Below are 47803 nucleotides of genomic sequence, written 5' to 3'. Positions count from 1 at the left end.
TGATAATCATGCACGAGTTTCTCATATTTTTAACTTCATGATCAGATCGTGATTACCTTGAAAAGTTCCCAATAAAATAAAGTCTTTTATTTTCAGTGGTTAAAGTTCGATCCCACCCTTTATCGCGGTATTGGTGGCACCACCACAATGAACAAAATTTACAATATTAATATTGATGGCGTGACCATTCCTTATGTTAATCCGAATATACTATTAGATGCGGCGCAAGTTGAAGTAATTAAAGGTGGTCAAGGGGCGCTTTATGGCCGAAATACACTGGCAGGTTTGATTAAAGTGGAAACTCGCCGCCCAATGGATGGCTACGAAAACTACATTCAAGCCGATTACGGAAGTTTCAACAGTTATGACGTTGAGGGCGCAATAGGTGGCGACATTGGCGAATACAGCGCAGCTCGTATTGCTGCGCAATATAAATCCAGTGACGGTTATTTTGAAAATAGCACGCTCAATAGAGATGATACCAATGACAACGAACAATACTCTGTCCACGCTAAATTTGATCTCTACAACACCGAAGAGCTTCTAGTCGCGCTTGATATTATCGCCGATTCTTACGATAGCGGCTTTGACAACTACGTTCTCGGTGGTGGCTTTACTCCATCCAATAATGAACCCGGCTACAATTCAGGGGATTTATTCACTGGTATCTTCACCATAGAGAAAGAGCTTTCAGCCAGTACTAAGCTAACTTCCATCACTAGCTACACCGACTCCAGTTATGGTTTTTTGCATGATTGGGACTTCTCGCAATACGATATCAGCTTCGCCGATTTTGATGAATCCACCCAATCTATCTCTGAAGAGTTACGCTTACACGGAACAACCCAAGGTGACATGAACTGGCTAGTCGGTGCATTCTTGATGCGTGAAGAGGTAGATACCAATACCAACGTAAACTTTGGCAGTGACGCTGGCATGTGGTTTATGCCACCCGGAGTGAAAATGTCCCAAGACAGCACCATAGAAATGTTTAACGCGGCGCTATTTGGCCAAGTCATCTACCCTATGGGTAACTTTGAACTCACTGGCCGCTTACGCCTCGACTACGATAAGAAATCGCTCGATTGGCAAGACAGCAACAGTATGGGCATGCCGACCACGGCACTAAACTTTGATGACGATTGGTTTGCGGTACTGCCTTCTGCGTCTTTAAGCTGGAAGCCAACCGATACCCGCCATAGTTACCTCTCTGTATCACGCGGCTATAAGGCCGGTGACTACAACAACGTAATGGTAGAAGCGCCATTAGTTAGCAATGCCGTTGACCCAGAGTACAGTACAACCTATGAACTGGGGCACAAAGAAAAGCTGACAAGTAACGTAGAACTCAATACCGCGATCTACTATATCGGATGGACAGATATCCAAGTAGACGTGCCTCATCCAAACTACCCAAGTGGTTACTTGAAGCAGAATGCTGCCGAGGCACATAGTAGTGGTATCGAAATGGAATTATTGACCAACCCACTCAACGGCTTATCCATGTTCATGAATGCTAGCTACTTGTTTGAATATGAGTTTGATGATTTCTCGAATGGTGCGGGCGGCGATTACACAGGAAATAAACTTCCTTACACTAATGAGTACACGGTTTCTCTTGGTGCTAACTATGGCCAAGCAGTCGGTGTTTTTGTTGGCGCTGATGTCTCATTTTATGGCGCACAGTTCATGAACGAAGCCAATACCTTCGAACAAGGAAGCTATGCAATTTTCAATGCGCAAGTCGGCTACCGAACTCATGATTGGGCGCTCTACTTGTACGGACGAAACTTAACCGACGAAGAGTATTCAACGTCAATGTTTAACGCAGCTAAAGCAGCAGGTGAACCTCGATTCGTAGGGGTAAAAGCAAAGCTTAACTTCTAACAAAAATGCCAGTGAGTTTGGTTAGTCGAACTCACTGGCTGCTTGAAATATTGAACTAAGAATTAATGCCTAATTCATACTGATTAAACTTAAAATCATACATTAACTCACGGCGAGCATTATTGGGTAACACACCATATTGCTTGCGAAAAGCCGTACTGAAGTGACTGATATTACTATATCCAAGCGCCACAGCGGTTTCAGTGACATTGTGGTGTTTCAATAGCTCCATCGCTCGCTTCATGCGCTCTTCTTGAAAGCAGGCATAAACGCTGGTTCCAAACAATTCTTTGAAACCTTTCTTCAGTTTACATTGATTAACGCCTACGGTTTTGGCGAGTTCAGCAATGGTCGGAGCGCAGCTCAAATCTGACAGCAAACAATCTTTTGCAACAACTAACTGACGCTTTTCGCGTGTTGAGAGAAACTCTTTTGAAACCGTTGTTTTGAGCGTATTTAAGTGCCAATAAAGGTATTCCAAAATAGCAGAATGAAGCAACAATGGATGCTTTAGTTGCTGTGTCATCAAGGAAATAATGCGGCTCAATGCCGAGTTCATTTGCTGACTAGAACGCCCCTGACGGATGAAAAATTCCATCTCTTTATCAAAGTTGATCCCTGTCAGCTCTTCGCCTGCTAATGAATGCAAAACCTCCGGGCGCACCATAATTTCTAAATTACAAAAATCATCACTGTCTTCGACATGGAACATCTCGCCGTCTGAGAACCCCATATTAATGTAGCCACTATCACAGTTAAGATTTTTGTCTTTCACTGTGGCGCTAAAATGGCCTTGAATAAAATGGTTTAGATGGATGTAATCCTTATTGCTTGGCAACGGAGATTTTGTATCCATATGCTCCATATCCGCGCGAGAAAACAAACCGACCGTCAGGCCCGTTTGCAACTCAATAAAGTTGCTCATTTCATTTTGCTCAGACATCGAACTGCCCACACACCCTTGTTCATCTTCAGCAAGCATCGTCGCTCTTCCCTCTCCGCCCCTTGGGATAGAAGCCACTCTATAACTACCCGAAATAAGGCGATTTTTTACTCAACGTGGTGATATTACTCCGCTCAACAATCACTGTAAACGATAATTGTTATCAATAAGATCCAACGAGATTGAGTCTACGATGAAAAGTACGATGTGCTTTATCAAGCTAGATATACTTATGGAAACGCAGCAGAAAGCCGAGGTCACTATGCAAGTTAATCCTGTATGTTGGTTTGAAATCTATGTTGATGACATAGAAAGAGCCAAAACCTTTTATCAAGCGGTTCTCAACGTCACATTGGAGAAGCTCGATAGCCCTGGAGGCATTCCCATTCAGATGTGGGCGTTCCCAGATATGGGGAAAGGTTACGGTGCTGCGGGAGCAATCGTGAAAATGGATAATGTCTCGGCAGGAGGAAATAGCACCTTAGTTTACTTCTCTTGTGACGATTGCGCGGTAGAAGAAGCAAGGGTTGTTCAAAATGGCGGTACGGTTCAAATACCTAAAATGCCGATTGGGCAATTTGGATTTATTAGTGTTATCAGCGACACCGAAGGCAATACTGTCGGCCTTCATTCTCAACAATGATTATTTGAATCGCGCAGGCGAGCGCACCCTAAACTCTCAATAAACGGAGTAGCTATGACAACGCAGCAAGAGAACAACAAACAAAATGCCATCAACTTTTACCAAATGGCCTATTTAGGAGACCCAAGCAAAGCCGTCGAACTCTATGTCGGTGACCAATACATACAACACAACCCGCTAGTGGGTGACGGAACGCAGCCCTTTATTGATTACTTTGAACGAATGAACCGCGAATATCCTAACAAGTCTATTCGTTTCCTTAGAGCCATTGCCGAAGGCAATTTGGTTGCACTGCATACTCATCAAACTTGGCCCGATGGCGATCAATACGTCACCATGGATTTCTTCCGTTTCGACGATAATGGGAAAATTGTCGAACATTGGGATGCAATACAAACGGTACCGGACGAAATCGCTCACAACAATACTATGTTCTAGCGTGAACCAGTATCACTCTCTGTATGTAACCAACTCATTAGAAGCAAAATTCCAGCGTGAAGTTGTTAACTCAAACATTAGTTGCAGTTAGGCCAAGTAATCAAGCTCCGAAGCTGCAACATTCTCTTATCTGAGACTCACTCAGCACTTTATTTCGCATAGATGTCAGTTTAGTGACTAAATTATTAAGTGTTTCATTTTTGAGGATCTTCCTATGGTACGGTCGCTGCTATCCAGTGATTACAAGGCTATAGACGCTGAAAACGCAGTTATTCTCCTGTCTACAATTTAATAAAACACAATATGACGGGCGAGTTTTTCGCTCGCTCTAGCTTGTCTCTCATTGGTAAGGCAATTTTTATGTGAACTTTTGTTTACGTATGGATGTAGCACTAAGTCATTATCAGGAGACAATCCTATGGTTGTTGAAGTAACACCGCGTAGAATCCTTACTACACTTCTTTCTATCATCACGCTGTTATTGTTCGCGAATATAGTCAGCGCACTATACAAAGCCCATTTTCCGCAACTCCATGGCATTGCGGATCTGTTTTATCTCAATGCAGAACGTAACATTCCTACCCTATACTCTTCTTGCGCATTGATCGTAGCGAGTATGTTGTTGGCCTTTATTGCCAATATTCACCGTTCAGCAAATCGTGCGTGGATACTTTGGGCGGTATTGGCGTGTATTTTCCTATTTTTGTCCATCGATGAAATGGCCTCTATCCACGAGAAATTGGGCAAAAAAGTCAAAGCCGACACTGAAACCTCAGGGTTACTCTACTACGCGTGGGTCATCCCATACGGTATTGCTCTGATTGGTTTTGTCGCCGCATACGCCAAGTTTCTTCTCGCATTACCTAAAAAAACCATGTGGCTATTCATTGTATCTGGCGGGCTGTTTGTCGGTGGCGCGCTTGGCTTTGAGATGCTTGGAGGCTGGCAAGCGGAGCAGTTTGGTAACCAAGGTTTGGTTTATACGATACTTTTCACCTGTGAAGAAGTGTTGGAAATGGTCGGCGTTGCACTGTTTATTTATACGCTCACCGATTATCTCTTGGAAATCAAACCTAAGCTGCAACTTGATCTGGTTCACGCGGTACACAGCTAATCTTCCCTTTCGGGCTAACGGGTTCCCTCACCTAGTTAGCCCGATATTCTCACCTGACCTTCACAGCCTATTGCGCGACGTTCTAAATTTAGCAACAGTATAAACCCCACACTAAAGTACTACGTACTGCTCAAGTTCGAGCATCAATCATATTAATTGCATATCAAGCATTTCCATACAGTGCTAGTATCTTCTGCCTAATAAAACCAACTAATAACACCGCATTCTGCATTATATACAAGGATATAGACTGTATGTTGTCGTCAAACTTTAACAAGTTAGCCGCTGCCATTACCCTCGCGACCCTTTCTGGTTGTGCCACTACGTTAACTCAACCTAAAAGCGTAGATGAGATTGAATTCCAAGACCTAAACTTCGCACAGTGTGTCTACAAATATAATGAGCCTTCACTGGACAAAATTGAAACTCTCGAGTGTAACGAGGCCAAGATCGAGTCTATCGATGAAATCAAATATTTCCCCAATCTGGCTCACTTGGTACTTCTCAAAAACGACATCACACACATCGATACCTCAAATAACCCAGAATTGGTTAGATTGATATTGGGTGATAACAAACTCTCTGAAATCGATGTTTCAGACAACCCAAAACTGAAGTACTTAAACATCACCAACAATGATTTGACTAAGATTGATGTAAGCCAAAACCCTGAGCTTGTTAGCCTTTACGCATACAAGATGCCAATTAATCACATTGATGTATCAAACCAGCCTAACCTGCGTGACCTTGGTTTGAGCCAACACGAGTTAACGGACATCGACTTAAGCCAGAATCCCAAACTGCGCCTCCTTAATCTCACTTCTGGCAAATTAAGCAAGATTGATTTATCGCATAACCCAAATATGGGCTTTTTGTATTTGTCCTCTAACCAGTTAGGCCAGCTAGACCTTAGCCGCAACCCTGAGGTTCAAGTGCTAAATGTACGTAACAACCAATTGCAGCAATTAGAACTCAATCAGCAAACTAGGCTGCGTGAGCTAAAAGCTGACTACAATCAGCTCAACCAAATCGATCTCAGTGACAATCTGGTATTAACCAAAGTAGAGCTGAACAACAACCAGTTGAGCACCTTAGATCTTACTGAAAACACTAAAGTTGAAAAACTGACCGCATTCAACAACCCACTGCACACGCTCACCGTTGATAGCCTTGAACAATTCAAGCTGCTATCGATCGAAGGTACGCCTGCCGGAAATGGCCTTAAAGCCGCAACGGAAGGAAAAGAAAGCAAAGACATCAGCAACCAATTTGCGCCGCGCGTCAGCGTTACAGAAGCGGGGCTAATTGAGAAAGAAGGCAACGAGTATACAGTAACGCCGAGCCAGTTCGTTTTTCCAAAGGTTGGCCATTTTATGGGATTCCGCTACTCCGTTACTCTGCCGAAAGATGCAAGCGGTAATGTACCGGCGAACTTAGCGAATCAGCATCAGTTCCCTATTACGGTGCGTATGACTCACCCTGAAATCACTGACCCAAACACGGGTCAAAGCTCTACGGTTTCTTCATGGACAGACACCATGTTTAAGCATAATAAAAATCTTGCTATGTGGTATTTTGGCGCAGAAAACGAAATTGTGTCAGGGAAATGGACGCTGGAACTGTTGTATCGTGACTCTGTCGTCGCACGCAAATCCTTCCAAGTATCAAACCTTGATGACCCTGAAGAGGTAGCGCAAATGACACAAGCAGTAAAGCTGCAAGAACTCGTCATTAATGCCGATAAATTCTTGTGTAAAGAAGATAAATTCCAAACTTGCTTTGAGTTTTCGAATGCACAGCAATGTGAGGCGAAACTCGCGCCATACAAAGAGCGCTGTCGCGGAATCGCAAGCTCATCGGTTGAGCAATTAAAGCAAGAGGGGAAAAATTCGGGTGACGGCCTACGCGAGTTTTTCAGTCACTTTGTTGTGTGCCTAGGCTCGCATTACATACCTCAGTCGAACCTCGACCCCGAACAAGTCGGGACGTGCCTGCAAAAATAACCCATCGATTTAAGTTATCATCACTCATGCTTTAAGGGGGAGGACTTCCTTGAAGCATGAGTTTATGGCGCATGGAATCTCGTCACATAAACAAGGAATTGTCATTTTGTTTGAATCTACTGTTGAACCCGCTTGCGAACCCGACCCAGTTCGCCTGTTCATTGTATTAGATGATCAACACTCTACCCTGCCAGATAAGCTAACCATAGAGAGTAAGTACTGGCTTACTTGGTCTGACATTACCCCTCAATGGCTTGATGACACTCAACCTGATCTATTGTTGGTATGGTCACCTAAAACCAGTCAATTACCTTTTGTTGATACCATCAGCGAAGAATACAACTTGCTCTACCTACAAGACGATCACAAAGACAAATGTTTGCAGTTTTACCAACGCCTCGCGCAAGCTTGCCTAGAACCTCATAATCACTTCGATGTTGCCGATGTGCGCAATTTCATTGGGTATTCTTCACGCTTCTATGTCACTGATGACCTCAAACAGGTCGAGCAATCTAAACCTGTAGACAACCTCATCGCCATCCTTTTTGGACGCTTACAAGTCGACGATATTCGCAGCACATCGGACTCTATTCGCCCATTACTAAAAGAAACGGCTTTGTTTCCTATGGTATGGCAATCAGAAGATTGCGAATTAGGTTGCTACTACTTACTCGGGTTGCGCTAAGTTATTCAGATGGCGAATCAGTATTAATGAGATAAGCCGAATAATAACAATCAATTTCAAGCTCAATGAAATCAGCTTGGTGTGAGCACTGTGCTTTTAGCGCTTGCACCAACAACTCAAAACAGTTTGCCTGACCAAAGCGCTGCTTTAAGCCAACGTATCTCTTTTCAGAGGAACAGAGCAAATGCGCCAGTTGAGTAACCTCAACCGGTAAAAGCAGCCGCTCTTTTTTAGTTGCGATTGGTGTAAATTCTGGGCAATCATCGAAGTTGATTGCATGGTTATAATCGGAGGTTCTCGGCGCCACTTCAACGCCAAGCAAATCTAACCATGTTTGATATTGCACTTCAAAGTCATACACCACTACCCTAGCATTAGGGCTGCATACGCGGCGTAATTCTTCAATCAAAGGCGCTGACTTTGCGTAAGGTAATGAGCCGGCAAACGTCACCAGATCCACGCTGCCGCTTGTCAAAGAGATATCATCGCCCGTCCCGACCAAATAACTAATGTTCTTGGCTGGCTTTGCTTGCTCGATCATCGCTTCACTTGGGTCAATGCCAACCACTTGCTGGCAGATAGGAGCTATAGCTAAAGTGGATGCTCCTGCACCGCAGCCAATATCGAGCCCCTGATTAAACGGTTCTAGCTGAGCAAGATACTGCGCTATGATCATGTTATGAATCGGCGGACGATAAGCCGCATAATGCAAAGAGATCTCGCGATCGTAGACATCACTCATCGATGGATATTACTCACTTAACTCATTCATCCAATTTAAAGGCGGTGAAATAGACCGCTTTTACTCGCTTACCGTGCATCTCAGTACTGACATCTTGAAAGCCTGCAGTCGCCGCTAGCTCATGGGCGAGCACGGGTGTCATCACGGCCGTGTTATTGCTCTTGAAGCCATACTTGCGCCAGTAGCGGTATTTAAGGCGCAGCTTATTGAAACAATTCATATTATGCAGAGTAAAACTGACACCAATCAGTTGGCCTCCGGGCTTTAACACACGTAAACACTCTTCAAGTGCGCTGACAGGGTTAGGAATGACATGCAGCAAATTCGCCATAAACACAGTATCAAAACTGTTGTCTTCATAGCGCAGAGCAAAGCAATCAGCTTGCTCAACGATCACTTTCGGCTCGTTCTCAAAGCGAATTTTGCTCACTTCAAGCATAGGTTGAGAGAGATCGGTAGCCACTATTCGCTCTGCTTGCTCAACAAAGCACTCTGTATAAGTGCCGTTGCCGCAACCCAGCTCTAACATGGCACCAACGTCGGTATGTTTTTTCAAGCGCTGCTTAACGCGCTTTATGTCTTTAATACCAACAACATAGTTGTTGCTGGTTTCGAAATTTTTGGCAAATTCTTCCCACTTGTTTTCCACTTTTCTCTCCTTGGAATACAACCGTGTTGTAGTTCGAAATCACCACATTGCTTTTCCAGACTGGTACTGTTTTTATTTTCGTTTTTTAAACCATATCAATCGGATACGGTTTTTATCTGTTGACCTAAAATACAACAGATAAAGAATAAAATACGCTCGGAACAAACAATTACGTCCAATTAGTGAGAAAAATCACTAAAAATAACATGAATTTATAGAGTTAAAGCCATGTCAACGCGGGAGACTATGGCAGCGCAAGGTGTTGACGCTTGAATCTACGCACTTTAGTGCGGACATTTTTCATTGGGGAGGAAGTATTGAACTGAATCATTCTTCCCATGGTCCATTGCTGATACCAAGGTTGATGATAAAGCTGATGATCGGTTTTGCTTTCAATCAGATCTAACAGAGCCTGAGTGGTGCATTCAAACTCGTAGAGTAAATCGCTGTATGCCCAATCGTGATACTGGCGGTGAAAATGCTCAGCCAACGCCCCAAGCTGATTCCATTTGTAACCCGTTTCTGGAAAGTCTACCTCAAGGCCTTGCGCTTCACGTTGGTGCCATTTTAAAACAAGTTGCCCCCAGCCAATTAGATAGGCCACCGTATCAGCAACCGAGACTTGTGTCCCTTTGATGTTGCCTTCGACACCGATTTCTCGGCAGAGAGCGTCGGGTATGGTTTGATAATCGGCCATCAGTTTATTAAATGCTTGATTGATGGCTTCTAGTAACTGGGATTTGGTGGTGGGGATGGTGCTCATGTTGTCTACCTCGCTAACTCAGTAGACAACTTAACTGGATAATATGAGTAAGTATTTGAACTTAGCTACAAAAATGAACTTAGATGCATAAACGTTATTTTTGTGCGCGTTGCCATTGCACTAACCACTTATCAAGTTGATTGGCAAACTGCTGTCGGTCGCTTTGGCTCAATGGCGCAGGGCCACCGGTTTGAATACCGCTGCTGCGCATCGTTTCCATAAAATCACGAATGTTGAGGCGAGATTTAATGTTCTCTTTGGTAAACAGTTCACCGCGAGAGCTAAGCGCATGGCCACCTTTAGTAATGACTTCATCGGCCAATGGAATATCACTAGTGATCACCATATCCCCTTGCTCAACGCGTTTTACGATTTCATTATCGGCAACATCGAAGCCCGCTTGCACTTGCATCATGGTGACATTGGGAGCCGCTGGCGTACGAATAAACTGATTCGCCACCAAAGTAACTTCTACGCCTGTTCTTTGCGCCGCTCGAAACAAAATATCGCGAACCACTACCGGACACGCGTCCGCATCTACCCAAATTTTCATCTACTGTCTCAACCATGATTTATTCTGTGCGCATTGTAACGAGAGCCGTCGTAAATAGACAGCCGCTTATCGCCTTGACCCAGCGTTATACATAGCAACAATAAAAAAACGGCCTTAGTGAGCAACTAAAGCCGTTTGATGCATTACTGTGAGTTGAGCGCTATAGCCAGAACAACATCGCAATAGCGGTCAGCGCACCAATACAGGCAATGTTCAGTAATATCCCGACGCGCATCATCTCACTTTGCTGGATATGACCAGAGCCGAACACAATCGCATTCGGCGGCGTGGCTACAGGCAACATAAAGGCGCATGAAGCGGCCACCGCAATCAACACTGACAAAATAACCGGTGACATACCAAAGGCTTCAGCAACACTGGCAAAGACCGGAATTAACAACGCGGCACTGGCCGTGTTACTCGCGAACTCGGTTAAGAACACCACAAAGATAGCGATCACGGCCACGATAAAGAAGAAACCAAGGTGAGCAATAAGCTCCGTTAAACCATTGGCTAAGAACACACTCGTGCCTGTTGCTTTAAGTACGTTACTCAAACAGATACCGCCACCAAACAGCAGCAATACGCCCCAGTCAGCGGTTTTTTCAATATCTTTCCAGTGAACCACTCGAGCAAAATTCACCGCCACAATAGCGCTTAAGGCAACAATGGTATCGAACTTGGCATAACCACCAATCATGGCATTAATTGGCTTACTGAAAATCCACAGCAGTACCGTGGCAGCAAAGATACCTAAGGTGACTACCTTGCCTTTATCCCAGTTAACTGGCTCGTAGTTAAGCTCAAACTCACCTTGCAGTTGAGGTTTTAAAATCACATACAAAATCAAAAGAGCAAGTGGCAGTAATATAGCGGCCGTTGGCACACCAAAACGCATCCAGTCAGTAAAAGTTAAACCAACTTCTGCCGCAGCAATGGCATTGGGTGGGCTACCGACGATCGTCGCAATACCACCAATACTGGCGCTGTAAGCAATACCCAATAACACGAACACATAGGTTTTATGGCCACTTTCTGAGTTCACTTTACTTAACACGCCAAGTACTAGCGGCAGCATCATGGCAGTAGTCGCGGTATTACTGATCCACATAGAGAGTAATGCCGTGACACCAAATAGCATAAATACCGCTACGCTCATTTTGCCTTTAGCCAAGATAAGCACTTTATCGGCGATGACTTTATCTAAGCCTTGGCGATGCATAGCAGCAGCGAGCGCGAAACCACCTAAAAATAGGAAAATAATAGAATTAGCAAAGTTGTTTAGTGCGGTTTGGGTATCAAATACGCCAAACAACACCGCCATTATCGGCACGAGAATCGCACTAACGGTCACATGTAGCGCTTCAGTTAACCACAAGATAGCGACAAAAGTGAGCATGCTAATGCCAAGTACAACTTGTGGGTCAAACGGTAGGGTAAAGTAAAGAGTAGCGAAGAGGGCTATGTCGGCGAGGACAATCAGACTATTGCGGTTTATCAACCACTCACGTGTATTGCTGGGTAATGGAACACTATCATTTCTATTCATTATTATTTTCCTTATGAGGGCCTTGTGGCACTTCAAATGATCCCACATAACCCTCTAAGGAAATATTTTACTTTGCGAATTTGTTAACCACATCAATAATGCGGTTATAGATGTTAATTATTTGATTTAAATAACGATTAACTGCTAGTTACTGTTCAAACTATCAAAGCTGTCCATCACCTGTTGACACTTCATCACTCGGCCATGGCCTTGCCCCGTCGTCGCGACCAATTGAACGTTCTCCATCTCATTAGCGGCACGTTGAGAAACATCAAACTTAGTAAAGCGATCGTTTTCATCGTGCACAATAATGGTTTTACCTTGACGAAGCTTTAGCTTGTTGTACGGATCAATCGACTGGATTGGGTAACGGTATTGCTCTTCAACTTCGGCTACAACCGCATTAAACAAACGCATGGAATAACCAGAGCGCGCAACACTGCCAAACAAGTTGTCCAGATAATCCAATACTGGCGCAATCAACAACAATGGCTTATCCACCAGCTTAATGTGGTGACATTCAATCGCCGATGCAGTCCCCATGCTGTGACCGACTAAACCCGCTACGTCATCTACGCTATCTAAAATTGCCTCTAACCCGCTAACAAATGCCGGAATATGGCCATAAACACCTTCACTGGTGCCGTGCGCAGGGTGATCGTAAGCCAACGCGGTAAAACCTTGGCTAGCGATATGCTCCATTAATGGAAAGTACTGGCTTGCCGTGCCTGACCAACCATGAGTCAACACCCATACTGGGCCGCTACCCAATTGGTATGTGGTCAATACCCCTTCGTTTGAGATCACTTCACCCTTCACTAACCCTTGCGGCTCAGCATTTTTAGGCTGAGTACGCGCTGGCGTCAACAGCAATTTTCGCGCGGTTTGCTTGGCATGGTTAGGGGCCAATACATGGTGCAGACGTGTACTGAGGCCGACTAAACTGCGCTTTACGCTGAACTTATTCGAGGTGTTAAAGTAAATTTTTTCACTCATGGTGCTGTCCTTAGTTCTCTAAAAAGCGAACGGTCGTGCTTTTTAGAGAGAAAAATTAAGCGATTGATTCAATCAACCGCTCCGATTCTTGCTCGCGAGCTTATCAGCTTGCGACGCGCCAATCTGTCAGTAAACGCTCAACCCCTTGCCAAAAATGTTGCTGGCTGATCGCTTCTCCTTGGATGGAATAAAACAAATGGGCACTTAAATAGAGGCCATACAATTCAAAACAAGCCTGTTTAGCATCCAGATCCTTGCGAAATTGCTGGTTCTCAATGCCTTTTTCAATCTGTATGGTTAGGTAATCTAGCCAAACCGCAATGGTCTTTTTCAGTACTACTTGCAATGGCGAACTGCAGCCACCTGTCTCTTTCCAAGCATCTAAAAACATACAACTGCCCTGAAAAGAGTGATTCCAACCCAACCAATTATCTAACAGAGCTTTTAACTTATGTTCGATATCTTCATCGCCAAGATCTCTCGCAGGCACAATCACCCGCTCTCTAAAAGTGAGGTTGGCAAACTCCAGTACCGAAATCTGCAAGTTCTCTTTCGAGTTAAAATGCGCAAACAGGCCGCTTTTCGACATACCACAACACTTGGCTAACTCGCCAATCGTTAAGCTTTCTAAACCGTGTTTGCTCGCCAAATCAAACGCTGTGCTTAATATGGCTTCTCTCGTGATGCGACCTTTGCTCATTATTTATCCGATCATCTCTGTTCTTGTTATTTTTAGCACGACCGTACTTTTTTACAAGTCCAACCAGTAAACTTGTTGCCTAAAGCGGAATCGTGATGCGCCTCTAGAATTAATATTTATTAATCTATTCAGGATAAAAATTTGATTTAACACAAGTTGCACAACCGGTTGTTTAATATACATTGCAGCCAGACTAATTACTCTAAATGTGTTGAAAATATGAACCATTCAAAATTTATCCCGAGCATTGAGCTGGGGCGCGTTATCGCCATATTTGCGGTGATTGTGCTCCACTGTGCTTTATTTACTACTTACTGGATTGACGGTGAGAGTGAGATCCCTTGGGTTGGCTACATAGTTAACCAAGCGACTCGTTTCGCTGTTCCTCTGTTCTTTATTATTTCAGGCTATCTCGTACAACCTAAGATGTCTCAAAGCCCAATGGCGACATTTGGCGCGTATTCTTCACCATTACTGCGCCTATTTGTCGTTTGGTCGTTGATCTGTATGGCAACACCTTTCTATTGGCAAGTCGTGTTTGAACACGGCTACATGGCTGAGCGCAGTGGCTATTTTGACTACTTAACCAGTCGCCCATGGGACTCTCTACTCGAAGGTGGTTTAGTCCACTTATGGTTCTTACCTGCTCTTATCATGGCGGCCTTTGTGACGGCGATATGCGTGCGATTTAAAGCATTAAACGTTTTGCTACCCATTGGCTTCTTGCTTTACTTTTATGGAGTATTGGCGGGCAGCTATCAAGGGCTTACCGAGATTCCATCGCCTTTCTTTACCCGCAACGGTCCGTTCTACAGTACGCTGATGTTCGGCCTTGGGTTTATGATTCGCCAGCATGATTTCAAAATCTCTTCTGGCAAAGCTCTGGGCATTGCTGCATTGGGTATGGCGCTGCACTTTGGTGAAGGTTTCTACCTACACTCACAAGCGCAGGCAATGAACTCTATTGACTACAACTTTAGTACTTTCTTATGGGGTACAGGTCTCTTCCTATGGTTGTTAGCGAATCCAAATATGGGTAATCAACCTTGGATTCAAAAGCTAGCCAAATGGACACTGCCTATCTACGTGGCTCACTTACCGCTTAACATTGCCGTGCTTAATATACTCGGAATGCTGCAAGTGCCGAATGGCCCTATGCGTGACCTAATTGTGTTCTCTGCGACCATCATTATCACAATTGGCTTTGTGAAATTAATCGAGATGACGCCGCTTAAAAAGGTGATATTCAGATAGTGAGCCTTACTATCTAAACCACACTCATCTAGCCCTCAATTGAGGGCTAGATTGTTTTCACGCTCTGCTACTATTCCGCTCTAAATCCGTACTAGCTCACCCTAATCAGCGTATGCCAAACACCTTCAAATAATTTGACCTAGCTTGTCTAATTGCTCCAATGTTCTTCATAGCCCTGCTCTTCTAAACTTCATTTCAACACATCGCCAAACGGTTAACTGCCTTAGACAGATAACAAACAACCGTGAAAACAGCGACTCAAACTAGACAATAAACGATTCAGGAACCATTAGGGGGCTCACTATGATTACGGTAAGACATGCTCAAGATCGCGGCCATGCCAATTTCGGTTGGTTGGATAGCAAACATACCTTCTCGTTTGGTGACTACTATGACGCAAAGCATATGGGCTTTTCAGCACTGAGAGTGATCAACGATGATGTCGTACAGCCAAGCGCAGGGTTTGCCACTCATGGTCATCGCGATATGGAGATCATCAGCTACGTTTTGGATGGCAAAATCGCGCATAAAGACAGTGAAGGCAACATCCAAGAGTTGCCTGCGGGCGAATTTCAACTGATGTCTGCGGGCAGCGGCATCTACCACAGTGAATACAATGCTTCGACCACTGACAATTTGCAGTTTCTGCAAATTTGGATTCAACCCAATAGCTTTGGAAACCAACCGGGCTACCAACAAAAAGATTTTGGTAAACGCGCCGGATTGACCACCATTGCCACACCAACTGGTGAAGACGGCACGTTGCATATCAAGCAAGATGCCACCTTACATCAATTGATTCTTGAACCGGGAACAGAGCTAGAAATGGCTATTGAAGCGGGAAGAAATGTTTATGTTCACCATGTTGAAGGCACACTGAAAACCGACGACGTTCAACTTGAAAATGGTGATGGTGCGAAAATAGAAGATCAGACAAGTGTGAGATTTACGAATCAAGGCGAAAGCCGAGCGACAGCTTTGATATTCGATTTGCCTTAGTCGTCTTCACTAGAGTAATAATTGGGAGGCCGTTTGGCCTCCACTTGCGTAGCTAGTGCACTTAGCGGTTTCAACTAACGCACAGTTATATGTCAGTTCTAGAGTAGATTGATAAAATAGGAAACTTGCTGTAACCAAAACTCATCGTTACAGATTTCATCTCTTTACCATCAAAAGACTCTGAGAAATCGTTAGGATGAATACGCTCGCCGTTGGCTAAAATCGCCAACAAATGTTTATTAGTTAGTGTTCGTCGACCTGACGCTTCATTTTCAATCGTCACAACCGCCCAGCGCTCACCCTCATCATTGCTCATCAAGACATGATTCTTAATACCAAAATCACCGAGGCTAGGCTGAACGTTGTTTTCGTTTGGAAACGCTAAATCCATCGTGTGAATAGGAGTCTGATCGATAGAGAGCGCATCATTTGCTGCGCAAGAAGCTGAAAACGCAACACACAGTAGCGCCATAGTAAGAGATTTAGCCAATTGCCACTCCTTAATTATAAAGACCGTCGTATTAATTAAGGCCTTTTCACCATACATTGCGTGCAGTCTAACAAGTTCAGGTTTAAATTTAAAATCAGACAGTTAAAAACACCAAAATCGAAATACAATGCAGAATAGCTGCAATTCAAACCACATAGACCACCTACAATTAAACAGAATGGCAGACCAATAAAAAAGTATTCACTCACTAATACGCCTAAAGCAGCTCTCTCGCAAAAGCGCGAAAAGTACTGCAACTGCGCAATATGTGTACACACACATAGTAACGATAAGTGTTTAAAAGCCATAGCAGCACGCAAATTGTTGAAATTGCCGACTAATTTATCATTAGAATTTTGAATTCAATCACTTATAGGCGAGGCGTGATTTTATATTGTCGCGCGAAACCCTATCCACAATGTGAAAATAATGATGAAAAGACATTTCCTCTCCAGTGCGATCCTACTTTCTCTCGCATTCCCTACTTTTGCTGCTGATGGCGACATTCATGAAGTGACCATACTTGGCACATCAGACATTCACGGTCACTTTATGGCGTGGGACTACGCTGCAGACAAACTCAATACTCGCGGTAGTTTGAGCCAAATCGCGACAAAAGTGAGTGAAATCCGTGACGAGCAATCAAACATCATCTTGGTTGACGCTGGCGATACCATCCAAGGTAACTTTGTTGAAACCTTCAAAGATGAGCCAGTTGATCCAATGATGCTTGGTTTTAACCACATGAAATATGATGTGTGGGTATTGGGTAACCACGAGTTCGATTTTGGTTTAAAAACGTTAGATAGAGCGGTATCTCAATTCAAAGGCCAGTCTCTAGGTGGCAACATAAAGAACAAAAACGGCAACCCTTTCTTACCGGGTTACACCATCATCGAACGTGGTAGCATTAAGATTGGCGTGATTGGCATGGATACGCCAATGACTGAAGTTTTTGCCCAAGGCACCAACCGTTTAGAAGGAGTGACGTTCACCAATCCAACACTGGAAGTGAAGAAAGTCATCCAAGAAATCGACGATAAAGTCGATGCTATCGTATTGGTTGCCCACATGGGTATTGAAAACGAAAACGACATCGCCAATACCGGGGTTACCGACATTGCCAATGCTAACCCAGAGCTAGATGCCATTGTTGCAGGCCACATGCATACCCGTATTGATAAAGCCGTGGTCAATGGCGTCATCATCACTGAACCAGACAAGTATGGCCGAGCGTTATCTCGCGTTGATCTGCAATTTGAAGAGCGCGATGGTAAGTTCACTCTAGTTAACAAAGACAGCTTCACCTATAAAATTAAAGGCATGGACTCTGACGAAAATATGGATGCGCTCTACCAGCCATACCACAAACGTCTAAGAGAGATGGCGAATCGCCCTGTGGCTCAACTAACAGGTGTGGATTTAGTACCTGAAAATGAAATTCGCGGTATCCCTCAAGTTCACATTCAAGACACTGGCATTAGCGCGCTGTATCAAGAGGCGAGCTTCTTCTACGCGCCAAAAGCCAATGTGATTGCACTACAAATTGATAATGATAACGCCGAGCTTGATGTAGGCCCCATCAAAGCTAAAGACATCGCGTACAACTACCAGTACGCAGGTGGCGAGATCACGGTTTATCAAATGACAGGTAAAGAGCTTAAAACCTACATGGAATGGTCAGCGGATTACTTTAACTCTGTGACACCGGGTGATGTGACTTACAGCTTCAACCCTGAACGTCGTTCATCTAAATACTCCACCAACGATTTCTTCGCTGGCGTCACTTACACCATTGATCTGACCAAACCTGCGGGTGAGCGAATTACTGACCTTGTGTTTGCCGATGGTACACCAGTTACCGATAACACCGAGATCCGCATCGGTATGAACAGCTACCGCATGGGGCATCTAACCAAGAAAGGTGGCGTGTTAGAAGGCCAATCCTTCCCTGTTTTATTTGATACTGAAGCAGAATATGGCGAAGAAGCTGGCACTATCCGTAATTTGACCATCAAGTACCTAACCGAAGAGAAAAAAGGTCAATACCAAGGTAAACCTCAACAACGTTGGAAACTGCATGGCCTAGATAGCCAATACAACCCACAACGTGAAATCGTTAAAGTACTAATCAATGATGAGAAGATCTCAGTCCCTACCAGCGAAGATGGCCGCTACACCAACGTGGCTTCTATCAATGTGAAAGAGCTGATGTTCAAAACAGACAAAGAGAAGCAAGCTGCGATTGCAACGCGTAACGCCAAGTTAAGCGGAGCATCTGAGCATCAAAGTGAGCAAATCAAACGCGAGCTTGTACTGATTGAGGCGCTAAACTAACTCTCCATCTTCAATTGTGAATGCTTAGCCATGCCTAGTGCGTGGCTAACCCGTTCCCTTTCTGCTCGCAATAGACCTCAATCGCGCTTATTCATATTCACATTACATTGATCGCCGCAGCGAGAAGTGCCAGTGAATAAATAAGAAATTCGATAACGGTTATTGGCAAAATAGAGATAGAGCTTATCTGCCAGTGGCTTAATCCATCGCCAACGAAGCGGAGCATAGAGCCAGCCTCTACCCAATAAATCCCACGCCCGATAGGCGGCATCTAACCCCAGCCATAATTTGCCATCATCATCGACAGCATGAAGAATTCGGTTCGCTTCATCAGGATCAATATCGGGATAAGCGCTAAACTCATCGCTGTAAATATCAACGGTCTTAATCACATTTGCGTTGTCTCGTTGCCTGATCGCTTGCATCTCTTTCGCGCAAAGCGGGCAAGTGCCGTCATAAAACACAGTTAGTTTACTCATCAATGTGCTTTCCTTTTCATCTATGAATACCACTACGCACCGTCAATCAGTTCGATCAATACAAGCATAGCGAGTCGAGGCGCGTTGAACAGAATATCTGCAAACTTGCCGATTGGCGCACATTACTTCGTCTGAATTTATGAATACTAACCAGTTAAACCACCACATTAACCCTAATCACTGGTTGAATGTTTCACTTATTGATTGGGAAAGCGTTGTTTAACGGAGAGATAACCATGAATGTATTGCTATTTAGCAACGGTAAGATCGCGGGTAACACATCGTTGCTCGAATTTGGTGTGGAATGGGTAGCAGAAGCGATTGAGCGCACTGGCGCACGTAAGCTACTTTTCATTCCTTTTGCGATGATCCGTGGTCAATACGAAGATCGCGTCGCTCAACTTAATGATGTGGTTGCCCCGCTTGGCGCAACCGTTAACAGCATTCATCAAGCAGAAGACCCTGTAAAGGCCGTTAATGAGGCTGATGGCTTTATTGTCAGCGGTGGTAACACTTGGGTATTAAACAAGCTTCTGCACGATCAAGGGCTCATTGGGCCACTAAGAAATGCAGTTCTCAAGCAGGATAAACTGTTCATTGGCTGGAGTGCGGGCACCAACATCGCCTGTCCGACTATACGTACCACCAATGACATGCCTATCGTGTCAGCAGCAATTCTGCCCTCCCTTAACCTAGTGCCATTTCAAATTAACCCACACTACATTGAAGCTAATATCTCAGGCCATATGGGCGAAACCCGAGATGAGCGTATTGAAGAGTTCTTAATTCAAAACCCTCATGAAATAGTGGTGGGTATTCCTGAAGGCACAATGTTGAAAGTTGAAGGTGAAACCTTGAGCTACCACAGTGCCACAGGCGCACCTTTAAAACTGTTCAAACATCAACAAGAAGCGCAGTACTTCCAAAGTGGTGATGACATTCAGTCATTCATGCAACATAGCTGCTAATCATATGGGATAAAACGAAAAACCGCAGCTAACGATTTAGCTGCGGTTATCACTATCTAGGGCAATAACCCACGGAAGTTACATCTGCTATTACGGCTTTCTGGCTAGGTCTCGCGCCAAAATTAACGCCAAACCAAATACCTGCAAAAACAGCGCGATATTGCGATACCAAGCAATCCGCTCATTGAGAATATTCATCTCATCGCTAAGCGTTAAATTCTCTAGGTAATATTCATCAATCTGATCGCGATAGATTTGCTGCGCGTTGTCGATACGCTCCATAAGTTGAGTAACATTGGCAGAGTTTAATAAAGGGATTGGCTCAGCTACCCACTCTCTCAATTGCATCGCCATCGCATGGTCTAGCTCTTTAGATGGGTTGATTTCGGATAACTTTAAGTGGGTAAGTAGTACTTCTCGCTTACGCTCTAAGGTTTCAACGCTATTCCATGCCAACTGGATCGAGTAAACATTCTCTTGCTTGTTTTCATCAAGCATAGCAATGCTTCCACTTAGCTTTTCCAGCACGATGCTCGACATTAAAATCGCCAATACATTAAGCACCAAGCCTATCAAAACCAGTAGCCATGCGGGCGGCCACCCCAATCGCTTCACCATAACTTATCAAAAGGTAAGTAGATGATGTTGAGAACGGCTAAGGCAAATAACACACCGAATGTGAGCTTCATACCTGTTACGCGGCCTTTTAGTTTTTTGTCGAGAATCGCCCGCGCGTGAATCACTCGGCCGACCAAAAACAAAATCCCCAAGCCATGAATGATCAATACGTTCGCGCCGTTAAACTCCAGTAAAGCTAACAGGATTAACCCAATGGGAATGTTATCCACTCCATTACCCTGTGCGCTACGTGCCACTTGTAAGTCTTCTACTCCGCCATCAGCGTAAGCGATTTTATTTTTTCGTCTTTGCTTGATGACTTGAACCGACAACCACATCATCCATAAGCCAAGCAGTGCTGCGTAAAGTGCTGTAATCATGCATTTTCTCCTTTTCATCAGTGTAGAAGAAAATCTCTTGCATGCATGAAAAAGCCCTCGCTTATTCAACGAGGGCTTGATGTATTAATCGAGTTTGATTAGCACGCTAACTAAGGTGGTTACACCAACTTATAGAACAAGGTGCTTAGTGGCGGTAGGCTTACTAGCAGTGATTGCTCTAACCCTTCGCTCTCAACCGCCTCACTTTCTACCACTTCGCGAGTAGCGAAGTTAGAGCCGTCATAGTGACCCGAGTCAGTATTAAGCAGTAATTGGTACTTACCGCTAACTGGTACACCGAGACGGAAGTCATTGTGTGGCACTGGCGTGAAGTTAGTGATCACCAAAATACGCTCACCAGATTCACTGATACGCTCATGAGCAAGCACGCTCGCATCTGCTGCATCTTGCAGTCGCCATTCAAAGCCTCGAGGCTCACAGTCAAGCTCATGCAGCGCTTTCTCATTTTGATACAGCTTGTTCAAATCGCGCGTTAAGGTTTGCACGCCTTGGTGGCGTTCAAACTGCAATAAGAACCACTGCAATTGATCATCGTGATTCCACTCACCCGTTTGACCAAACTCAGCGCCCATGAAGTTGAGCTTCTTACCCGGCTGACCGTACATGTAGCCCATGTAAGCGCGTAGGTTAGCGGTTTGCTGCCATTCATCACCTGGCATCTTGTTATGAATCGAACCTTTGCCATACACCACTTCGTCATGAGATAACGACAAGACGTAATTTTCGCTGTGCGCATAAATCAGCGGGAATGTGATGGTATTGTGGTGGTATTTGCGGTGAACAGGGTCTTCTTGGATGTAAGATAAGCTATCGTGCATCCAACCCATGTTCCATTTGAAACCAAAACCTAGGCCACCAGCAAACGTCGGCGCAGAAACACCAGGAAATGCTGTCGATTCTTCAGCAATCGTCATGGCATTCGGGAAGTGTTTGTACACTTCTTCGTTCATCCATTTCAGCGTTGCTATCGCATCGTAGTTTTCGTTACCACCATCTACATTCGGGATCCATTGGTCATGGCTGCGCGAGTAATCCAAGTACAACATGGATGCCACGGCATCAACGCGAATGCCATCAATATGGAATTGTTCAAACCAGTAAAGCGCATTCGAGACTAAGAAACGTCTTACGTGTTCACGCCCCATGTCATAGATGAATGAGTTCCAGTCCTGATGCCAGCCACGGCGTGGGTCAGGATCATGGAACAATGGCGTACCATCAAAATTGGCTAAGCCATGATCGTCCGATGGGAAGTGCGCAGGCACCCAATCAAGCACCACGCCAAGACCCGCTTGGTGACAAGCATCGACAAAATATTTGAAATCATCTGGCGAACCAAAACGACTGGTTGGCGCAAATAAGCCAACAGGCTGGTAACCCCACGAGCCATAAAACGGATGCTCTGAAACCGGCATTAACTCAACATGGGTATAGCCCAAATCGACCAAATACGGCACTAACTGTTCTGCCAGTTGGCGGTAATTTAAAAACTGGCCATTGTCATCACGCTTCCAAGAGCCTGCGTGCAATTCGTAGAACGATAGCGCTTCTTTGCGTTTTTCTGTTACTGGGCGTTGCTGCCATTGATTATCTTGCCAATCGTAACGACTGTGATCGTAGGTTACTGAAGCGAAAGAAGGATGCTGTTGGGAGAAGAAACCCCATGGGTCAGCTTTATGCGGTAAGCCTTCGCCATCTGGGCCTTTTAATTCAAATTTGTATTCTGTGCCTTCCGGCAAGTTAGGAATGAAAATACCCCAAATGCCGTAATCTAGGCGCTGTAAAGGAGTGCGGCGACCGTCCCAATGGTTAAAGTCTGCCACTAAGCTACACGCGCTGGCATGCGGTGCATAAACCAAGAAGCGTGTGCCTGAAATCGTTTTACCATCACGCTCAACAGTAACAAACTGCGCCCCCATGTGATGATACATATTCTTAGGCGTATGAAGGTCTTCATACTCAGCATAAATGGTGTGGTATTGGTATGGATCGTCAATCACTTGCTCGTTGCCCGCCCAGTCCACGGCGAGTTGATAGTGAGTAAAGCGAAGGTCACGCTGCTCAGTTAAAACAAACGCCGAATCAGCCTCGCGAGTTAACGCGATGCGCTCTTCACCCTCAATCAATAAACTGACGGCATCAGCACCTGGCATCCATACTCTGAGCGCCCCATGCTTAGGGTCCAAATATGGGCCTAAAAAAGAAAATGGGTCAGCAAATGCTGCCTGAGAAAGTTGGCGATATGCCTGTTCTTTTTTATCTAGTGTTGTTTTATTCAAGTTATTATCTCCCTAACCTAACTTCCGTTCTGCTCTTAGAGCAGTACAACAAGCAAAAAACCCGCATACGGGACGGGTAAATCCTATACCTAACTTATGCTAGGTACAGCGTTTCATATCTTAACGAATTCCGCTAGCGCTTTGAGTGACCAAAACAGAATTTTGTTATATCAGCCACCTATATTTAGTCATACCCTAAAACGCGGAAAACCCAAGGGCTTAGCCGAGCAAAAAGCTCAACCAAACCGCTTGGGTAATTATCTCAATTAGCCGTTATTTACTGACTTTAGCGCGTACTTCTGTCAGTTTGTTCGCAATCTCATTCACCTCAGCTTTTGAGAATACTTCATCTAAGTTCATTGAGAGCTTACGACGCCAGTTAGGATATTCATTCACAGTGCCCGGGATGTTTACCGGTTTGTCCATCTCTAACCAATCTTCTAGCTGAACGCTCAACAACGTTGAAGAGCCTGCCGCTACGTGTAACTGCAGCGCCTGAGCAAGATGGGTGTCCATTGGCACATATTGCGCATCACGGCCAATACCTTCTGGTAGGTAACCATGCCACGCCACTGAATCTAAAATTCCTTGTTTACACTCAAGACGATTATCAAACAGCGTATTAAGCTGTGCTTGGTCTGGGTATAGGCCAAGCTCTTGACCCATCTTGAGATCGTCGCAGTGCCAGAAGCCACGTAATGTTGGCATATCGTGAGTACACAATGCTGACATTGACTGAGGAGCGTAATGAGCAGGTGAAATAAAACCACCGTCGTCTTCTGATGTTTCAAAGAAGAACACTTTGTATGAGTGCACGCCCGCATCACGCAGAATGTCGACAATCTCATCTGGCACAGTACCTAAGTCTTCACCAATCACACTACATTGATGACGGTGTGACTCAAGCGCAAGAATCGCCAGCATATCTTCTACTGGGTAGTAGATGTACGCCCCTTTAGTTGCGCCTTCACCTTTTGGAATCCACCATAGACGCAGTAGACCAAGAACGTGGTCAATACGCAGTGCGCCACAGTGTTTCATGTTCGCTCGCAGTAGCTTGATGTAGGCATCGTAGCTGGTGGCTTTTAGCACTTGAGGGTTAAGCGGTGGTAAGCCCCAGTTTTGACCCAGTGGGCCTAAAATATCTGGCGGCGCACCAATGCTTGCATCCAATACTAGGTTGCCATCATCAGCCCATGTTTCAGCACCTGAGTCTGCAACACCTACCGCTAAATCGCGATATAGGCCAACTGACATACCTTTCTCTTCAGCCAGTGCTTGCGCTTCTTTAATTTGATTGTCAGCAACCCATTGCAAGTACAGGTACAAGTTCACTTGATCTTGGTTTTCGCTGATAAAGTCTTGTACTGCGCTGTTTTCAAAGCGGCGGTATTGCTCAGGGAAGACAGGCCAACCCCAAACGCATGAATCTTGTTGATGAAGACTCACATGTAACGCATCAAACGCTGCTTGGTGCATCAAGCTCTCGCCACCGATTTCAACAAATTCTAGGAACGATTGTGCGCGCTCGCTGTTTTTATCTAGGTGACGTTTTTTAAATTCTTTGTACAACAGTGGCAACACGCTTAGCTTCAGCTCCGCGACCTCTGTGTAATTTACCCAGTGAGATTCACGCGCACGTTGCAAACGCTGCTGGAACTCTGCGCTGCCCACTTGTTGCTGCGCTTCAGCACTGAGCGAAAACTCAGGTACAGAGCTTACATCAATGTACAAGATGTTTAGCCAGCGGCGCGAAGATGGGCTGTATGGGCTTGCCCCTTCTGGGTTAGCAGGAAACAGTGAGTGAATTGGGTTTAGGCCAACAAAATCGCCGCCACGAGACGCAATCTCTGACACCAATTGTTTTAGGTCACCGAAGTCACCCATACCCCAGTTGTGTTGGGTACGCAGTGTGTATAGCTGCACACTTGGGCCCCACATCTTTTTGCCTTGCTCAATTTGAGGCTGCTTGTAGCATGAATCAGGCGTGTAGATTAACGTCGCAGTGTAAGGTGATTTGCGGCGCTTACGCTCGACAATCAGCTTGTGGTAACCCCATTCAATATCACCCGGTAGGGCAAACACTAAAGGGCCACCCTCGGCACGTTCATCACGAACGATCTGAGACTGAAGATAGCCTTCAAGTACCTCTCCCTGCTCTGTTTCTAAGCGCCAGCTGAAGTCACTTTCACGAGCGCTGCTACCTAAGTTCAATTCAACTTCAATCGGATAGCTTTCACGTACGACAACCACTGGTTCAAGCACATCTTTTTTATGCATTTTTTGCGCAGATGCGAGTAGATTTTTATCACTACTGGTGTCATAGCCTAATGAAGCAAGCAAACGACGAATAGTTTCATCTTCAACTTTGGCTTCGCTGCCCCAAGCACTTACATATTTGTCGGCAATTCTCGCCATTTCAGCGACTTGTTTTAATGGATTTTGTTGTGTCATCGCTCTCTCCGAAGGACTGCTTACCTTCAAACTAAGAAGCCTCTCTAGACAAAGCTAGAGAGGCACATAAATGGATTAACGTTTAACGCTTTCCAGTTTCCAAATGTTATTTACGTAATCACGGATACTACGGTCTGAGCTGAATTTGCCCACCAGCGCCGTGTTAAGGATGGCTTTCTTCGCCCAACCCGCTTGGTCTTTGTACTGTTTGCCCATCTCTTCATGCGCTTGCACATATGAAGCAAAGTCAGCAAGACATAGGTATGGGTCACCACCATCTAGCAGGCTATCAAACGTTGCACGCAGTAGACCTGGTTGACCTGGAGTGAACTCTTCACCTGTTAGTAGGTCTAGAGACGCTTTCAGTAGTGGGTCTGCGTGGTAGTAAACGTATGGGTTGTAACCCGCCGCTTTAACCGCTTGAACACCCTCTACGTCTAGGCCGAAGATGTAGATGTTTTCATCGCCCACTTCTTCACGAATCTCAACGTTTGCACCATCCATCGTACCGATAGTCAATGCACCGTTAAGAGCCATCTTCATGTTACCCGTACCAGATGCTTCTTTACCCGCTAGAGAGATTTGCTGAGAAACGTCTGCTGCAGGGATAATGATTTCAGCCATGCTTACGCGGTAATCAGGAATGAATACAACTTTCAGCTTGTTACCAATGCGTGGATCGTTGTTGATCTTGTCAGCAATCTTGTTCACCGCGAAGATAATCTCTTTCGCTAGGTGATAACCCGGTGCGGCTTTCGCTGCGAAGAAACATACGCGTGGTGTACATTCAAAACCAGGTTCGTTGATGATGCGGTGGTATAGAGAAAGAATGTGTAGCAAGTCTAGGTGCTGGCGCTTGTACTCGTGTAGACGCTTGATTTGCACGTCAAAGATAGCGTTAGTATCTAGCTCGATACCCATGTTTTCTTGAACCCAATCAGCAAGACGCTGTTTGTTTTCTTTCTTAACCGCCATGAATTCTTTTTGGAATTTCGCGTCTGTTGCGTATTGAGCAACGCCTTCTAGCTGCTCAAGTTTCGCTGGCCACTCAGAACCGATCTTGTCTGTGATTAGCGCAGACAGACCTGGGTTACAGAACTTCAACCAACGACGAGGCGTGATACCGTTCGTTACGTTATGTAGACGAGTTGGGTACATCTCATGGAACTCTGGGAAAAGATCTTTCTTAACGAGTTCAGAGTGAAGTGCTGCTACGCCGTTAACCGCGTAAGAACCAATTACACATAGGTTAGCCATGCGAACCATGCGGTGGAAACCTTCTTGGATGATAGAAAGCTTAGCTTGCTTCTCACCATCACCTGGCCACATTGCACGCACTTCTTTTAGGAAGCGGTGGTTAATTTCAAAAATGATTTCCATATGACGTGGAAGTAGGCGCTGAATTAGCGACTCAGGCCAAGTTTCTAGAGCTTCTGGCAATAGAGTGTGGTTGGTGTATGCGAACGTTTGAGAGCTGATTGCCCACGCTTCATCCCAAGATAGGCCGCGCTCATCGATTAAGATGCGCATTAGCTCAGGGATAGCGATTGTTGGGTGCGTATCGTTAAGCTGAATCGTTTCTTGTTTAGGTAGATCCGCTAGAGTAAAGCCAGCTTCTTCGTGACGACGTAAAATATCGCGAACAGACGCTGCTGAGTGGAAGTACTGCTGCATTAGGCGCAGTGTCTTGCCTTTCTCGTGGTTGTCGTTCGGGTATAGAACTTTAGTGATGTTGCCCGCGTCAATAAGTGCGTGCTGAGCTTCGAAGTAATCACCGTTGTTAAAGCTTGCTAGTGAGAATGGTGCAATTGCTTGGCACTCCCACAGGCGCAGTGGGTAAACCGTGTCAGATTCGTAACCTACGATAGGTAGATCCCATGGCATTGCTTTAACGCTCATGCCTGGTACCCATTTACGAACTTCTTTACCGTTTTCAGTGACAACTTCAACGTGACCGTAAAAACCGATCTCTTGTGCCAGCTCAGGACGAGCTACTTCCCAAGGGTAGCCTTCAACACCACGCCATGCATCTGGTGCTTCTTTTTGACGACCGTCTTCGAAAGACTGTTTGAATAGACCGTATTCGTAGTGCAAACCGTAGCCTATTGTTGGGTATTCTTGTGCTGCACAAGAATCCATGAAACATGCAGCTAGACGACCTAGGCCACCGTTACCTAGAGAAGGGTCACGCTCTTCTTCTAGTAGGTCAGTCAGGTTGTGACCAAGTTCAGCCATAGCGTCTGTGATCTGCTCGTACAGACCCATGCTGATTAGGTTGTTACCCGTTAGACGACCGATAAGGAATTCTAGTGAAAGGTAGTTAACACTCTTAGCATTTTTGATTTTTGGATCTTGCTCAGTTTCTAGCAAGTCAAAAGTTGTTAGCTCAGCAAGAGCACGACCCATTGCTAAGTACCACTCACGGCTGCTTGCCTTTTCAATCGTGGTTGCATAAGTCGCACTTAGGTGCTTCTTTACGCTGTTTTGAAATGACGCTTTGTCAAACGTAGTTTGTTGTGTAGGTTTCATCGGTGAAATCTCTTTTAGTTTCCTTGCTACTTATCCTGCATGGGCAGGGCAAGCTAAACATCCTCCTACCCTAGGTAGGAATTAGGAGGAGTCCTCAGGGCGTAGAGGGCGTAAAACCTCGCACTCAGTGATCTAAGTCGCATCAATGACGTAATTCCGACATACACCAGTGATTATGATCACAACGCCACCCCTCTAAAACTAGATGCGGTTTATTACGGTTGGATGAGAGATAATTTCATCAGATTACAAATATGCTCATCTGGTCACATAACTTTGGAAGCTAGTTAACAAGTTGCAGTGTATTTGGTAGGAGGCTCGCATGTGAAGAGGTTAAAAAAGCAACAAATAAAAGATCGCCATCACACTTTTGGGGCGTAGTTAGCCGTAAAATGTGAATTGTTCAAAAGTCTGACCTCTTATCACTCGGAGAAAAATAATTCAGCAGTAACATTGCATAAATACCGATGATTTTAATCATCAATATGACCCTGATATGTCCAACATTACATAATAAAAATGGACATGGGGTAAGACGGGTAAAGAACCAACTCCCCCAACCATTGGGATTGGTATCGAGGATATAAATACGATGTGGATTCCTTCTAAATTGACACGTCCCGGTCGTCTGCACAATGCAATCGTCCGTCCAAGAGTGCTTGATTTGCTGCAACAAGCGCCTTTTTACAAACTGGTTCTATTTCGCTCTCCTGCGGGGTATGGAAAAACAACAATGGCTGCGCAATGGCTAGCTGACAAACCTAATGTCGGTTGGTACAGCATTGATGACAGCGACAACGATGCTTTCCGATTTATTAACTATCTACTTCAAGCGCTAAACAAAGCGTGCGACAACGCGTGCCCAAATGCCTTGAAATTAGCCGAAAAACGCCAATTTTCTTCATTACGAAGCCTATTTAGTGAAGTATTTGCAGAGATGTCATGCTTCCACAAAGAGTGCTTCCTTGTGCTTGATGATTACCATCTGATCAATGACGATGAAATTCATGAAGCGATGCGCTTTTTCCTTAAACACATGCCAGACAACCTCACGCTGGTTGTTACTAGCCGTTCTGCACCGCCGCTTGGCACCGCGAACTTGCGTGTGCGTGATTTAATGATTGAAATTGGCAACGACCTACTGGCGTTTGATGGCGAAGAAACGACGCGATTCTTCAATCAACGCATCACTGATGGTATTGACGAAGAAATTGCCGGCAATCTGTGCAATTACGTCGAGGGCTGGCCTTCTGCGCTGCAACTGATCGCGCTGCAAGCTCAACATCAAAACAAAACGTTACAGCAATCGGCAGAGTCGGTCTCACAGTTCAATCACGCACATTTATGGGATTATCTAGTCGAAGAAGTGTTTGATTTGCTCGACCAAGAAACCCGCCTATTTTTACTGCAATGTTCAGTGCTTGATCACTTTAATGATGCACTAGTCAGCGCCTTAACTCAGCGAGAAGATGCGTTGGGTATGATTGAATCGCTTAACCGTTATGGTTTGTTTATTCATCCGCTGGAAGGTGAGCAAAACTGGTATCGCTTCCACAATCTATTTGCAGAGTTTCTTGCTCATGAGCGCCAAGCTCGCATTCCATTGCAAGAGCAAAACCTACATGAAATGGCCGCTCGTGCTTGGCTGAGCCAATCTGTGCCACAGCAAGCGCTGTCTCACGCACAGAAATCGGGCAATAGCCAATTAACCGCAGACATATTGCACCAATACGGTTGGCGCATGTTTAACAACGGTGAGCTAAGCGTCTTAGAAAGAGCCATCTGCTCTCTATCTAATGAACAGCTCTACAGCGCGCCGAAACTGTGCATGCTGCAAGCGTGGCTTGCCCAAAGCCAGCACCGCTATGATGATGTGGGTGATCTTCTCAAAAAAGCCGCAGAAGAGATGGACCGCCTCAATGTGAAGCTATCCACCATTGAGCAAGGTGAGTTCAATGCGTTGCGCGCTCAAGTGGCCATCAACCAAAACGAGCCGGAACAAGCGCTTGAATTGGCGGAGTTGGCGCTAAGCCAAATGGACAGCACGGTTTACCATAGCCGCATCGTCGCCACATCGGTCGTTGGTGAAGTAAACCACGTGCTGGGTAACTTAAGCCGCGCATTACCGATGATGCAGCAAACAGAAAAGCTGGCGCGTCAGTATCAAGTGCACCATCAAGCGCTATGGGCGATGTTGCAACAAAGCGAAATTTTAATTGCTCAAGGTTATGTTCAAGCCGCTTTTGAAGTGCAAGAAAATGCCTTTAAATTGATCGACGAACAGCAGCTTCATCAAGTGCCTTTACACGAATTCTTGCTACGTATTCGCGCGCAGATTTTCTGGTTCTGGAACCGATTAGATGAAGCAGAAGAGTGCGTGTATAAAGGATTGGATGTACTTGGTAAACATGATCCAAGTAAGCACTTACATTGCTACTCGATGTTGGCACGTATTGCGATTGGCCGTGGCGAACTCGATAAAGCTGCCAAGTTCATTAATCATATCGATCATCTGATGAAACAATCGACCTATCACGTCGATTGGACGGCCAATGCGTCACTTTCACAGATTCTCTACTGGCAAGCGCGCGGTAATACTGATGCCATCGATCAATGGCTAAACACAGCAACGCGACCAGAAAAAGCCTGTAACCACTTTACTCAGTTGCAATGGCGCAATATTGCTCGTGCGCAAATCAATCTTGGTCTATTTGACGACGCGCAGCAAACCTTGAGTTTCTTGCAACAGCAAGCCGATCAAAACCAATTGATTACCGACACCAACCGCAACATGATTGTGCAAGCAGTATTAGCCAAAGAGCTCAAACAAGATGACGTGGCTAAGCAGATGCTTAAAGACGCTCTTGAGCTAACCAATCAAACCGGCATTTTGGGCAACTACTTGGTCGATGGCGCGCGTATTGGCCATCTATTAGAAAAGATCAGCAACAAGTCTGAACTCGGTGATTTAGAACGCCACCGAGCGCAGCAGCTCATGAGAGATATCTCTACCACGCAACGTAGCCGCTCAGTGCACTTTGACGAAGAGTTTGTCGAGAAATTGGTCAACCACCCTAACATTCCTGAGCTTGTGCGCACTAGCCCACTAACTCAACGTGAATGGCAGGTACTTGGTCTGATCTATTCAGGCTTTAGTAATGAACAAATCGCGCAAGAGTTGGATGTGGCCGCCACCACCATCAAGACTCACATTCGCAACTTGTATCAAAAGCTCAATATTGCAAACCGCAAAGAAGCAATCAGTACCGCTGAAGATTTGCTAAAACTGATGGGCTACTAACCCCATCTATCAGATTAAAAGAGCAGCCATCGCGCTGCTCTTTTCAATTCACACTGTAAATTGTTCGCTCATGGCCTGATGAAAATCATCAAATAGCTCGCCTTAATCACAACCTGTGAAAAATCATTATTTAGAGTGAGCGGTATTGCCAACGTCCATCTCACTTTTCTACCAAAGCAGAAACCTAGCACTAAAGACCTTGTATCGATCCGCTTTTCTATCGCCAGATTAGATAAAAGTTAAATTGCTTATAAGCCATTGGTTTATAGAAAAATGGGACTTAAAACCGTACAAAAAACCATCCATTGTATCTCGATTATTGCAATGACATATTCGAGATTTTTCGAACAGGATGGACTCGATGAACACTCGAAATCTCGCACTGGACTGCCTCAAGGTTATCTTGGCGTTAATGGTTGTTGGAATACACTGTAAGATTTTTTCTGACACTCACATAGCCAGCTACATTCTCACCACTCAAGGGCTATTTCGTATTGCAGTACCGATTTTCTTTTTAATTGGCGGATTTTATTTTAGCCAAATAACCACGACGCAAAACTTGTTCAAATGGGTAAAAAGACTCATGATCCTTTATCTATTCTGGACATTATTTTACGTCTACTTTTGGCTCTACCCGCAGCCGATCACCCTCGGCTATATCGCCTACCTGATTAGAATTTGCCTATTTGGCTACATGCACCTTTGGTACTTGCCCGCGATGTTAGGTGCAGGCGTGATTTGTTACTTGCTGCGTAACCAACCGCAGCTTGGTGCAGTGGTCGCTTTTGTATTGTTTAGTATCGGAGTTTCAATTCAATACGCAGGGGCATACCATTGGTTTGAACACCCACTGTTAGCTCAATTAGCCAGCAGCTCACACACTCACCGCAACTTCCTATTTTTAGGTTTTCCGTTCTTTTTCCTTGGTCATCTCATTCGACGATTTAACATCGCCCAAGCGCTTCCGCGATACTATTTTGGCTTGGCGGCCATCTTGGGTATTGGCCTTCTGCTTGCCGAATCTTGGTATTACTTTCGCTATACGCTCGAACCGAAAGGATTTGATAACATCGCATCTCTGATACTTGTTTGTCCGGCAATTTTCTTACTTGCTGCATCAAGTAAACTGAGTACTCATCATTCATTTTTCACCGTATTGTCGAGCGCCATTTACTTTACTCATCCTTTTTGGATTAAGTTCAGCGGCCATTTCTTCCATTTCAATCTCAATACCTTAGCAATCATTACTGCGCTGTTGACGGTATTGTTCGCTCTACCATTAATGATGTTGCAAAAGAAAGTGAAATTTATCCTCTAAATACAGGCTGATAATCAAGTGGAGTACGGCTTCGCTTGATTATCAATATTCCATTGATAATGTTTCAATCAATCGCTAGTTTTTCCTTTCAGACCCGCTCGTTAGAATGCCTGCATCGAAACGGCAAATGCCATCTAACAATCATAAAGGGTACGAAAATGACTCATCCAATTATTGCTGACCTAGAATCTCGTTACACTGCTAAACGCTACGACGCAACCAAGCGTATCCCTCAGGCAGACCTTGATGTTATCTATCAAGCAATCCGTTTATCAGCTTCTTCTATCAACTCACAGCCTTGGAAATTCATTGTGATTGAAAGCGACGAAGCAAAACAAAAATTCCACGATAGCTTTGCTAACAAACACCAGTTTAACCAACCGCATGCAAAAGAAGCATCACACACGATTCTATTTGCATACGATCCAAAGCTAACCAAAGAAAAATTTGCAAAACGCGTGGACGCTGAAGTTTCTTCTGGTCACCTGCCAGCAGATATGTACGACATGTTCATGGGCGCATACGCTTTTGCAGAAGCTAACACTGACGAAACAGGTTACAACGGCAACTGGACTAAAGCACAAACTTACCTTGCGCTAGGTAACACGCTGCACGTTCTTGCGCGTCTAGGCATTGATTCTACTACGATGGAAGGCGTTGATTCAGAATTGCTTGGTGAGCTTTTCAAAGATGAGTTAGACGGTTACGTATGTGACGTTGCATTAGCGATGGGTTACCACAAAGATGGTGAAGACTACAACCACGGCCTACCTAAAGCACGCCTAGCGATGGAAGACATCCTAGCGGTTCTTTAATTTAAAACTCAAATTCACTGCCTTTGAGAAGCCCCGTTATCGGGGCTTTTTTTGTTGGCGCAGAGACATCGCTCTTCAACTGTTTACTTACTCACCCGCCCCGCAACTTACACATCCATCATCTCAAGACGCAAAAACTCTGAACCCGATCCAAATTTTGTGACTCACACCAAAATATGCGCATGACGTTCTGTTTAAAGTCCTACCTAACTTATTCCTTGAGATACTGATATGAAACATTCTCTTATTTACTCTGCCATAGCACTTTCTCTAGCGGGGTGCGGTTCAGACAGCACATCAAATGAACCAAATCAGACGCAGATTACTATTTCTGGTACTGCAATATCATCAAACGATGTTCTTGCAAATGCGACCGTATGTCTCGTCGATGACCTATTCTCTGAATGTTCACAGGAGTCATTCAAAACTACTACAGACGTGAATGGTCAATATACGTTAAACATTGCAGAAGATAGATACCAAAGTTTGGTGAAACCAACGATTTCAGTTACCCCTTTATCACCAACTACTTCGATATCTGCAACGCAAGCAGAGGTTACTTACGCGGCTTTCGTAGAAGCAGATACTCTCGTTTCACCGCTCACGACCAAAATTGTCGATGAAGTACGTTTTCTCAATCCTGTCGAAACAACCGACGCTATAGTTGCGGATGCCAAAATCACTATCGCTGAAAACTTGCAAATTAACGTGCAAGATTTAAATAGCAACTACATTCAAGAAAACGATTCATCGCTCATTCAAACGGCCCAGATGGCTAATGATGAGCTGACTCTACAAGCAGAGGCGACAGCCAACTTAAACTTAGCACCCGGCTGTACCGGTCAAGCATTAGTTGGATTCGAATATAGCTATAACCATCATTTGGGCGAGCTGATTTTCGTTAAGTACGAAGGTACCATTCAAAACTGTACAGACTCAAACGGCCATGACTATACAGAGGTTGAAAAAACTTATTGGAAGGCTAACCCTGACGATCGTTCTGATGTTGAAACTACAGTGTTTAACTGGTTCAGAGAGAAGAAAACATGGCTCACAGAAACTCAACAGCAAATTGAAACTATTTGGAAATATGATTATTCCTCATATCAAAATACTAGCCCAATTACTGGTCATGAACCTTTTAACTTTGTTGGAGAATTGATTCGTCGCTTGGACTTTAACGACAATAAAACACTAAGCAATGGCTACACAGTTTATGACGAAAGTGGCTGGCATGGGTGGGATGATTATAATCGCAAATATGACTGTCCAGAGGGTGAACTAGCTAAAACTTTGAGTCAGATTGAACGTGGTGAATCTGTCAAACTGAATAACTGTATCGATTTCTTCGAGAAAAATGAATTTGACAACCGATCAGTATCAAGTGAAAAAGTCCAATTCTTTGGCCCTAACAAGCTAAACAATAGTACTCCAAGTGATCCTACAGACGACTATAACGATTGGACTTTAAGTAATTTAGAAAAGCCATACCACTATGAAGAACGTGAAAGCTCTACCGCGAAAGACGGAACTTTCTCTACCACCAAGAAAAAAGATTGGAGTGCAAAAACATTTAACACCCTAAATCCACCTAAAAATGTGTTCAATTCAGTAGAGACAAATACCAGTTTTACTGACAATACCGAACTTAAGCAACAACATAATCCACAGTGGGGTAACTATACGCCAGAGTTGGACTTTGGCCTTAGCTCACTGCGCTATTTCGACCAAGTAAACCCTTCCAATTGGAAAAGCAGAACGAGTAGTTTTGTTCATCGTAGTTACGATTCTCGAGATGGAAAAAGCATCAGCGAGCAACACTACTTAATGGATGTTTCTCATTTAGAGCTATTCAACGGTAACTTTATCGAAACGAATCTTCCTTATCTCAACAACAATCAAAAAGTTGAATTAATTAATCAGAATATTCAATTGAGCACTGACAACACAACGCTTACAGCTCAAGTAGATATAAATCACTTTGAAGGTGCTTCTGATACATCTCCAACAAATGAAAATAGTCCATTTTTAGACGTAAGTATTGAATATACTATCAGCGGTTTAAATAGCACATCATTCGCGACAGATATGACAACTGAAGTCAACGGTAGCCAAGAACACCGCAAAGCATTTACAAGTAATGTATTTAATTCAAACATAACTTGGAATGTCATATCTACAGAACCTGTCTTAGACAGCTCCGCAGAGCCAAAATTAGACAAGGACAAACTAACCGCATTGTTATCAAGTATCTTTAAACAAGATGGTAGTTTTTCATTTAATAAAGAACTCAATATTCCTGATAGCACTAGCTGTGACTTTGGCTACCGCGACTACATCACGACAGTAAATTCAGCATCGTTAGATCTCACCTTCGAACCAGCAGGTGATCTCTACTTCAACGTCAATTGCAACGCAACGGGCAAAGAATGGGATGTAGAAGAACGTGTGATTTCGGCTGTCATTAAGATTACAGATATCAACGCTAATGATTCCATCAACGCAACTTTAAGTGCATGGGATTGGGGGCAAAATATTTTCATCGATACCCCTGTATTTACGCAAGAGCTGACATTTACGCCGAATCCATAATCAAAAATGGTGCCTAAAGCTCTTTGTTACCATTTCAAGTTCGTAATGTTGAGGGAAGATTTTTGCAGCACAATGCATATCCCATATTTCTATCCCCTTAATCAGTAGTTTGAAGCCCCATTATCGGGGCTTTTTTTGATCTAGAGCGAGAGCTAGGCATACAGCGCAAATTACCTTATTGTATCAGCTCACTATCGCAACCATGATTCACTCCATGAAATCCATACTCTGCTTTGGCGACTCCAATACATGGGGTTACGTACCACTCTCTGGCGGGCGCTACCAAACATCGATACGTTGGACATCTTTGCTTGCTAAACAACTGCCACAAGGCTGGCAAGTGATTGAAGAGGGGCTACCGGGAAGAACAACCGGTTTTCACCAGTCTATCCATAATCCACAATCCGGTTTGGGCGACTTTTTATCGTGTTTAGACAAGTACCAACCGAATATTGTCATCATCATGCTCGGCACAAACGATCTACAAAGCCAGCTCAATTTAACCGCTGCAGAGATTTCTCAAGGCGCTGCGCAACTGGTAAAACAAGCACTGCACAACACAAAACCAGCCAGCCCGAGTGAGCACGTACTGCTGGTATGCCCTCCGCCAATCTATGAGGTAGGTTTTGCCCAAACCGGTTTTGAGGGCGGTGCAGAAAAATCCCAGCAACTCGATAAGCACTACCAAGTGCGCGCGGCAGAGCTGGATGTGCGTTACTTCAATGCGGCGCTTGCCGCTGAATCAAGCCCACAAGAGGGGATTCACTGGCATGCAGAGCATCACCATCGGTTTGCTGATGCAATCGCCAAACCCGTGTTAGACATGATCAACAAGCAATCAAAATTCACACTGTAAATTGCCCTATCTTTGCCAAAAGTATCGAAAACAGATAGCAGAATTAATAACGCAAAGAGCCAGCATTTCGCTGGCTCTTGTTGTGTTTAAGTGATCGTTTTATCGAGACATCAGCAAAGTTAAGGCGCTACATAAAACTTCGCTGGCACTTGTTTCGCTGGGTCGCTAAATCCTGCACCTGTGTAGAAGTTTGAGTACTTGTTTACCTTCCCCACATTCCAGTCAGAGATATCTTGGTCAAAATCGGCTGCATCATAGAACATGTATTCCATGTCAGTTACGTTGCTAGTATCCCATTTATCACCGAATGGGTGGTTAAATGCGATAGCATCGCCAAACATTCCATTCATATCCGTCACGCTGCTGGTATCCCAGTTCAGTGGTTGGTCAAATGCATCTGCTCCAGCAAACATTCCACTCATATCCGTCACGCTGCTGGTATCCCAGTTCAGTGGCTGGTTAAATACGTCTGCGTCTTGAAACATCTGGCTCATGTCCTTCACACTACTAGTGTCCCAGTTAGAAATATCACCGTTAAATGCACTTGCCTGCCCCATAGGAAAGCGATGGAACATTCTACTCATATTGGTCACGTTGCTTGTATCCCAGTTAGAAATATCACCATTAAATGCAAGAGCGTCATAAAACATCATGCTCATATTAGTCACTTGGCTGGTATCCAAATCAAGTGGCCGGTCAAATGCCATCGCCCCGTAGAACATGCCACTCATATCCGTCACGTTGCTGGTGTCCCAAGCAGAAATATCACCGTTGAAAATAGTAGCAAAGAAAAACATCATACTCATATTTGTGACTCGACTGGTATCCCATCCAGAAATATCACCGTTGAAGTCACTAGTATTTATATACGAATCGAACATATAGGCCATTGATGTAAGCTCGCTCACATCATAACCTTTAACAAAGGTCCAATCGCCACTCATTTGTGCATCAATAATTGCCGCGTATAGCTCACGGTGTTTAGTGCCAGGTAGATAGTTTGAGTCAGCAATGCCCGTGCCTGAAATATAGGCGCTATCATCAATGGTGGCAGAAATCGTCTTATTCCAATCAGTTAGGTTTTGGTTGAAACCCCATGCTCCAGTCAGCATCTCTTTGATGCTTGTGACCATTGACATGTCCCATCCAGAAATATCCCAATTGAAGCTCGATGCCTCATAAAACATACGCTCCATGTTGGTGATTTTAGCTGTTTTCCATTCTGAGACATCTTGGTCAAAGTAAAATGCATCTGCGAAGAGGTAGGCGGTGGAAGTGAGCGTGGAACCATCATAATGACCAAGAAAGCTCCAGTCAGCGCCACAATTGTATTCATCATCGCACACACGGGCAGTAATAATGTTTTGATACAACCCCTGGTGTTTCGTCGTAGCGAGTTTGCTTACATCAACAATTGCGGTGCCTGAGACATAGGCACTGTCATCTATCGTAGGATCTATTGAGGTATCCCAAGTGGTTAGGTCTTGGTCAAACCGCTCTGCACCAGTGAACATCTCTTTGATGGTTTGCACCCTGCTCATATCAAAGTGGCTAACTGGCTGGTTAAATTTAAGCGCTTTGTAGAACATACGCTCCATATTGGTCACGCTACCGGTATCCCATCCGTAGAGATCACAGTTAAATCGGTTAGCATTAGCGAACATGTTGCTCATATCAGTAACACTGGTGACATCCCACTCAGAGAGTGAGCAAGCGTCGGGATTACTGGTAGAGTAGGTTGATGCCGAATTAGCGGATGCCAAATCAGCATCGGCCACACCATCAAATTTATGAGCGCCGGCAAACATGCCACTCATGTCAGTTACGCTAGAAGTATCCCAGCTAGATAGGTCGCCATCAAAATTAGTCGCACCAGCAAACATACTACTCATGTCAACTACGTTTGAGGTGTCCCAACCCGATAGGTCTGGGTTTAAATCGGATCCTGCGAACAAACCAGATATGTCGGTGATTTGTGAAGTGTCAGCGCTTTCAATCGCTTCAAGATTGCCGCTAGAGATAAGATTAGCTAACTCTTCTTGGGTAACTGGGCCAGCTGTGCCGCCATCGCTACCGCCACACCCAGCTAAGGTGATAATCGGCAACAGCAAGCTAATGTATTTGATATTCATACGTCTTCCTTGCACTAAATAGTACGAGTCATACTTATTGCATGCGCTACAAACGAAGCGATGCAACAGTGAGATTTGGACGTAATATAGCACGATATATTATATAAATATGGTATCAGTTTGGTATCAGTTGTTCATTCGGCCAGTCACTTTGAACACGTTGAAGTAAACCAACATTAACCGACCGCATGCAAAAGAAGCATCACACTGAACTAAAGCACGCCTAGCGATGGAAGACACCCTAGCGGTTCTTTAATTTAAAACTCAAATTCACTGCCTTTAAGAAACCCCGTTATCGGGGCTTTTTTTGGTGAGAAAACTCAAGAAATAGCGGCTTAGCTTTTACGTCTGATTACGTGGCAAGTTCTAAGCCGTAGATTAGGGAAAGGTTTAAACCATGAAAGCCATGGTCACTTCAGCGGTATCTTTGACAGATTCCGCGTACTCTTCATGTTCTGCCACCAGCTGATTAATCAGAATATCAACCAATAGCAAGGCACTGACTTTAGAGGCAAATGCACCGCCAGTTAATGGACCTTCAGGTCTTGCTGCCACTAGCACCTCATCAGAAGAGACCGACAACGGGCTATGGCGAATGTTGGTCAAACTCACTACAGGTGATTGCTGGCTCTTAGCTCGGGTCGCTGCGTAGACGACATCTTTGGTGGAGCCAGAGCTTGAAATCGCAAACCATAAATCACTTGGTTTCGATTTGATCGCACGCATTGCGGCGATATGAGTATCTTCAAACATGGTCGAGGTTTTGCCAATTCTAGTTAACCGAAACGACAAATAACGCCCTACAATGCTAGATGCGCCAACACCAACACAGTGGATGTTGTCAGCTTGGTGAATCATCTGACAAATACGGTCAATCTGTTTGCGGTCAATCAGTGCACTAGTGTCTTGCAAACTGGTAATGGCACTTTGGGTGGCATCATCAATTCGATCACCATCTTCTTTTGGCACATCGCTACTTTTCTTAGTTTGTGGTTGGCTTATTTCAATCGCCAACGCCATACGAAAATCAGAATAGCCTTTAAAACCTAAGTCTCGGCACAAGCGAATCACGGTCGCTTCACTGGTCATGGTATCTCTTGCTAACTCAGTGATAGTAAAGTACTGAGCACTATCAGCGTTAGATACGATAAAATCAGCCACCGTCTTTAACTTAGGACTGTAACCTTCCATGCCGTAGCGAAGGCGCGAGAGTAGATTAACTTGAGGTTGTGCGTTCATAGTGCTCTTGATTCCGTAACTAACGCTGGGAGTATAACGTAATTTCAAACAACAAGAACCCAGCGCTTGCTGGGTTCTGATCTCAATTATCTGTTATAACTGATATTTTTCTATTATCTGGTTCTTGTAGGTTTCCGCCTGAGTGCCGTATATCAACTGGATACCATTACCTGAGCGAATCACCCCTTTGGCATCAAGTGACTTCCACACTTCATCACTTGCTGGCAGTTCACTGTCTTTCACCGTGATACGAAGGCGAGTGATACAAGCATCAATCGATGCAATATTCTCTTTGCCACCTAAGTTTGTCACGATTTCATCAATCAGCGCATTCTCTTTACCGTTGTAATCTTTACGCGTGTATAGCTTGCTCTCTGCATCGTTACGACCCGGTGTTGAGTAGTTGAACTTGCGAATCATAAAGCTAAACACGAAGTAGTAAATCACTGAGTAAAGAGGGCCAAGAATGAGAATCCATTGATAAGAAGTCTTCTCCATACCTTGCAACAAACCAAAGAAGGTAAAGTCGATGATACCGCGAGAGAAGGTAATCCCTACCGCTACGTCAAGCATGTGCATTAGCATGTAAGCCACACCTTCGAGTACCGCATGTACTGCGTACAATACAGGTGCAACGAACAAGAAAGTAAATTCTAGCGGCTCAGTGATACCTGTCAGGAACGACGTTAGTGCCGCCGAGAACAAGATGCCTTTTACTTTTGCTTTGTTCTTATCATCGGCACAACGGTACATAGCCAAAGCAGCAGCTGGTAGACCAAACATCATTGGTAGGAAGCCACCTGTCATTGTGCGAGTCGCTTCAGAGCTAAAGTGAACCGTTGAAGGATCGGCTAGCTGAGCGAAGAAAATCTTCTGACCACCTGCAACCATCTCACCTGCCACTTCTTGTACACCACCTAGTTCGGTGTACCAGAACAGTGGGTAAATCGCATGGTGCAAGCCAAAGACGTTCAATAGACGCATCAATGAACCGTAGAAGAAGGTTCCGATGTAACCCATTGCAGAGAAGGCTTCACCAGCAAAAACGATAGATTTAAAAATTGGTGGCCAAATGAATGGGAACAAGAATGCGAGTGGAATAAAGAACAACATGGTCATCACTGGCACTAAGCGGTTGCCGCTAAAGAACGCCAAGTAATCAGGCAGCGTCACGTTAGAAAAACGGTTGGTGATAAACGCTGACAATAGGCCACACGTAATACCGCCGAAGACACCGGTTTGTAGAGTAAAGATACCGAGCTCTTTGGTGTACATTGAGGCGAGACCTACCGCTTCATCGGCATTTGCACCAGCCGCAATCAACGCTTCTACACTAGTGGTATCTGGTGATAAGCCTTGGAAACCAAGCACTGAGCCAATCACGGTATGAAAGAGCAAAAAGCCCAATACCGCAGAAAGTGCCGCCGTTTCTTTATTGTTGTTTGCCATACCAATCGCAACACCAACTGCGAATAGTAAAGGTAAGTTCACAAACACGAATAGACCCGCTTGGAAACAAAGCACCAAAAATTGGTTAGCCAGAGTTCCCGGCGCAAGGAAGGTCAAGTTGTAGGTTTCAATCAGTGGCCCACTGGTAAATGCACCACCAACCCCGAGCAAGATACCCGCCATTGGTAATACCGCAATAGGCAACATGAATGCCCGACCGATTTTTTGTAGTACAGAAAAGATACTGTTCATGTATCCTCCAAACCCTTTGAATTATTAATATTGTATTTCAAACCGCTACGCAGCTTCCCTTAATCGAGTCAATTATCAACACAATAAAAATTTCCTTCAAACACCATGAAGAAAATCTGTGATCACTGTAAAAAATATTTTCTTTATTGTGGATGGAGATAATTTTCAGGAGTATAACTGCCTCACAAACAAGTTCTAAAAATAAAAATCATAGTAAGAGGCGAGTTATGAAGAACTGGGATATCACCGAAATGGCCAAAAAACTGGCCAACACAATTGTCGTTTCAATTCAACCAGTTGAAGGAAGCCCACTCGATACTACCGAGTTTGTTGTGGCTATGGCTAAAGCCGCAGAAATGGCTGGCGCCCCCGCTTTACGAATCGAAAGTGTTGAACGCGTTGCTGCTGTAGCAAAGGCAGTTTCGATACCGATCATCGGTATTGTAAAGCGCGATCTAGAAGACAGCCCAGTACGCATCACCCCCTTTGTTGATGACGTAAAAGCATTAGAAAAAGCCGGAGCGGCGATTATCGCGTTTGATGCCACCGATCGCGCCAGACCAGAAAACCGCCAAGCGATAGCCGATGCGATTGTGCAATCAAGCTGTATTGGTATGGCAGATTGCGCAGAGTTTGCAGACGGTTTTTGGGCGCACTCGCAAGGTATCGAATTGATTGGCTCAACACTTTCTGGTTACACTGGCGCGGTCACACCGGAAGAGCCAGACTTGGCACTTGTGACCGCATTTGCTCAAGCGGGTTACCTAACCATGGCTGAAGGGCGATTTAACTCTCCAGAGCTATGTAAACAAGCAATCCAAGCCGGCGCACTTTCCGTCACTGTAGGATCGGCCTTAACCCGCCTTGAAGTTGCAACCTCTTGGTATCTTGATGCCGTTGCCGATAAAGAAAAATAGCCCGAAGAGAAAAGGAAAGCCTCATGTTAAAAGCTATTACCGCCCACACATTGTTTGACGGTGAACGCTACTTAGAACAACACGCGTTAGTGTTTGATCAGACTAAAATTGTCGACATCATTCCTATCGATCAGCTCGATGCTAACATTGAGCGAGTCGACTTTGGTAAGGCAACGATTGTTCCTGGCTTTATTGATATTCAAGTGAACGGCGGCGGCGGTGTGATGCTCAATGACCAGCAATCAGTCTCAGCCATTGAAACTATCATAAAAGCGCATCGCCAAGGGGGGACGGCGTACTTGCTCCCTACCCTAGTCAGTGAAAAACCACCAGCGATGGCAGCCGCATTAGACGCTATCTCTGCGGGGATGGAGCAAAAAATCGATGGGCTACTGGGCATTCATTTAGAAGGCCCATGGTTAAACCCGGAGAAAAAGGGTGCGCACGATCAAAACAACTTCTACAGCCCAACCATTGAGCAGCTTGAAGCCTTCCCTTGGTTAAGCAACGGCGTGAACTTCATTACCTTAGCGCCAGAGCAAGTCGAGGCAGAATCAATCAAATGGCTGTCTGATAAAGGCTCCATTATTGCCGCCGGCCACACCAACCTTGTCGAACAAGATCTTATCGGTAAACGAGAAAGCATCAATGGTTTTACTCACCTATACAATGCCATGTCACCACAAACAGGCCGCGAATTAGGGGCAGTTGGGGTAGCACTAAGCGATGATGAACGCTGGGCATCTTACATTGCCGATGGCATTCACGTTCATCCACAAAACTTGCTTATGGCGATCAAACTCAAACCAAAAGACAAGATGGTGTTAGTAACTGATGCGATGGCCTCTGTGGGCAACCCAGATGAAAGCTTTGTGCTCGATGGCCAAACCATTCGTGTTAAAGACGGTAAATTGGTGAATGAAGCAGGCAGTTTAGCGGGCGCGCACATTACCATGGCGCAATCGGTGAAAAACCTCATCGATTGGGGTGTAGATGCTGCGCACGTTTATCAAATGGCAAGCAGCAACCCTGCGCGAGCCATGAAGCTTGATGATCAACTCGGCTTTCTAAAACAAGGTTATCGACCATCGGCAACGATCCTCACTGAAAGTGGCGATACGGCCTCAGTGTTAGTGGATGGCAATCTCTACCACTACTAGACCATTCCTACAGCGCTCAGCTTGGTTTCACTACTAAGCTGAGCGTTGCTCATTGTTAACTTCCCATCCTCTCTACACCTGCTAAAAGCGCTTCAATAAGCAACCTAAGCGCCTTAGGTTGATATTTCCTCTCACGGTACACTAAGAACGCCTGTCGAGCGCTACGATGATACTCAGGCAGTATTTGCACGAGTTGTGAACCTTGGCTGACATGTTTATGTGGCAACGAAGAGATGCCTAAGCCATTCTTTACCGCTTCAACGACCGCTAAAATATCGTTCACCACCAACTTAGGTGTTATGGGTATTGCCTCAACTAACTGACCTTGACGGTAAATGGCCATTTCATTGATATGTTCGACCGACACCCAATCTTGGCGGGTGAGATCGTCGATTTGCTTAAATGGTCCATGTTGCTCAACGTATTTAGGGCTCGCATAAAATCCGTGTTCGGCTGTAAATAATGGCCTTGCTATCATGCCCTGCATGTCGGTTAAATCAAACGTCATTAACAAGTCACGATCAGTTTGAGGAATCATCTGCTCTTGGCTGAGAACCAGATCTAATCGCACCTTCGGGTATTGCTGTAAAAACTCTTCAACCACTTGGCCGACAAAGCTGCGATAGAAATTATGCGGCAATGCGAGCTTGATATGGCCAACCACCTCTCGGCTATCTTCACTCAGTAGCTCAAAGGCGTTTTCAATGCTCTCCATTCCGCTCTTGAACTGCTCAAACACACTTTGACCCGTCGCTGTAGCCACCAGCCCCCTGCCCTGCTTTTCAAGCAAGCGAACGTCTAGCCTTTCCTCTAAAGCCGATAAGCGACGAGACATGGTCGAGATCGGCAGCTTTAAATGGGTCGAAGCCGATTGCAACGACCCCGCTTCCACCACAGCAAAAAACAAATAGAGATCGTCAATATTTCCAAATATGGAATTCATAGTTCTAAAACCGCATATTTTTCTCAGTATTGCTTGGTTATATAGTGTTTATCAACAAAAGCCAATCATTCACATCCAAGGAAGCGATACAGAGCAAGAGAACACACTGTGACTGAAAAAATATACCAATATACCCTTTACGCGGTTTTAAGCATTACCGCCGTTTTTTCACTTTTTCTGATTACTTCAGATAATTTATCTCCGTTTACTACCCAAGCCTCTTTGCATCGTAATATCGTCTCAATAGCCCCTGAAGTTTCGGGCGTGATTGAGCATGTTTCTGTCAGCAACGGTCAAAAGGTATCAAAGGGAGATCTGCTGTTCACGATCAACGCCGATAGCTATCAACTCAAAGTCGTTCAAGCACAAGCTGAGCTAAAGCAAGCGGAAGAGTCCTACAAAGCGACTCAGCAACAACTGATTGCCGCGCAACAAACATTAGGCCAGCGCAAAGCTGAATTGGACAATCAGAACAGTCGCTATCAGCGCGCGCAATCCATGTTTAAAAAAGGGCTATCAACGGCGCAGGAGCTCGACGACACCAAGACTAATGTCGATGTCGCTCGCAGCGCTTTTTCGGTTGCACAAGCTGAAATAGAAAGAATTGAAGCGCAGCTATCAGGAACAGAGACTAATGCCGCTATCCAACTTGCCAACGCAAAACTGGCAAGTGCGCAATTAGATGAGACTCATACTCGCATTGTTGCAAAAACAGATGGCGTCGTGACTAACCTGCAATTACAGCAAGGTAGCTATATCACACAGGGCTCGCCTGCTCTACTGTTAGTCAATGAAGCTCAAACATGGCTAAGCGCTGACTTTAACGAAAAAGGTATGGCCCATTTAGTGGCTGGGCGTGAGGTGAAAATCGCTTTTGATGCCTTACCAGGTCAGATTTTCATTGGTCACATCGAAAGCCAAGAGAGAGCCATCCATGATGCCGACAATAGCAGTGGCCAACTCTCTAGTGTGATTAACGACAGTCGCTGGATTCGCGATCAACAGAAGATCCGCGTGCGTATCACCGTTGAGGCACTGGATCCAAGTCTAATTGCGGGTGCGCGAGCCTCTGTGAGTGTCAGCGATCCTTCAAGCTGGATAAGCCCAATCAGCAGTGCCTGGATTCACCTTGTCTCTATGTTCAGATACCTATACTAGAGCGGAAATAGCATGAAGTGTTTTACTCAGCCTTCGCCGAACAATGAAGCGATTAGAATCACGCTCGCCATTACTGTCTGCATGATGTTGGGCAAACTGCTGGCACTTGATTCAGCAGTCTACTTGGCTCTTTACCCAACCATCATCATGACGAAGAGTAAAGACTATAGCTGGCGCGGACTCATTCGCACATTTATGCCAACATTGCTTGCTGCCAGTTCAGCCCCAGTGGTGAGTGAAGTATTTAGCGACCATCCATTTATCATTTGGACAATTAGCTTATTTTTCTTTGATTTCATGCGCCGAAAAGCGACTTCTCCAGCTAAGATGGGGGCGATGCTAATGCCAACCTTTAATTGGATTTTAATTGTCGTGTTTGCTCAGCATTCTAGTACCGATATGGCGATGCGCATCCATGAAATTCTCATTTCGATGGCCATCACTATTCTCGTTTGTAAGCTGGCTGTGTATTGTTTTCCTATACCGAGCGCAGGTAAGCCAAACCTACCAGCAGACAAAGCGGTGTCAGCGCAGCAAAGGTTGCTATTCATCGGCTTGGTTGGCCTAGGTGTCGGGTTTCTAATGCAAGTCGAAATGCTCTCTGCGACCTTCTGTTTGGTACCTGTTATCGCGGCGGCGTTACAAAACCAAATCACAATTTTTAAACAGGTCGTTGAGCGTCGATTTATTACTCAGGTGGGCGGCTGTGCCATTGCGGCGATATTTAGCTTGCTGCTGATGGGGCATCAAAATGTAATGGGAAGTTATACCTTACTGCTCGCGGGCTTAATTTTTGTTATCGCCACCATGATGACGAAATCCGATAGACAGCTGCGCGATCTTCATGCCGATGCTTTGCTGGCGACTATGTTGCCTATCCAGCTGTATATCTCGCATCAGAATTTGGGGCTTGAACGTACCTTCCTACGTGGTTGGCAATTAATGGTAACGCTGGCGATACTCTACGCACTGTGCCGCTTGGTCGCTCATTATGCTAGTAAACCCAAAACAATGAAGACATCACCCTCTCACAGTTAGAACCCACCTAACGAACAAGCAATAAAAAAGCCTCGCATGTGCGAGTAATGCCGATCAGTTAAGAAATTTTTGAGATCATTTGACCGATCCTCAAAAAGCTTCAAAATCCGATATTAGGAAACTAATATCGGATTTTTTTATGCCTTTAGAAAGCCAACTT

The 47803-nt window shown here is 44.9% G+C and carries 38 protein-coding genes; 19 read left to right on the top strand and 19 right to left on the bottom strand.

Annotation, left to right across the window (positions count from 1 at the left end; all coding sequences use genetic code 11):
• The first annotated feature begins 147 nt into the window (after positions 1 to 147).
• The gene (locus MU515_RS19445; RefSeq protein ID WP_260262065.1) at positions 148 to 1887 is read left to right on the top strand and encodes a TonB-dependent receptor; all 1740 of its coding nucleotides are present in this window, start codon (positions 148 to 150) and stop codon (positions 1885 to 1887) included.
• 55 nt (positions 1888 to 1942) lie between these two features.
• On the opposite strand, the gene MU515_RS19440 is transcribed toward MU515_RS19445, so the two are convergent.
• Positions 1943 to 2869 carry a helix-turn-helix domain-containing protein gene (locus MU515_RS19440; RefSeq protein WP_260262064.1) on the bottom strand — a complete coding sequence of 309 codons (927 nt, stop codon included), beginning with the start codon at positions 2867 to 2869 and terminating at the stop codon, positions 1943 to 1945.
• A gap of 223 nt (positions 2870 to 3092) precedes the next feature.
• Between MU515_RS19440 and MU515_RS19435 the strand changes: the two genes are divergently transcribed.
• The 5 genes from MU515_RS19435 to MU515_RS19415 all read left to right on the top strand — a co-directional run bounded on the left by MU515_RS19435 (position 3093) and on the right by MU515_RS19415 (position 7713).
• Positions 3093 to 3473: a VOC family protein gene (locus tag MU515_RS19435; RefSeq protein ID WP_260262067.1), complete on the top strand. Its 381-nt coding sequence runs from the start codon at positions 3093 to 3095 to the stop codon at positions 3471 to 3473.
• 54 nt (positions 3474 to 3527) lie between these two features.
• Positions 3528 to 3911: a nuclear transport factor 2 family protein gene (locus MU515_RS19430; RefSeq protein ID WP_260262063.1), complete on the top strand. Its 384-nt coding sequence runs from the start codon at positions 3528 to 3530 to the stop codon at positions 3909 to 3911.
• Positions 3912 to 4329: 418 nt separating this feature from the next.
• Positions 4330 to 5025: a DUF8692 domain-containing protein gene (locus MU515_RS19425; protein WP_260262062.1), complete on the top strand. Its 696-nt coding sequence runs from the start codon at positions 4330 to 4332 to the stop codon at positions 5023 to 5025.
• 254 nt (positions 5026 to 5279) lie between these two features.
• Positions 5280 to 7028: a DUF3859 domain-containing protein gene (locus tag MU515_RS19420; protein ID WP_260262061.1), complete on the top strand. Its 1749-nt coding sequence runs from the start codon at positions 5280 to 5282 to the stop codon at positions 7026 to 7028.
• A gap of 106 nt (positions 7029 to 7134) precedes the next feature.
• Complete coding sequence (locus tag MU515_RS19415; protein ID WP_260262060.1) at positions 7135 to 7713, top strand: hypothetical protein; 579 nt, start codon at positions 7135 to 7137, stop codon at positions 7711 to 7713.
• A gap of 1 nt (position 7714) precedes the next feature.
• On the opposite strand, the gene MU515_RS19410 is transcribed toward MU515_RS19415, so the two are convergent.
• The 7 genes from MU515_RS19410 to MU515_RS19380 form a co-directional block, all read right to left on the bottom strand.
• Entirely contained in the window at positions 7715 to 8455 is a 741-nt protein-coding gene (locus tag MU515_RS19410) for a class I SAM-dependent methyltransferase (RefSeq protein ID WP_260262059.1), read from the bottom strand.
• Between the two features lie 22 nt (positions 8456 to 8477).
• Entirely contained in the window at positions 8478 to 9125 is a 648-nt protein-coding gene (locus MU515_RS19405) for a class I SAM-dependent methyltransferase (protein ID WP_260262058.1), read from the bottom strand.
• A 223-nt stretch (positions 9126 to 9348) separates the two neighbouring features.
• A complete protein-coding gene (locus tag MU515_RS19400) occupies positions 9349 to 9867 on the bottom strand; it encodes a ClbS/DfsB family four-helix bundle protein (protein WP_260262057.1) in 519 nt (172 codons plus the stop codon).
• 94 nt (positions 9868 to 9961) lie between these two features.
• Positions 9962 to 10420, bottom strand: a complete 459-nt coding sequence (locus tag MU515_RS19395) for a YaiI/YqxD family protein (protein ID WP_260262056.1) — start codon at positions 10418 to 10420, stop codon at positions 9962 to 9964.
• A gap of 160 nt (positions 10421 to 10580) precedes the next feature.
• A complete protein-coding gene (locus tag MU515_RS19390; RefSeq protein ID WP_260262055.1) occupies positions 10581 to 11969 on the bottom strand; it encodes an SLC13 family permease in 1389 nt (462 codons plus the stop codon).
• A gap of 144 nt (positions 11970 to 12113) precedes the next feature.
• On the bottom strand, positions 12114 to 12965 hold the full coding sequence (locus MU515_RS19385) for an alpha/beta hydrolase (RefSeq protein WP_260262054.1): 852 nt from the start codon (positions 12963 to 12965) through the stop codon (positions 12114 to 12116).
• 103 nt (positions 12966 to 13068) lie between these two features.
• Positions 13069 to 13665 (bottom strand): TetR/AcrR family transcriptional regulator, encoded by a 597-nt coding sequence (locus MU515_RS19380; RefSeq protein ID WP_260262053.1) that lies wholly within the window; start codon positions 13663 to 13665, stop codon positions 13069 to 13071.
• A gap of 219 nt (positions 13666 to 13884) precedes the next feature.
• Between MU515_RS19380 and MU515_RS19375 the strand changes: the two genes are divergently transcribed.
• Both MU515_RS19375 and MU515_RS19370 read left to right on the top strand, forming a co-directional pair.
• The gene (locus tag MU515_RS19375) at positions 13885 to 14919 is read left to right on the top strand and encodes an acyltransferase (protein ID WP_260262052.1); all 1035 of its coding nucleotides are present in this window, start codon (positions 13885 to 13887) and stop codon (positions 14917 to 14919) included.
• A gap of 303 nt (positions 14920 to 15222) precedes the next feature.
• Positions 15223 to 15918 (top strand): pirin family protein, encoded by a 696-nt coding sequence (locus MU515_RS19370; RefSeq protein WP_260262051.1) that lies wholly within the window; start codon positions 15223 to 15225, stop codon positions 15916 to 15918.
• Between the two features lie 85 nt (positions 15919 to 16003).
• Here the strand turns inward: MU515_RS19370 and MU515_RS19365 are convergent, their stop codons facing one another.
• Positions 16004 to 16408: a hypothetical protein gene (locus MU515_RS19365; RefSeq protein WP_260262050.1), complete on the bottom strand. Its 405-nt coding sequence runs from the start codon at positions 16406 to 16408 to the stop codon at positions 16004 to 16006.
• A gap of 432 nt (positions 16409 to 16840) precedes the next feature.
• On the opposite strand from MU515_RS19365, the gene MU515_RS19360 reads away from it, so the two are divergent.
• Positions 16841 to 18745 (top strand): bifunctional metallophosphatase/5'-nucleotidase, encoded by a 1905-nt coding sequence (locus tag MU515_RS19360; RefSeq protein ID WP_260262066.1) that lies wholly within the window; start codon positions 16841 to 16843, stop codon positions 18743 to 18745.
• A gap of 77 nt (positions 18746 to 18822) precedes the next feature.
• Here MU515_RS19360 and MU515_RS19355 read toward each other — a convergent pair whose 3' ends face one another.
• Positions 18823 to 19224 (bottom strand): thiol-disulfide oxidoreductase DCC family protein, encoded by a 402-nt coding sequence (locus tag MU515_RS19355; protein ID WP_260262049.1) that lies wholly within the window; start codon positions 19222 to 19224, stop codon positions 18823 to 18825.
• A gap of 236 nt (positions 19225 to 19460) precedes the next feature.
• On the opposite strand from MU515_RS19355, the gene pepE reads away from it, so the two are divergent.
• Positions 19461 to 20192 carry a dipeptidase PepE gene (gene pepE / locus MU515_RS19350; RefSeq protein WP_260262048.1) on the top strand — a complete coding sequence of 244 codons (732 nt, stop codon included), beginning with the start codon at positions 19461 to 19463 and terminating at the stop codon, positions 20190 to 20192.
• Between the two features lie 90 nt (positions 20193 to 20282).
• On the opposite strand, the gene MU515_RS19345 is transcribed toward pepE, so the two are convergent.
• The 5 genes from MU515_RS19345 to MU515_RS19325 form a co-directional block, all read right to left on the bottom strand.
• A complete protein-coding gene (locus MU515_RS19345) occupies positions 20283 to 20810 on the bottom strand; it encodes a DNA mismatch repair protein (RefSeq protein WP_260262047.1) in 528 nt (175 codons plus the stop codon).
• The gene (locus tag MU515_RS19340) at positions 20804 to 21190 is read right to left on the bottom strand and encodes an MAPEG family protein (protein WP_260262046.1); all 387 of its coding nucleotides are present in this window, start codon (positions 21188 to 21190) and stop codon (positions 20804 to 20806) included. Before MU515_RS19340 ends, MU515_RS19345 begins: the two co-directional genes overlap by 7 nt.
• Before the next feature lie 119 nt (positions 21191 to 21309).
• Positions 21310 to 23490 carry a 1,4-alpha-glucan branching protein GlgB gene (glgB, locus tag MU515_RS19335; protein WP_260262045.1) on the bottom strand — a complete coding sequence of 727 codons (2181 nt, stop codon included), beginning with the start codon at positions 23488 to 23490 and terminating at the stop codon, positions 21310 to 21312.
• 273 nt (positions 23491 to 23763) lie between these two features.
• A complete protein-coding gene (gene malQ, locus MU515_RS19330) occupies positions 23764 to 25944 on the bottom strand; it encodes a 4-alpha-glucanotransferase (protein WP_260262044.1) in 2181 nt (726 codons plus the stop codon).
• Positions 25945 to 26019: 75 nt separating this feature from the next.
• On the bottom strand, positions 26020 to 28473 hold the full coding sequence (locus MU515_RS19325) for a glycogen/starch/alpha-glucan phosphorylase (protein WP_260262043.1): 2454 nt from the start codon (positions 28471 to 28473) through the stop codon (positions 26020 to 26022).
• A gap of 592 nt (positions 28474 to 29065) precedes the next feature.
• Here MU515_RS19325 and malT point away from each other — a divergent pair.
• From malT to MU515_RS19300, 5 genes are all read left to right on the top strand, one after another.
• A complete protein-coding gene (gene malT, locus MU515_RS19320; protein WP_260262042.1) occupies positions 29066 to 31774 on the top strand; it encodes an HTH-type transcriptional regulator MalT in 2709 nt (902 codons plus the stop codon).
• Positions 31775 to 32135: 361 nt separating this feature from the next.
• The gene (locus MU515_RS19315; RefSeq protein ID WP_260262040.1) at positions 32136 to 33092 is read left to right on the top strand and encodes an acyltransferase family protein; all 957 of its coding nucleotides are present in this window, start codon (positions 32136 to 32138) and stop codon (positions 33090 to 33092) included.
• Positions 33093 to 33250: 158 nt separating this feature from the next.
• Complete coding sequence (locus tag MU515_RS19310; protein ID WP_260262039.1) at positions 33251 to 33907, top strand: NAD(P)H-dependent oxidoreductase; 657 nt, start codon at positions 33251 to 33253, stop codon at positions 33905 to 33907.
• A gap of 231 nt (positions 33908 to 34138) precedes the next feature.
• Positions 34139 to 36499 carry a carboxypeptidase-like regulatory domain-containing protein gene (locus MU515_RS19305; RefSeq protein ID WP_260262037.1) on the top strand — a complete coding sequence of 787 codons (2361 nt, stop codon included), beginning with the start codon at positions 34139 to 34141 and terminating at the stop codon, positions 36497 to 36499.
• Positions 36500 to 36713: 214 nt separating this feature from the next.
• Positions 36714 to 37355 carry an SGNH/GDSL hydrolase family protein gene (locus MU515_RS19300; protein WP_260262036.1) on the top strand — a complete coding sequence of 214 codons (642 nt, stop codon included), beginning with the start codon at positions 36714 to 36716 and terminating at the stop codon, positions 37353 to 37355.
• A gap of 119 nt (positions 37356 to 37474) precedes the next feature.
• On the opposite strand, the gene MU515_RS19295 is transcribed toward MU515_RS19300, so the two are convergent.
• The 3 genes from MU515_RS19295 to MU515_RS19285 all read right to left on the bottom strand — a co-directional run bounded on the left by MU515_RS19295 (position 37475) and on the right by MU515_RS19285 (position 42427).
• Positions 37475 to 39487: a BspA family leucine-rich repeat surface protein gene (locus tag MU515_RS19295; RefSeq protein WP_260262035.1), complete on the bottom strand. Its 2013-nt coding sequence runs from the start codon at positions 39485 to 39487 to the stop codon at positions 37475 to 37477.
• Positions 39488 to 39877: 390 nt separating this feature from the next.
• Positions 39878 to 40726 (bottom strand): MurR/RpiR family transcriptional regulator, encoded by an 849-nt coding sequence (locus tag MU515_RS19290; protein WP_260262034.1) that lies wholly within the window; start codon positions 40724 to 40726, stop codon positions 39878 to 39880.
• Between the two features lie 93 nt (positions 40727 to 40819).
• A complete protein-coding gene (locus tag MU515_RS19285; protein WP_260262033.1) occupies positions 40820 to 42427 on the bottom strand; it encodes a PTS transporter subunit EIIC in 1608 nt (535 codons plus the stop codon).
• Between the two features lie 227 nt (positions 42428 to 42654).
• On the opposite strand from MU515_RS19285, the gene MU515_RS19280 reads away from it, so the two are divergent.
• Both MU515_RS19280 and nagA read left to right on the top strand, forming a co-directional pair.
• Positions 42655 to 43344, top strand: coding sequence for an N-acetylmannosamine-6-phosphate 2-epimerase (locus tag MU515_RS19280; RefSeq protein ID WP_260262032.1), 690 nt, complete (start codon positions 42655 to 42657; stop codon positions 43342 to 43344).
• 23 nt (positions 43345 to 43367) lie between these two features.
• The gene (nagA, locus tag MU515_RS19275; protein WP_260262031.1) at positions 43368 to 44504 is read left to right on the top strand and encodes an N-acetylglucosamine-6-phosphate deacetylase; all 1137 of its coding nucleotides are present in this window, start codon (positions 43368 to 43370) and stop codon (positions 44502 to 44504) included.
• 55 nt (positions 44505 to 44559) lie between these two features.
• Here nagA and MU515_RS19270 read toward each other — a convergent pair whose 3' ends face one another.
• Positions 44560 to 45447, bottom strand: coding sequence for a LysR family transcriptional regulator (locus MU515_RS19270; protein WP_260262030.1), 888 nt, complete (start codon positions 45445 to 45447; stop codon positions 44560 to 44562).
• 108 nt (positions 45448 to 45555) lie between these two features.
• On the opposite strand from MU515_RS19270, the gene MU515_RS19265 reads away from it, so the two are divergent.
• Together MU515_RS19265 and MU515_RS19260 are read left to right on the top strand one after the other, a co-directional pair.
• Positions 45556 to 46605 (top strand): HlyD family secretion protein, encoded by a 1050-nt coding sequence (locus MU515_RS19265; RefSeq protein WP_260262029.1) that lies wholly within the window; start codon positions 45556 to 45558, stop codon positions 46603 to 46605.
• Between the two features lie 12 nt (positions 46606 to 46617).
• Positions 46618 to 47643 (top strand): DUF2955 domain-containing protein, encoded by a 1026-nt coding sequence (locus tag MU515_RS19260; RefSeq protein ID WP_260262028.1) that lies wholly within the window; start codon positions 46618 to 46620, stop codon positions 47641 to 47643.
• The last annotated feature ends 160 nt before the right edge of the window (positions 47644 to 47803 follow it).

Origin of the sequence: Vibrio intestinalis (assembly GCF_025195085.2) — a bacterium.
GTDB lineage: Bacteria > Pseudomonadota > Gammaproteobacteria > Enterobacterales > Vibrionaceae > Vibrio > Vibrio intestinalis.
This window is presented reverse-complemented; position numbering and strand designations above follow the sequence as displayed.

Coding starts and splice junctions, on each gene's coding strand:
- MU515_RS19445 (WP_260262065.1), top strand. CDS start 148: ATGAACAAAATTTACAATATTAATATTGATGGCGTGACCATTCCTTAT.
- MU515_RS19360 (WP_260262066.1), top strand. CDS start 16,841: ATGAAAAGACATTTCCTCTCCAGTGCGATCCTACTTTCTCTCGCATTC.
- MU515_RS19300 (WP_260262036.1), top strand. CDS start 36,714: ATGAAATCCATACTCTGCTTTGGCGACTCCAATACATGGGGTTACGTA.
- MU515_RS19285 (WP_260262033.1), bottom strand. CDS start 42,427: ATGAACAGTATCTTTTCTGTACTACAAAAAATCGGTCGGGCATTCATG.
- MU515_RS19400 (WP_260262057.1), bottom strand. CDS start 9,867: ATGAGCACCATCCCCACCACCAAATCCCAGTTACTAGAAGCCATCAAT.
- MU515_RS19375 (WP_260262052.1), top strand. CDS start 13,885: ATGAACCATTCAAAATTTATCCCGAGCATTGAGCTGGGGCGCGTTATC.
- MU515_RS19385 (WP_260262054.1), bottom strand. CDS start 12,965: ATGAGTGAAAAAATTTACTTTAACACCTCGAATAAGTTCAGCGTAAAG.
- MU515_RS19295 (WP_260262035.1), bottom strand. CDS start 39,487: ATGAATATCAAATACATTAGCTTGCTGTTGCCGATTATCACCTTAGCT.
- nagA (WP_260262031.1), top strand. CDS start 43,368: ATGTTAAAAGCTATTACCGCCCACACATTGTTTGACGGTGAACGCTAC.
- MU515_RS19420 (WP_260262061.1), top strand. CDS start 5,280: ATGTTGTCGTCAAACTTTAACAAGTTAGCCGCTGCCATTACCCTCGCG.
- MU515_RS19260 (WP_260262028.1), top strand. CDS start 46,618: ATGAAGTGTTTTACTCAGCCTTCGCCGAACAATGAAGCGATTAGAATC.
- MU515_RS19370 (WP_260262051.1), top strand. CDS start 15,223: ATGATTACGGTAAGACATGCTCAAGATCGCGGCCATGCCAATTTCGGT.
- MU515_RS19270 (WP_260262030.1), bottom strand. CDS start 45,447: ATGAATTCCATATTTGGAAATATTGACGATCTCTATTTGTTTTTTGCT.
- MU515_RS19345 (WP_260262047.1), bottom strand. CDS start 20,810: ATGGTGAAGCGATTGGGGTGGCCGCCCGCATGGCTACTGGTTTTGATA.
- MU515_RS19325 (WP_260262043.1), bottom strand. CDS start 28,473: ATGAAACCTACACAACAAACTACGTTTGACAAAGCGTCATTTCAAAAC.
- MU515_RS19305 (WP_260262037.1), top strand. CDS start 34,139: ATGAAACATTCTCTTATTTACTCTGCCATAGCACTTTCTCTAGCGGGG.
- MU515_RS19315 (WP_260262040.1), top strand. CDS start 32,136: ATGAACACTCGAAATCTCGCACTGGACTGCCTCAAGGTTATCTTGGCG.
- MU515_RS19425 (WP_260262062.1), top strand. CDS start 4,330: ATGGTTGTTGAAGTAACACCGCGTAGAATCCTTACTACACTTCTTTCT.
- MU515_RS19355 (WP_260262049.1), bottom strand. CDS start 19,224: ATGAGTAAACTAACTGTGTTTTATGACGGCACTTGCCCGCTTTGCGCG.
- MU515_RS19310 (WP_260262039.1), top strand. CDS start 33,251: ATGACTCATCCAATTATTGCTGACCTAGAATCTCGTTACACTGCTAAA.
- MU515_RS19435 (WP_260262067.1), top strand. CDS start 3,093: ATGCAAGTTAATCCTGTATGTTGGTTTGAAATCTATGTTGATGACATA.
- MU515_RS19290 (WP_260262034.1), bottom strand. CDS start 40,726: ATGAACGCACAACCTCAAGTTAATCTACTCTCGCGCCTTCGCTACGGC.
- MU515_RS19410 (WP_260262059.1), bottom strand. CDS start 8,455: ATGAGTGATGTCTACGATCGCGAGATCTCTTTGCATTATGCGGCTTAT.
- MU515_RS19430 (WP_260262063.1), top strand. CDS start 3,528: ATGACAACGCAGCAAGAGAACAACAAACAAAATGCCATCAACTTTTAC.
- MU515_RS19440 (WP_260262064.1), bottom strand. CDS start 2,869: ATGCTTGCTGAAGATGAACAAGGGTGTGTGGGCAGTTCGATGTCTGAG.
- MU515_RS19340 (WP_260262046.1), bottom strand. CDS start 21,190: ATGATTACAGCACTTTACGCAGCACTGCTTGGCTTATGGATGATGTGG.
- MU515_RS19390 (WP_260262055.1), bottom strand. CDS start 11,969: ATGAATAGAAATGATAGTGTTCCATTACCCAGCAATACACGTGAGTGG.
- malQ (WP_260262044.1), bottom strand. CDS start 25,944: ATGACACAACAAAATCCATTAAAACAAGTCGCTGAAATGGCGAGAATT.
- pepE (WP_260262048.1), top strand. CDS start 19,461: ATGAATGTATTGCTATTTAGCAACGGTAAGATCGCGGGTAACACATCG.
- MU515_RS19280 (WP_260262032.1), top strand. CDS start 42,655: ATGAAGAACTGGGATATCACCGAAATGGCCAAAAAACTGGCCAACACA.
- MU515_RS19380 (WP_260262053.1), bottom strand. CDS start 13,665: ATGAGCAAAGGTCGCATCACGAGAGAAGCCATATTAAGCACAGCGTTT.
- malT (WP_260262042.1), top strand. CDS start 29,066: ATGTGGATTCCTTCTAAATTGACACGTCCCGGTCGTCTGCACAATGCA.
- MU515_RS19395 (WP_260262056.1), bottom strand. CDS start 10,420: ATGAAAATTTGGGTAGATGCGGACGCGTGTCCGGTAGTGGTTCGCGAT.